The organism is Enterococcus sp. AZ171, from assembly GCF_051714005.1.
In the GTDB taxonomy this organism is placed as follows: Bacteria; Bacillota; Bacilli; order Lactobacillales; family Enterococcaceae; genus Enterococcus_B; species Enterococcus_B pernyi.
In genome coordinates, this window is record NZ_JBIORA010000001.1 from 730001 (window position 1) to 787671 (window position 57671).

Annotated in this window: 53 protein-coding genes, 2 tRNA genes and 1 other annotated feature; of the genes, 41 read left to right on the forward strand and 14 right to left on the reverse strand. The window is 39.4% G+C overall.

All coding sequences use genetic code 11. The annotated features are described in order from the left end of the window. Nucleotides 1-8: 8 nt before the first annotated feature. Nucleotides 9-81 (reverse strand) — tRNA-Thr (locus IGJ49_RS03435). A 199-nt stretch (nucleotides 82-280) separates the two neighbouring features. Between IGJ49_RS03435 and IGJ49_RS03440 the strand changes: the two genes are divergently transcribed. From IGJ49_RS03440 to IGJ49_RS03455, 4 genes are all read left to right on the forward strand, one after another. Then, a tRNA-Asn gene (locus IGJ49_RS03440) sits at nucleotides 281-354 on the forward strand. Nucleotides 355-518: 164 nt separating this feature from the next. Next, nucleotides 519-1847 (forward strand): aminopeptidase C, encoded by a 1329-nt coding sequence (locus tag IGJ49_RS03445; RefSeq protein WP_375152133.1) that lies wholly within the window; start codon nucleotides 519-521, stop codon nucleotides 1845-1847. Between the two features lie 181 nt (nucleotides 1848-2028). Then, a complete protein-coding gene (locus IGJ49_RS03450; RefSeq protein ID WP_023519253.1) occupies nucleotides 2029-2862 on the forward strand; it encodes a fructosamine kinase family protein in 834 nt (277 codons plus the stop codon). A gap of 14 nt (nucleotides 2863-2876) precedes the next feature. Further along, nucleotides 2877-3626: an acyl-ACP thioesterase domain-containing protein gene (locus IGJ49_RS03455; RefSeq protein WP_010736089.1), complete on the forward strand. Its 750-nt coding sequence runs from the start codon at nucleotides 2877-2879 to the stop codon at nucleotides 3624-3626. 204 nt (nucleotides 3627-3830) lie between these two features. Here the strand turns inward: IGJ49_RS03455 and IGJ49_RS03460 are convergent, their stop codons facing one another. After that, nucleotides 3831-4799, reverse strand: coding sequence for an asparaginase (locus IGJ49_RS03460; RefSeq protein ID WP_010736088.1), 969 nt, complete (start codon nucleotides 4797-4799; stop codon nucleotides 3831-3833). 143 nt (nucleotides 4800-4942) lie between these two features. Between IGJ49_RS03460 and IGJ49_RS03465 the strand changes: the two genes are divergently transcribed. The 12 genes from IGJ49_RS03465 (at nucleotide 4943) to IGJ49_RS03520 (ending at nucleotide 18925) form a co-directional block, all read left to right on the forward strand. Beyond that, nucleotides 4943-5776 (forward strand): DUF72 domain-containing protein, encoded by an 834-nt coding sequence (locus tag IGJ49_RS03465; RefSeq protein WP_023519255.1) that lies wholly within the window; start codon nucleotides 4943-4945, stop codon nucleotides 5774-5776. Between the two features lie 120 nt (nucleotides 5777-5896). After that, nucleotides 5897-6736: a Cof-type HAD-IIB family hydrolase gene (locus IGJ49_RS03470; RefSeq protein ID WP_010736086.1), complete on the forward strand. Its 840-nt coding sequence runs from the start codon at nucleotides 5897-5899 to the stop codon at nucleotides 6734-6736. A 31-nt stretch (nucleotides 6737-6767) separates the two neighbouring features. After that, nucleotides 6768-7322 carry an HAD family hydrolase gene (locus IGJ49_RS03475; protein WP_062805564.1) on the forward strand — a complete coding sequence of 185 codons (555 nt, stop codon included), beginning with the start codon at nucleotides 6768-6770 and terminating at the stop codon, nucleotides 7320-7322. A gap of 203 nt (nucleotides 7323-7525) precedes the next feature. Then, entirely contained in the window at nucleotides 7526-9247 is a 1722-nt protein-coding gene (locus tag IGJ49_RS03480; protein ID WP_023519257.1) for a septation ring formation regulator EzrA, read from the forward strand. Between the two features lie 198 nt (nucleotides 9248-9445). After that, nucleotides 9446-10588 (forward strand): cysteine desulfurase family protein, encoded by a 1143-nt coding sequence (locus tag IGJ49_RS03485; RefSeq protein WP_375152134.1) that lies wholly within the window; start codon nucleotides 9446-9448, stop codon nucleotides 10586-10588. Nucleotides 10589-10607: 19 nt separating this feature from the next. Continuing rightward, a complete protein-coding gene (gene thiI, locus IGJ49_RS03490) occupies nucleotides 10608-11819 on the forward strand; it encodes a tRNA uracil 4-sulfurtransferase ThiI (protein WP_010736082.1) in 1212 nt (403 codons plus the stop codon). A gap of 259 nt (nucleotides 11820-12078) precedes the next feature. Further along, nucleotides 12079-12732 carry a redox-sensing transcriptional repressor Rex gene (locus tag IGJ49_RS03495; protein WP_010736081.1) on the forward strand — a complete coding sequence of 218 codons (654 nt, stop codon included), beginning with the start codon at nucleotides 12079-12081 and terminating at the stop codon, nucleotides 12730-12732. 103 nt (nucleotides 12733-12835) lie between these two features. Beyond that, nucleotides 12836-13048, forward strand: a binding site (T-box leader). 47 nt (nucleotides 13049-13095) lie between these two features. Continuing rightward, nucleotides 13096-15741, forward strand: coding sequence for a valine--tRNA ligase (locus IGJ49_RS03500; RefSeq protein WP_023519258.1), 2646 nt, complete (start codon nucleotides 13096-13098; stop codon nucleotides 15739-15741). Nucleotides 15742-15862: 121 nt separating this feature from the next. After that, entirely contained in the window at nucleotides 15863-17176 is a 1314-nt protein-coding gene (locus tag IGJ49_RS03505; RefSeq protein WP_194180138.1) for a bifunctional folylpolyglutamate synthase/dihydrofolate synthase, read from the forward strand. After that, nucleotides 17166-17819 carry an HAD family hydrolase gene (locus IGJ49_RS03510; RefSeq protein WP_062805560.1) on the forward strand — a complete coding sequence of 218 codons (654 nt, stop codon included), beginning with the start codon at nucleotides 17166-17168 and terminating at the stop codon, nucleotides 17817-17819. Before IGJ49_RS03505 ends, IGJ49_RS03510 begins: the two co-directional genes overlap by 11 nt. Before the next feature lie 63 nt (nucleotides 17820-17882). After that, a complete protein-coding gene (gene radC, locus IGJ49_RS03515) occupies nucleotides 17883-18575 on the forward strand; it encodes a RadC family protein (protein ID WP_010736077.1) in 693 nt (230 codons plus the stop codon). Nucleotides 18576-18724: 149 nt separating this feature from the next. Further along, nucleotides 18725-18925: a cold-shock protein gene (locus IGJ49_RS03520; protein ID WP_010736076.1), complete on the forward strand. Its 201-nt coding sequence runs from the start codon at nucleotides 18725-18727 to the stop codon at nucleotides 18923-18925. A 329-nt stretch (nucleotides 18926-19254) separates the two neighbouring features. Here IGJ49_RS03520 and rnjA read toward each other — a convergent pair whose 3' ends face one another. Together rnjA and IGJ49_RS03530 are read right to left on the reverse strand one after the other, a co-directional pair. After that, on the reverse strand, nucleotides 19255-20934 hold the full coding sequence (rnjA, locus tag IGJ49_RS03525) for a ribonuclease J1 (RefSeq protein ID WP_010736075.1): 1680 nt from the start codon (nucleotides 20932-20934) through the stop codon (nucleotides 19255-19257). 1 nt (nucleotide 20935) lies between these two features. Next, nucleotides 20936-21148, reverse strand: coding sequence for a DNA-directed RNA polymerase subunit epsilon (locus tag IGJ49_RS03530; RefSeq protein ID WP_010736074.1), 213 nt, complete (start codon nucleotides 21146-21148; stop codon nucleotides 20936-20938). A gap of 384 nt (nucleotides 21149-21532) precedes the next feature. Here IGJ49_RS03530 and efrA point away from each other — a divergent pair, with 384 nt between their 5' ends. From efrA to IGJ49_RS03545, 3 genes are all read left to right on the forward strand, one after another. Beyond that, on the forward strand, nucleotides 21533-23263 hold the full coding sequence (gene efrA, locus IGJ49_RS03535; RefSeq protein WP_010736073.1) for a multidrug efflux ABC transporter subunit EfrA: 1731 nt from the start codon (nucleotides 21533-21535) through the stop codon (nucleotides 23261-23263). Continuing rightward, a complete protein-coding gene (gene efrB, locus IGJ49_RS03540; protein ID WP_062805557.1) occupies nucleotides 23260-25020 on the forward strand; it encodes a multidrug efflux ABC transporter subunit EfrB in 1761 nt (586 codons plus the stop codon). The genes efrA and efrB overlap by 4 nt, the downstream gene beginning before the upstream one ends. A gap of 72 nt (nucleotides 25021-25092) precedes the next feature. Continuing rightward, a complete protein-coding gene (locus IGJ49_RS03545) occupies nucleotides 25093-25581 on the forward strand; it encodes a gamma carbonic anhydrase family protein (protein ID WP_010736071.1) in 489 nt (162 codons plus the stop codon). A gap of 82 nt (nucleotides 25582-25663) precedes the next feature. Here the strand turns inward: IGJ49_RS03545 and clpP are convergent, their stop codons facing one another. After that, nucleotides 25664-26257, reverse strand: a complete 594-nt coding sequence (gene clpP, locus IGJ49_RS03550) for an ATP-dependent Clp endopeptidase proteolytic subunit ClpP (protein ID WP_010736070.1) — start codon at nucleotides 26255-26257, stop codon at nucleotides 25664-25666. A 243-nt stretch (nucleotides 26258-26500) separates the two neighbouring features. Here clpP and IGJ49_RS03555 point away from each other — a divergent pair, with 243 nt between their 5' ends. The 12 genes from IGJ49_RS03555 (at nucleotide 26501) to IGJ49_RS03610 (ending at nucleotide 41359) form a co-directional block, all read left to right on the forward strand. After that, entirely contained in the window at nucleotides 26501-26965 is a 465-nt protein-coding gene (locus tag IGJ49_RS03555; RefSeq protein WP_371740687.1) for a hypothetical protein, read from the forward strand. 134 nt (nucleotides 26966-27099) lie between these two features. After that, on the forward strand, nucleotides 27100-27834 hold the full coding sequence (locus tag IGJ49_RS03560) for a glycerophosphodiester phosphodiesterase (RefSeq protein WP_010736068.1): 735 nt from the start codon (nucleotides 27100-27102) through the stop codon (nucleotides 27832-27834). 7 nt (nucleotides 27835-27841) lie between these two features. Further along, entirely contained in the window at nucleotides 27842-28765 is a 924-nt protein-coding gene (gene miaA, locus IGJ49_RS03565) for a tRNA (adenosine(37)-N6)-dimethylallyltransferase MiaA (RefSeq protein ID WP_010736067.1), read from the forward strand. Then, the gene (hflX, locus tag IGJ49_RS03570; RefSeq protein WP_438722422.1) at nucleotides 28762-30006 is read left to right on the forward strand and encodes a GTPase HflX; all 1245 of its coding nucleotides are present in this window, start codon (nucleotides 28762-28764) and stop codon (nucleotides 30004-30006) included. Before miaA ends, hflX begins: the two co-directional genes overlap by 4 nt. A gap of 169 nt (nucleotides 30007-30175) precedes the next feature. Then, the gene (locus IGJ49_RS03575) at nucleotides 30176-30571 is read left to right on the forward strand and encodes a MerR family transcriptional regulator (RefSeq protein WP_010736065.1); all 396 of its coding nucleotides are present in this window, start codon (nucleotides 30176-30178) and stop codon (nucleotides 30569-30571) included. 29 nt (nucleotides 30572-30600) lie between these two features. Next, nucleotides 30601-31941: a type I glutamate--ammonia ligase gene (gene glnA / locus IGJ49_RS03580; RefSeq protein ID WP_010736064.1), complete on the forward strand. Its 1341-nt coding sequence runs from the start codon at nucleotides 30601-30603 to the stop codon at nucleotides 31939-31941. Between the two features lie 666 nt (nucleotides 31942-32607). Further along, nucleotides 32608-34218 (forward strand): CTP synthase, encoded by a 1611-nt coding sequence (locus IGJ49_RS03585; protein WP_438722425.1) that lies wholly within the window; start codon nucleotides 32608-32610, stop codon nucleotides 34216-34218. Nucleotides 34219-34480: 262 nt separating this feature from the next. Continuing rightward, on the forward strand, nucleotides 34481-35350 hold the full coding sequence (locus tag IGJ49_RS03590; RefSeq protein WP_010736062.1) for a class II fructose-bisphosphate aldolase: 870 nt from the start codon (nucleotides 34481-34483) through the stop codon (nucleotides 35348-35350). Nucleotides 35351-35522: 172 nt separating this feature from the next. Next, nucleotides 35523-36794: a UDP-N-acetylglucosamine 1-carboxyvinyltransferase gene (locus tag IGJ49_RS03595; protein WP_137072045.1), complete on the forward strand. Its 1272-nt coding sequence runs from the start codon at nucleotides 35523-35525 to the stop codon at nucleotides 36792-36794. Further along, nucleotides 36791-38086 (forward strand): transcription termination factor Rho, encoded by a 1296-nt coding sequence (rho, locus tag IGJ49_RS03600; RefSeq protein WP_010736060.1) that lies wholly within the window; start codon nucleotides 36791-36793, stop codon nucleotides 38084-38086. Before IGJ49_RS03595 ends, rho begins: the two co-directional genes overlap by 4 nt. Nucleotides 38087-38182: 96 nt before the next feature. Next, the gene (locus IGJ49_RS03605) at nucleotides 38183-38446 is read left to right on the forward strand and encodes a type B 50S ribosomal protein L31 (RefSeq protein ID WP_010736059.1); all 264 of its coding nucleotides are present in this window, start codon (nucleotides 38183-38185) and stop codon (nucleotides 38444-38446) included. Between the two features lie 693 nt (nucleotides 38447-39139). Next, complete coding sequence (locus IGJ49_RS03610; RefSeq protein WP_349520142.1) at nucleotides 39140-41359, forward strand: M60 family metallopeptidase; 2220 nt, start codon at nucleotides 39140-39142, stop codon at nucleotides 41357-41359. Nucleotides 41360-41516: 157 nt separating this feature from the next. Here IGJ49_RS03610 and IGJ49_RS03615 read toward each other — a convergent pair whose 3' ends face one another. The 5 genes from IGJ49_RS03615 to IGJ49_RS03635 form a co-directional block, all read right to left on the reverse strand. After that, the gene (locus IGJ49_RS03615) at nucleotides 41517-42821 is read right to left on the reverse strand and encodes a PTS sugar transporter subunit IIC (RefSeq protein ID WP_023519264.1); all 1305 of its coding nucleotides are present in this window, start codon (nucleotides 42819-42821) and stop codon (nucleotides 41517-41519) included. A 28-nt stretch (nucleotides 42822-42849) separates the two neighbouring features. Then, entirely contained in the window at nucleotides 42850-43155 is a 306-nt protein-coding gene (locus IGJ49_RS03620; RefSeq protein ID WP_010736056.1) for a hypothetical protein, read from the reverse strand. 225 nt (nucleotides 43156-43380) lie between these two features. Next, on the reverse strand, nucleotides 43381-44184 hold the full coding sequence (locus IGJ49_RS03625; protein WP_023519265.1) for a TPM domain-containing protein: 804 nt from the start codon (nucleotides 44182-44184) through the stop codon (nucleotides 43381-43383). Beyond that, the gene (locus IGJ49_RS03630; RefSeq protein WP_375152141.1) at nucleotides 44181-45374 is read right to left on the reverse strand and encodes a TFIIB-type zinc ribbon-containing protein; all 1194 of its coding nucleotides are present in this window, start codon (nucleotides 45372-45374) and stop codon (nucleotides 44181-44183) included. The genes IGJ49_RS03625 and IGJ49_RS03630 overlap by 4 nt, the downstream gene beginning before the upstream one ends. 17 nt (nucleotides 45375-45391) lie before the next feature. After that, nucleotides 45392-46639 carry an SPFH domain-containing protein gene (locus tag IGJ49_RS03635; RefSeq protein ID WP_438722431.1) on the reverse strand — a complete coding sequence of 416 codons (1248 nt, stop codon included), beginning with the start codon at nucleotides 46637-46639 and terminating at the stop codon, nucleotides 45392-45394. A 464-nt stretch (nucleotides 46640-47103) separates the two neighbouring features. Between IGJ49_RS03635 and dnaX the strand changes: the two genes are divergently transcribed. From dnaX to rsmI, 9 genes are all read left to right on the forward strand, one after another. Beyond that, nucleotides 47104-48840 (forward strand): DNA polymerase III subunit gamma/tau, encoded by a 1737-nt coding sequence (gene dnaX / locus IGJ49_RS03640; protein ID WP_438722433.1) that lies wholly within the window; start codon nucleotides 47104-47106, stop codon nucleotides 48838-48840. 18 nt (nucleotides 48841-48858) lie between these two features. After that, nucleotides 48859-49170: a YbaB/EbfC family nucleoid-associated protein gene (locus tag IGJ49_RS03645; protein WP_010736051.1), complete on the forward strand. Its 312-nt coding sequence runs from the start codon at nucleotides 48859-48861 to the stop codon at nucleotides 49168-49170. A 23-nt stretch (nucleotides 49171-49193) separates the two neighbouring features. Further along, entirely contained in the window at nucleotides 49194-49790 is a 597-nt protein-coding gene (gene recR / locus IGJ49_RS03650; protein ID WP_019722633.1) for a recombination mediator RecR, read from the forward strand. Nucleotides 49791-49879: 89 nt separating this feature from the next. Then, a complete protein-coding gene (gene tmk / locus IGJ49_RS03655; protein WP_438722436.1) occupies nucleotides 49880-50542 on the forward strand; it encodes a dTMP kinase in 663 nt (220 codons plus the stop codon). Continuing rightward, nucleotides 50539-50868, forward strand: coding sequence for a cyclic-di-AMP receptor (locus IGJ49_RS03660; RefSeq protein WP_010736048.1), 330 nt, complete (start codon nucleotides 50539-50541; stop codon nucleotides 50866-50868). Before tmk ends, IGJ49_RS03660 begins: the two co-directional genes overlap by 4 nt. 8 nt (nucleotides 50869-50876) lie before the next feature. Beyond that, a complete protein-coding gene (holB, locus tag IGJ49_RS03665) occupies nucleotides 50877-51815 on the forward strand; it encodes a DNA polymerase III subunit delta' (RefSeq protein ID WP_010736047.1) in 939 nt (312 codons plus the stop codon). 39 nt (nucleotides 51816-51854) lie between these two features. Continuing rightward, entirely contained in the window at nucleotides 51855-52679 is an 825-nt protein-coding gene (locus IGJ49_RS03670; RefSeq protein WP_010736046.1) for a PSP1 domain-containing protein, read from the forward strand. Then, nucleotides 52672-53019 (forward strand): DNA replication initiation control protein YabA, encoded by a 348-nt coding sequence (locus IGJ49_RS03675; RefSeq protein WP_010736045.1) that lies wholly within the window; start codon nucleotides 52672-52674, stop codon nucleotides 53017-53019. Before IGJ49_RS03670 ends, IGJ49_RS03675 begins: the two co-directional genes overlap by 8 nt. Nucleotides 53020-53158: 139 nt before the next feature. Further along, entirely contained in the window at nucleotides 53159-54028 is an 870-nt protein-coding gene (gene rsmI / locus IGJ49_RS03680) for a 16S rRNA (cytidine(1402)-2'-O)-methyltransferase (RefSeq protein ID WP_010736044.1), read from the forward strand. Nucleotides 54029-54289: 261 nt separating this feature from the next. On the opposite strand, the gene IGJ49_RS03685 is transcribed toward rsmI, so the two are convergent. From IGJ49_RS03685 to IGJ49_RS03695, 3 genes are read right to left on the reverse strand one after another with little or no spacing between them, the layout of a single operon-like run. Beyond that, complete coding sequence (locus tag IGJ49_RS03685; protein ID WP_438722440.1) at nucleotides 54290-54586, reverse strand: hypothetical protein; 297 nt, start codon at nucleotides 54584-54586, stop codon at nucleotides 54290-54292. After that, nucleotides 54540-54803 carry a hypothetical protein gene (locus IGJ49_RS03690; protein WP_438722442.1) on the reverse strand — a complete coding sequence of 88 codons (264 nt, stop codon included), beginning with the start codon at nucleotides 54801-54803 and terminating at the stop codon, nucleotides 54540-54542. The genes IGJ49_RS03685 and IGJ49_RS03690 overlap by 47 nt, the downstream gene beginning before the upstream one ends. Nucleotides 54804-54831: 28 nt before the next feature. Beyond that, nucleotides 54832-55191, reverse strand: coding sequence for a hypothetical protein (locus tag IGJ49_RS03695; protein WP_034691329.1), 360 nt, complete (start codon nucleotides 55189-55191; stop codon nucleotides 54832-54834). Between the two features lie 474 nt (nucleotides 55192-55665). Between IGJ49_RS03695 and dinB the strand changes: the two genes are divergently transcribed. Then, nucleotides 55666-56802 (forward strand): DNA polymerase IV, encoded by a 1137-nt coding sequence (gene dinB / locus IGJ49_RS03700; protein ID WP_375152659.1) that lies wholly within the window; start codon nucleotides 55666-55668, stop codon nucleotides 56800-56802. 102 nt (nucleotides 56803-56904) lie between these two features. Here the strand turns inward: dinB and nrdG are convergent, their stop codons facing one another. Then, nucleotides 56905-57507: an anaerobic ribonucleoside-triphosphate reductase activating protein gene (gene nrdG, locus IGJ49_RS03705; protein WP_010736040.1), complete on the reverse strand. Its 603-nt coding sequence runs from the start codon at nucleotides 57505-57507 to the stop codon at nucleotides 56905-56907. Between the last annotated feature and the right edge of the window lie 164 nt (nucleotides 57508-57671).

Sequence of the window (57671 nt, forward strand, 5' to 3'; positions counted from 1 at the left end):
CTCTACAAAGCCACTTGACGGGCTTGAACCGTCGACCTCTTCCTTACCATGGAAGCGCTCTACCAGCTGAGCTAAAGCGGCATTTTTACTACCTAAATAGGATAACTAATTTATAGTCATTTGTCAATAACTTTTCTCTATGAACAGACGACCTTTAAAAGAAATTGAGTTGTTTTTCACAAATATAAAATAACGATGGTTAATTAGTGATTATTTGAAAAATTGAAAAAAAGTATTGCGTTATATGATGAAAATTGATATTATATTTATGTAATTTGATTCCGGCATAGCTCAGTTGGTAGTAGCGCATGACTGTTAATCATGATGTCGTAGGTTCGAGTCCTACTGCCGGAGTAATACAAAAAGTCTAGGAGAGTTCTCCTAGACTTTTTTTGTTTTTCAATGGAAATACGCAGATTGAATCGCATGATTGTTCTGAATTTTCAGAATAGCACGTTGTAATTCAAAGGGTTAAAGAGTAAAATGGAGATATATTTTCAATCGGGAAGGATGATTAAATGAACGCAATTACACCAGATATGACAAAAAAATTTGCCGATCAATTTCAAACGAATAAAAAGCAACAAGCCTTACAAAATGCTGTTGTAAAGAATGGGATCACAGCTTCAGCAGAAAATATTGCTTCACATACAAAAAACACCCCGGTATTTTCTGTAGATCTAGCGACTGGAAAAGTCTCAAACCAAAAACAATCTGGCCGTTGCTGGATGTTTGCGGCGTTGAATACATTCCGTCACAAATTGTTGAATCAATTCCACTTAAAGGAATTTGAATTATCACAAAATTATACTTTCTTTTGGGATAAATACGAGAAAGCAAACTATTTTTATGAAAATATTCTTGCAACTGGTAATGAAGCATTAGACAGTCGTAAAGTCGCTTTTTTACTGGCTGTTCCCCAACAAGATGGTGGACAATGGGATATGATCGTATCATTATTCCAAAAATATGGTGTCGTACCAAAATCAGTGATGCCAGAAAGCGCGAATAGCTCAAATTCTCGTGATTTGAATAACTACTTAAATAAATTATTGCGTAAAGACGCCGTAAAACTACGTCAATTAGTGGCAGAAGGAAAAACAAATGAAGAGATCCAAGTAGAAAAAGAAAAGATGTTAGCTGGGATCTATCAATTTCTAACAACTTCTTTAGGTACGCCACCAACTGAATTTGATTTTGAGTATCGAGATGAAGAAAAAAATTACCATATCGATCAACAATTGACTCCACAAATGTTTTACGATAAATATATAGGTGTAAATTTGGATGATTATGTAAGTATCATCAATGCACCGACCGCAGACAAACCGTATGATCGCTCTTATACGGTTGAAATGTTAGGGAATGTTGTGGGAGGAAAAGAAGTCAAATATCTTAATGTCGATATGACAACGTTCAAAAATTTAGCGATTGCTCAATTGGAACAAGGAGAATCTGTGTGGTTTGGGTGTGATGTTGGTCAATCTTCTACAAGAGATAGCGGCATCATGGCAACAGACGTTTATGAGATGGATGAATTATTTGATTTAGATTTTTCTATGACGAAAGCGGAGCGTTTGGATCATGGCGAAAGTTTGATGACTCACGCGATGGTCTTGACTGGTGTCGATTTAGTTGATGGAAAATCAACGAAATGGAAAGTCGAAAATAGCTGGGGAGAAAAAGTCGGAGATAAAGGATTCTTTGTGATGAGTGACGAGTGGATGGATGAATATACGTATCAAATCGTTGTCCGCAAAGATTTATTGACGGAAGAACAGCTAGCCGCACTTAATGCTGAACCAATTTTATTAGCTCCTTGGGACCCAATGGGGGCATTAGCTTAATTTCAATATCAATCAAAACAGATACAGAGACTTGATAGTTTTCTGTATCTGTTTTTTGTTGATTTCTTGATTTCAGGATTTTATAAATACCTGTGTTATACTTTAAAATGATATAGGAGTTGTTGCGGGCGTACTTGATCGATTAATCATCGATCTTGTGAAATAGCAAGGAGGAGTGAAAATGGATATCCAAGAAGTGTTAACAGAGATTCGTTTGAGTGGTAAAGTGATACCGATTACTGGGGGAGATGTGAATCAAAACTATCGAATTGATGAACAGCAAAAATCCTATTTTCTAAAAATCCATCCTCATGTGACCAAACGCTTTTTTGAAGCAGAAGTGGATGGTCTGAAAGAGCTTGCACCACATGTACGAGTACCTGAAACTTATATGTTAGGCGAAACAAATGAAGGTGCCTATCTATTGATGGAATGGATCGAACCAGGGAAAGGTGATCCTCGAGAACTGGCAAAAGACTTAGTAAAAATCCATCGTTCAACTGCACCACAGTTTGGTTTTCGCAAGGACAATTATCTAGGGAGTTTATCACAGCTCAATACATTTGAAGAAGATTGGTGGACCTTCTTTTTCAAAAATCGCTTGGAGGCTCAAATCGACATAGCGGAGAAAAACAATCGATGGAATGAAACACGTGAAAAAGAGTATCAACGGTTAAAAAAAGAACTACTAAATCGTGACGATCATCGGAAGATTACGCCTAGCCTCTTGCATGGAGATTTATGGAGTGGTAATGTTTTCTATGATAAGCAAGGAAGACCAGTGTTTATCGATCCAGCAGTTTCTTATGGGAATCGCGAGCAAGATATTGCGATGAGTCAGTTGTTCGGTGGCTTTCGTCCTGAATTCCTGGAAGCTTACCAAGAAAGCTGGCCATTGGAAGAGGGCTGGGAGAGTCGTTTGCCACTCTATCAACTCTATTACTTGTTGGCGCATCTCAATATGTTTGGAGAGAGTTATGGGACACAGGTCGATCATATATTAATGAAGAAGTAATTGGAGGTTTTCTTTTGGCACAAAAATATACAAAAAAACATGAAGTATCTTATTATGAATGTGATATCAACAAAACAATGACTTTTCCGTCCATGCTGGGTGTGGTCATCAAGACTTCGGAAGAACAAAGTGATCATTTAGGCCGAGGAACCGACTTTGTCAGTAGCTTTGGCTTGACTTGGGTAATCACGAACTATTCGATGAACATCAATCGCTTGCCTCATGTCGGTGAAAAAATCGATGTTACCACACAAGCGATGCAGTATAATAAATTCTTTTGTTATCGTAATTTTTGGATTCATGATGAGGAAGGAAATGAATTAGTTGAAATCGAATCAGTATTTGTTTTGATGGATCTAGTGAACCGTAAGATGAGTAGTGTGAATGAAGAAATCATTGCACCTTTTGAAAGTGAAAAAATCAAGAAAATCAAACGACAAGAAAAAATCGAGCCAATCGAATCAGGCTTGATGTTGCCATATCGTGTGCGATTTTATGATATTGACAGCAATCAACATGTGAACAATGCGATGTACTTCAACTGGATCATTGATGTTTTAGGTTACGATTTTTTGACAACACATACACCTAAACATGTGTTGATCCGTTTTGATAAAGAAGTTGAATATGGCAATGAGATCGAGAGTCATTATGAACAAACGGTGTCTGGAACAGAGGTAAAAACGAGACATGAGATCAGAATGCAAGAGCAACTTTATTGTGCAGCGAATATCTTATGGGAGAAAAATGAAGAAACAAAATAAATCGAGTGAGATAAGATTGTGAGATATTTTGCTTCGATAAATAAGCGCGAAAAACCGAAAATTGTTCTTCCAATTTTTGGTTTTTTCGCGCTTATTTCCAAAGGAGTTTCATTTGGAACTCCGTTTAACAATGATGTGATTGTAGCGTCTATTGAGTTTTCCATATGAAGAGGCGAGCAAGCCCTGTATTACTCAATTTGATTTCTATTGTGTCATAAATTTGATCAACTGTTCTTCTGACAAGCCACCGTTAATGGCAATCAAAAGTTTTATTCTAGCTTTTTGGCTATTGATACTATTACAAAAAATAACGCCCATACTTGCGAGTTCTTTTCCGCCACCTTCGTAATCATAGACGGGTTCAGCGATTCCGTTGAAACAACGAGAAACCAAGACTACTGGTATTTTTTGTATCAAGAGTTTCTTTAATGCTGTTAATGCCTGCGGAGGCAGGTTCCCAGCGCCTAAAGCTTCAATGACCAGACCGTCGACTTTCGAATGGGCAAGTGCTTCTAATAAATCACCTTGCATACCCGCATAGGCTTTGACGATTGGGATCGTTCCTTTGACTGATGCGATATCTAGTCTTTGCGCTTCAAGTAATTCTTGCATAAACAATATACGATTTTTAGTGATCAAACCGATTGGTCCTAACGTAGGAGTACGAAAAGTAGCAACATTAGTCGTGTGGGTTTTAGTGACATAGCGTGCTGAGTGGATCTCATCGTTCATCACGACCAAAACACCTTTGTCTTTTGCTTCATCACAACTTGCTACCCGAATCGCACTTTCAAAATTATATAGACCATCGCTACCTAACTCATTACTTGAACGCATCGCTCCTGTTAAGACGATCGGTAATTTATCACCAATCGTTGAGTCTAGAAAAAATGCTGTTTCTTCCAACGTATCTGTCCCATGCGTGATCACGACACCTTGGATGTCAGAAAGAACGGCTTGATTGATTCTTTCTTTAAGTTGTAACATATGTTTAGGCATGATGTGCGGGGAAGGAAGATTAAAGATATCTTCCATGATCAAATCAACATTTTCTGGAATCGTTACTTCTGCATCTAATAGTGGGTTAGCCACATCTGGACTCACACCACCTGTTAAAGAATTTTCTTTCATGGCGATTGTGCCGCCTGTGTGTAAGATAAGAATTTTTTTCATTTTCAGAACTTCCTCACGAATAATTTTGCATAGGGTTTCTAGCTTATTGTATACTATATAAAAGAGTTTTGCTATGAATGAATCAAACAGAACAATTTGGGAACAAAGATAAAATGAATTTAAACGAATGGAAGTGATTCGTCGTGATCAAAATTGGCTTGACTTCATTTAAAGAACATGAAAAATTAACAGGAAAAAAGAATAATACTCTTTACGATTATGCGAGTGTCCTTTCATTAGTCGAATTAGATACCGCCTATTATGGTATACCAAGAAAGTCATCTGTGGAGAAGTGGGTGAATGAAGTACCAGCATCTTTTCGCTTCGTGATGAAAGCTTACCAAGGAATCAGTGGTCAAGGCGACTGGCAGAAGTATTATCAATCCGAAGAAGAGATGATTGAACGCTTTTTAGATGTGATGGCACCGATGAGCGAGTCAGGTAAACTCTTTTGTTTTTTAGTTCAATTCCCTGCTTCATTTAAATGCACCAAAGAAAATGTTGCCTATTTAAGAAAACTAAGAAAATGGTTCAATGGCTATCCGGTAGCTATTGAGTTACGTGACTATTCTTGGTACAGCGACCAATTTCTGTCACGCACGAGACAGTTTATGACTCGTGCAATGTTTTCCTTAGCAATCATTGATGAACCACAATTATTGAATACGACGATTCCTTTCGATCCTTATGTGACAAATACGGATTTTACCCTTTTCCGTTTCCATGGAAGAAATGAGCAAGGTTGGCAAGCAAATGATCAGGATTGGCGTAAAAAAAGAACGTTGTATCGCTATTCTGAAGAAGAATTACAGGAATTAGCAGCAGCCATCAAAAAAGTAGACGGTGCAACAAAACATGTTGGGGTGATCTTCAATAATAACTCTGGTGGAGATGCGGCTGAAAATGCTTTGGCATTACAAAAAATCTTAGGGATCGAACCAGATGAGCTTAACCCAAAACAAATCGATTTGTTTTGAAGACCTGGCTTTTGTAACCACTCTATATAAAAAGTAGCAAGCACGCCTTACCAATAAGAAATGAAACTGTTCAACTAGAAATTTTTACTAAATAATAATCGGAAGAGGTGATGGAACGACATGATCAAAGCAGTTTTTTTTGATATCGATGGCACATTAGTCAACAACCAAGCAAAAGCGTTGGCTTCAACTAAATATGCGATTGATCAACTACAAAAAAAGGGCATATTATGCGGTGTTGCCACTGGGCGCAGCCCTGTAAGAATCAAAGAAGTGATCGATGAACTTGAACTAGACATGTTCGTCGTCTATAATGGTCAATTAGTCTTTGACCGTGATCAAACGATCGTCGACCATCCTTTTGATAAAACAGTATTAGCGGATATCGTCCACTTTTCGGATGCCCATCACCGACAAATCATTTTTGGTGGGCGAGATCAACTAGATGGTTCAACGACAATGATGCTAGGACAATCGATCATCATCAAAAAAATCGTCAATCACTTACCCAAAAAATTCCCTGTACGTCTATTGAAAAAAATCTTGCAAGTGTTCAGTCCCCATCGGCAACGAAAACGATATGAAACATTAGCGATCTTAAACGAGCCGATTTATCAATGTATTTTATTGAGCCAAACATCTGAGCAAGAAAAGCTTGACCAACGATTCCCAGAGTGTTCGTTCCAACGTTCCAATCCTTATACGGTCGATATTATTCCTAAAGGAGGGTCCAAATTGTTAGGAATCCAACAATTTGCGACAAATAAAGGAATTGCATTGTCCGAAATCATGGCGTTTGGCGATCATTACAATGATGTTGAAATGCTAAAAGGAGTTGGAATTGGTGTTGCAATGGGCAATGCGCCAACTGGTGTGAAGCAGCAAGCTGATTTTGTCACGGCTTCGAATGAAGCAGATGGTATTTATATAGGTTTGAAGCATTTTGGGATAGTTGATTGAATGTGTGTCAGTTAGGAGGACTAAAATCGTTATGGAGCCAGAAACACCTTATCAAAAAGTAGAACGATTCCATCGGACGTTCGATCCAAGAATACCAGAGCGACCCACTGCATTTACAAAAAAACATGCCGATGACCGAGCGGGTTTTAAAATCGAAGAGTTAGTTGAATTTGTGGCAGCAGCCAGTGACGGTGATGCAAAAAAATTGCATGATTCCGTCCAATATTTGCATGATGCACTTGATCAAGCAGAAAAAAAGATTCTCACAAAACAAAATTGGGGAGAGGAAAGTCTCGTTGAGCAAGTAGATGCGCTGACTGATTTGCTTTATTTTACGTATGGCTCTTTTTCTTTGCTGGGCGTTGATCCTACGAGGATTTTTGATATTGTCCATCAAGCGAATATGGGAAAACTGTTTCCAGATGGAAAACCTCACTACGATCCTGTTACAAACAAAGTATTGAAGCCAGACAATTGGCAAAAGGATTATGCACCTGAAGAAAGGATCGCAAAGGAAATCAATGAACAAATGAAGAAGGCAGAGCGAGTAAAGTTTGCCGAAGAAAATTCTTCAACGAGTCTTTGATAAGGTCTTCTCATTTTAGTTGGTAGAAAGATAGCAAAAAAGATTTTTTATGTAGGTAGTGTATGACTGAACATAGTATGTTATAATATAAAATAGATGTCTTTTTGCACGAAAGACGTATTTACAATGTTATGCAAATCAGATTCGTCTGATCACAAACAAATAGAGACAGTAGATGCATATTGAAAACGGAGGAACCTTAAATGGGAAATAATGTTATCATCGGGATCGTCATTGCAATCATTATAGTCGCCATTCTGGCTTTTTTGGTTAGTTACGTAATGAAGAAAAAAAACCAAGATCGATTGGACGTCTTAGAAAAACGCAAGGAAGAATTATTCGACTTGCCTGTGATTGAAGAAGTTGATGATGTCAAAAAAATGCATCTAGTGGGGCAAAGCCAAAATACCTTTCGTGAATGGAGTCAAAAATGGAATGACATCTCTACCTCATCATTTGCCGAGTTAGAAAGTCAGATCTTTGAAGTTGAAAATCTCAACGAGAGCTTTAGATTCTTAAAAGGGAAAAAAGCAGTAGAAGAAGCCGAAGCAACCATGAACCAAATGGAAAAAGAAGTTGCGGAGATTCGTGACGGCTTAAAAGAATTGCGTGAAACAGAAGAACGTAATTCCTTAGCTGTTCAACAAGCTTTAGACGTTTATGAGGAACTAAAAGCAACGATCCGAGAAGAAGAACAGCAATACGGTCCAGCTTTACCTGAGTTACAGAAGCAAGTGAAAACGATTGAAAATGAGTTTACACAATTTGTTACGTTAAATACTTCAGGTGATCCAGTTGAAGCCCGTGAAGTGCTGGATAAAGCGGAAAAACACACGTATGAAGTGGATGCGTTAATGAAAAAAATCCCGCCATTATTTGAAGATTTGAATACGACTTTCCCGGCGCAAGTGGAAGAGATTCAAGAGACCTATGACCGCTTAATCAAAGAGGAGTATGTTTTTCCAGAAGAAAGCCTGTCTGGCGATATCGAAACGATCAATCGTCGAATCGAACGTTCGTTGATCAATATTGAGAAAACGGAAGTTGAAACTGTTGAATTTGAAAATCGTGAAACGGCTAATCTGATTGATGCATTATACGATATTTTAGAACGTGAGATGGAAGCACAAGTATTTGTGACTAAAAATCAAGCAACGATCGAACAATATATTAAACATGCGACGAAAAACAATCGTCAATTATTGATCGAATTAGATCATACCGCTCAAAGTTATACATTGAACCATAACGAAATCGGGCGTGTACGTGGTTTCCAAACAGAAGTGGAAGAAATCGAACGTCAAAACGAACAAATCAAACCACAGTTACAACAACATGAAGTGCCTTACTCAGAAGTAAGAACGTTCTATAAGAAAGTCTTCAAAGTATTAGAAGATATTGAAAACCAACAGGTTGAAATCAGCGATTCTTTACACGAACTAAGAAAAGGTGAAAAAGAAGCGCAAGAAAAAATCGACACATTCGAATTTAAATTGCGCAGCCTTAAACGGTTTGTTGAAAAACAACGTTTACCAGGTTTGCCAAATGATTATCTAGAGTTTTTCTTTGTGGCAACAGAACGTATCGAAGAATTGAGTACTGTGTTGAATAAAATCAGAGTCAACATGGATGAGGTCGAACGTCTTGTAGCATTATGTGAAGAAGATCTAGAGTTACTCGATAAGAAAACCCACGATCTAGTGGATGCAGCAGCATTAACCGAACAAATGTTGCAATATGCGAACCGTTACCGTCACACACATGAAGAAGTGAAAGAAGCCATTGAAAAGAGTTATTACTTATTCAATAAAGAATATCACTATCAAGAGGCTTTGGATGAGATCGGCACAGCATTAGAGCGCACAGAACCAGGTGCATTCAAACGAATCGAAGATTTTTACTTCAATCATCCTGATTTAGTATAATCCTGCGATCAAAAAAGACAACACAGGCAAGTGCCGAGTGTTGTCTTTTTTTGGAAGTCATTGATGAGTAACTGTTGGGCAGGGAATACATTGATTCGAGCGATTTTTTATAGAGTCCAACTCGGAGAAAACGCCACTTGAAAGCACAAGGGACAACCGTTATAATAGGTAAGAATTTCAAAAAAAGAAGGTTTAAATATGATATATTTCGATAATAGTGCGACAACACCGATCTATCCGCAAAGTTTGGATACGTATGTCAAAACAAGTCAACGGATCATCGGGAATCCATCAAGTCTACACGATTTAGGCAATCAGGCGAACCGTCTGCTACAACAAGCGAGAAAACAAATCGCTGAACTGATTGCTGTGTCTGCGGAAGAAGTGTATTTCACGTCAGGTGGAACAGAAGGAAATAACTGGGTGCTTAAAGGAACGATGCTTGAAAAACTAGGTTACGGTAACCACATGATCATATCAGGCGTTGAACATCCTGCTGTCAGTGAAACAGCTGAGCAGTTAAAAAAACTCGGTATCGAAGTGAGTATTGCTCCTGTCGATAAAAGAGGGATCGTCCGCGTAGATGAGTTGAAAAAATTAGTACGTAAAGAAACAATTTTGGTTTCCGTTATGGCAGTGAATAATGAAGTAGGTGCGATTCAACCAATCAAAGAAATCAGTAGTTTTTTAAATGATTTTCCTAAAATCCATTTCCATGTGGATGCGGTACAAGCGATTGGTAAAGTTCCTTTAGAGGAATGGTTGACAGAACGTGTGGATTTTGCCACTTTTTCTGCCCATAAATTCCACGGGCCTCGTGGTGTTGGTTTTGTTTATTGGAAAAAAGGCCGACGTTTAGCACCGCTGTTCACTGGAGGCGGACAAGAGAAAAATCAACGGAGTGGAACAGAGAATGTGCCGGGGATCGTCGCGATGGCAAAAGCGCTGCGTTTATCTCTAGATATTAAAGCACAAAAACCAAACCAAACTGCCTATCTTAAACAAGCATTGATTGAAGCTTTACATACGTATGATAAAGTAACGATTTTTTCTGAAGGTGAAGATTACGCACCCCATATTTTGTGCTTTTCATTAAAAGGTATTCGTGGTGAGGTATTGGTCCATGCATTAGAAGAAAAACAAATATTTGTCTCTACGACAAGCGCTTGTTCTTCTAGAAAGCACATGGCAAGTAGTACGCTGCATGCGATGCAAGTACCCAATGATTTAGCTACTTCAGCGATTCGCGTCAGCTTAGATGAAAGCAATACGATGGCAGAAGTCGAACAATTCATGATCATCTTTAAACAGTTGTACAAGAAATTTTCAGTCATCAATTAAGAAACAGAGGAGTGTTTTTGTGAAGTACAGTGAAATCATGGTTCGCTATGGTGAACTTTCAACAAAAGGAAAAAATCGTCGAAGTTTTATTATGCAGTTGGCACAAAATGTCAGACAGGCATTGAGCGATTTTCCTGAAATCAAGATCCACGCAGAGCGTGATCGGATGCATCTACTGTTGAATGGTGTAGACGGAGACATAGTTATCCCTAAGTTAGCGAAGATATTTGGGATCCAAAACTTTTCACCTAGCGTACGAGTAGAAAAAGAAGTACAAAGTTTAAAACAAGCGGTTCAGGAAATCATGCAAGAAATCTATACAGGAAAAGAAACATTCAAGATCATTGCAAAACGTAGTGATCATAGCTTTGAATTGGACAGCAATGAACTAAACCAAGCATTAGGAAATGCAGTCATCGATGTTTTTCCGGATATCCAAGTACAAATGAGAAAGCCAGATATTGCGTTGCGTGTGGAAATCCGCCGCGATGGGGCTTATCTTTCCTATGAAACGATCAAAGGAGCTGGCGGTCTGCCTGTCGGTACAAGCGGAAAAGGTATGTTGATGCTTTCTGGAGGGATCGATTCTCCAGTTGCCGGTTATTATGCCATGAAACGTGGGGTAGAAATTGAAGCTGTCCACTTTGCTAGTCCACCTTACACGAGTGAACAAGCCTTGCAAAAAGCGAAAGACTTAACAGTGAAGCTGACACCCTATGTTGGTAAAATCGAATTTATCGAAGTACCGTTTACAGAAGTGCAAGAAGAGATCAAACGAGTGGTGCCCCAAGGCTACTGGATGACGATCACACGTCGGATGATGCTTCGTTTGACAGATGAGATCCGCCGTATTCGTCATGGACTAGTGATTTTAAATGGTGAATCATTAGGACAGGTGGCTTCCCAAACACTCCAAAGTATGGTGGCAATCAATGAGGTCACGAATACACCGATCATTCGTCCTGTAGCGACGATGGATAAATTAGAGATCATCGAAGTGGCTGAACAAATCGATACGTTTGATTTGTCCATTCAACCATTTGAAGACTGCTGCACGATTTTTGCACCGCCACAGCCTAAGACTCGTCCACGACTAGAAAAAGTGCATCAATACGAAGAACGTTTGGATATCGATGGGATGATCGAACGTGCTTTGGCAGGCTTAAAGATCGAAACGATCCACACAGAAACAGCAAAAGAACAAGTAGAAGAATTTTCTGATTTACTTTAAACGAAGGAACTTGTACTTCTTGTACGAGTCGATCACTCGTAATAAAAGATCCAGACTCAAGAAGTAGACACGTGAAAGAGGACGAGACAATTGTTTAGCCTCGAGAAATAAGGCGCCATCCACGAAAATTGTATGTCAAATTTTGTGGATGGTACCTTATTTTTCTTGTTTTTCATGGAGTTAAGTTTCCTCCTATTGCGAGGTTCCTTGTTCCATGCTAAACTAAAATTATGTGAAATGATTAACAAGGAGAAACGATATGCGAGAAAAATCAGAAACGTTACCCAAAGCAACAGCGAAACGGTTGCCTTTATATTTGCGCTATTTAAATATGTTGAATGATTCTGGTGTTCAACGAATCAAATCAAATGAATTTAGTGAGATCACACAAGTACCTTCTGCCACGATCCGCAGAGATTTTTCTCATTTAGGAGAATTAGGACGAAGCGGTTATGGGTACGATGTTCCCTATTTGATTGAAGTATTTGATCGAATTTTGAACACAGAGGAAGAAAAAAGAATCGCTTTAGTTGGTTTTGGGAATTTAGGAAAAGCATTGAAACACAACAATTTCAGAAGAAATGCAAATTTGAATATTGTTTGTGTATTTGACAATGATCCAGCCATCGTCGGAAAAGAAATCGAAGGTGTGATGGTTTATCCTATGGATCGCTTTAGTGAAATCGTTGAAAAAGAAGGAATCAAAGTGGCGATATCAACTGTTCCAAGTAAGTATTCACAAGCAGCCATCGACGAAATCGTCAAAGGAGGCATTACTGCGATCTTGAACTTTGCACCAGATCGTGTCAACGTTCCGCCACATGTCCATATGCAATACATCGATCTGACAACTGAACTACAGACGTTGATCTATTTTGATGAAAATTATTCGCAAGTCTTTCCTTCCAAGTAAAAACTAAGTGGGAAGATCGTGCAAAAGTGGCGTTTTTATGTGAATCGAACAGCGATTCATCAAGAGCTTTTATTGACTTTGGCTACTAACCATTGTAAAATGAGTCAAGATGTTGATCAAGAGGAGTAACTAGTCCGACGTTTAGAGAGAGAGAACGAATGGTGGAACGTTCTTAACGAAAGCTAGTGAAGGTAGCTTGGGAGTTTTTGTCTTGAATCGAGTAGAGATGAACGAGTAGTGATCGTTAACTCACTTTGAGAGGTAATAGGCAACTATTACAAATTAGGTGGTACCGCGTAATTTATACGTCCTAAATACGAAAGTATTTAGGGCGTTTTTTTTATTTCAAAGGAGGAAGACAGTATGACGGAAGAAAAGAATCTATCGACAAAGTATAATCCGCAAGAAGTTGAAGCGGGGCGTTATCAAAACTGGTTAGACGAAGATTTGTTCAAACCTAGTGGCGACAAAAAAGCAAAACCTTATTCAATCGTTATCCCACCTCCCAATGTGACTGGTAAACTCCATTTAGGTCATGCTTGGGATACAACATTGCAAGATATGTTGATTCGTCAAAAAAGAATGCAAGGCTATGATACGTTATGGTTACCAGGGATGGATCATGCAGGGATCGCAACACAAGCAAAAGTAGAAGAAAAATTACGTGAGCAAGGTGTTTCTCGTTATGATCTAGGTCGCGAAAAATTTATTGATCAAGTATGGGAATGGAAAGAAGAATATGCCGGTCATATCCGTGAACAATGGGCAAAAATGGGTTTATCTTTGGATTATAGCCGTGAACGCTTCACCTTAGATGATGGCTTGTCTGAAGCTGTTCGTAAAGTATTCGTTAGCCTATACGAAAAAGAGTTGATCTATCGTGGCGAATACATCATCAATTGGGACCCACAAGCACGCACAGCTCTTTCTGATATCGAAGTGATCCACAAAGAAATCGAAGGTGCCTTTTATCATATGAGCTATGAATTGGCTGATGGTTCAGGTGTGGTGGAAATCGCAACGACCCGTCCAGAAACGATGCTTGGTGATACGGCAATCGCTGTTCACCCAGAAGATGAGCGTTACCAAGCATTGATTGGTAAGAAAGTCATTTTACCACTAGTGAATAAAGAAATACCGATCATAGCAGATGAATATGTCGACATGGAATTTGGAACAGGGGTTGTAAAAATCACGCCCGCACATGACCCAAATGACTTTGAAGTCGGTAACCGTCATGACCTCCCACGAGTGAATGTCATGAATGAAGATGGCACGATGAATGAATTAGCAGGTAAGTATCAAGGAATGGACCGTTTTGCAGCACGTAAAGCGATCGTTGCGGATCTAAAAGAACTTGGTCGTCTGATCAAGATCGAAACGATGATCCACAATGTAGGCCATTCTGAGCGTACAGGGGTAGTTGTTGAACCTCGTTTATCAACACAATGGTTTGTAAAAATGGCACCTTTAGCTGAAAAGGCGATCCAAAATCAAGAAACTGATGATGCAGTTGAGTTTTTCCCACCACGTTTCAACCAAACCTTCTTACGCTGGATGGAAAATGTTCATGACTGGGTAATCTCACGTCAACTATGGTGGGGACATCAGATCCCTGCGTGGTATCATAAGGAAACTGGTGAAATGTACGTGGGCATGGAAGCACCAGCAGACAGTGAAAACTGGTTACAAGATCCCGATGTGTTGGATACTTGGTTCAGTTCAGCGCTATGGCCTTTTTCAACAATGGGCTGGCCTGACGAAGACAATGAAGATTACCAACGTTACTTCCCAACAAGTACATTAGTAACAGGCTATGATATCATCTTTTTCTGGGTAAGCCGAATGATTTTCCAAAGCTTGGAATTTACAGAACGTCGTCCATTTGAGAATGTACTGATCCATGGATTGATTCGTGATGAACAAGGACGCAAGATGAGTAAATCTCTTGGAAATGGGATCGACCCAATGGAAGTCATTGAAAAATATGGTGCTGATGCGTTACGCTGGTTCTTATCTAATGGTTCAGCACCAGGACAAGACGTACGTTTTAGTTACGAAAAAATGGATGCTTCTTGGAACTTCATCAATAAAATCTGGAACGCATCTCGTTTCGTTATCATGAATGTTGAAGGGATGACCGTAGAAGATATTGATCTTTCAGGTGAGAAGACTGTAGCCGATCGTTGGATTTTGACACGTTTGAATGAAACAATCGCTAAAGTGACTGACTTATTTGAACAATTTGAATTTGGTGAGGCTGGTCGCCAATTGTATAACTTTATCTGGGATGATTTCTGTGACTGGTACATCGAGATGAGTAAAGAAACACTTTACGGTGAGGACGAAGTAGCGAAACAAACGAACCGTAGTATTCTTGTCCATACGTTGGATCAGATCTTACGCTTATTGCATCCGATCATGCCATTTGTTACAGAAGAAATCTGGCAACACATCCCTCATAAAGGAACATCTTTAGTAGTGGCTGATTATCCAGTCGTGCAACCGGAATACGATGATGAAGCTGCTTCAAAAGGGATGGAAGTACTGAAAGAATTGATTCGTTCTGTACGTAATATCCGTTCTGAAGTGAATACACCATTATCAAAACCAATCACGTTACTGATCAAAACAAATGATCCGAAGATCGATCAATTCTTAAATGAAAACACTAGCTATATCGAGCGCTTCTGTAATCCAGAAGAGTTGACGATCTCAAGTGACGTAACTGCACCGGATCTAGCAATGTCAGCGGTCTTGACTGGCGCGGAAATCTTCTTACCTTTAGAAGGGCTGATCAACATTGAAGAAGAAATCCAACGTTTAGAAAAAGAACTAGCAAAATGGACAGGCGAAGTGAAACGTGTACAAGGAAAATTAAGTAATGAGCGTTTTGTATCGAATGCACCGGATGATGTAGTTGAAGCAGAGCGTGCAAAAGAAAAAGATTATTCAGAAAAACAAGCAGCTGTCAATGAACGTATTGCGCAATTAAAATCAATCAAATAAAACGAAAGGGAGAGGTGACGGAAGTTGCCTCTCTTTTTTAAGTAAAAAGAGCTCTTCTGGATTTCATTGTTTCCTACGTAAGCTTTTTTGTTATAATGAAGAGGAATGGGGGGATAGTAACGTGAAAATCGAAGAAGCAATCAATTGGATCCATAGCCGATTACCATTTGGCTCACGTCCTGGATTAGACAGAGTAGAGGCCTTATTAGAGGTAGTCGGACACCCAGAAGAAAAAGTCAAAACGATCCATATTGCAGGGACGAATGGCAAAGGTTCAACAGTGACTTATTTAAGATATTTATTAGAAGAAGCCGGCTTGACAGTCGGAACATTTACTTCCCCATATATCGAATACTTCAATGAGCGCATTTCGATCAATGGACAAGGCATTCCTGATGAATCATTGATTCGACTAGTAAAGAAATATCAACCGCTAGTTGAGCAGATGGATCAATTTGAAGCAGTAGCTGGTATTACCGAATTTGAAACGTTGACTGCTATGGCATTTGATTATTTCTTGGAAGAACAAGTGGACGTCGCGATCATTGAAGTGGGATTAGGTGGTTTACTCGACTCAACAAACGTAGCGAAACCTTTGTTGACGGGTATCACAACGATTGGTATGGATCATACAGATATTTTGGGCGACACGATCGAAGAAATCGCTGCTCAAAAAGCAGGGATCATCAAGCAAAATGTGCCACTGGTCACTGGAAATATCGTACCTGAAGCCTTGGCAGTGATCGAAAAACAAGCAAAATTAAAAAATGCTACACAACACGCATGGGGAGAGGCTTACACAGTCAGTTACAAACATCCGGCAGAAGAGTGGGGCGAAATTTTTTCATTCCAAAATGAATTTGGCAAAATCCCTAAGTTGACGATCCATATGATCGGGAAACATCAAGTTGAAAATGCTGGTATGGCGATTGAAATGTATCAAATCTATTGTGGAATGATGAATCTTCCATTCCGTGAAAAAGACGTGATCAATGGCTTGAAAAAGGCGCAATGGCCAGGACGTATGGAACGATTAAGTGAAGAACCCTTAGTGATTTTAGATGGGGCGCATAATACCCATGCGATGGCACGTTTAGTCCAAAATCTTAAACAAGAATTCAAAGGCTATCATATCCATCTTTTGTTCTCTGCTTTACGAACAAAAGAGGTTGATAAAATGTTACACCAATTACAAGAAGTACCAGATGCAACAATCTACGTCACTACTTTTGATTATCCTAAAGCCATTGAGCTGTCGGATATCCAAGCAACGAGTGATGAGAAAGTTACGATTGTTTCAATGTGGCAATTTGGGCTTGCAGAGATCTTGGAGAAGATGACGGCTGAGGATGTTCTTGTAGTGACAGGTTCACTCTATTTTATTTCGGAAGTGCGACGTTTGCTTGTACAGTTGGGAGGAAAAAATGAAAGTTAATGCAGTGATTTTTGATATGGATGGCTTATTATTTGATACAGAGATCGTTTATTATGAGGCATCCCAAACAGTAGCCGATCGGATGGGGTTTCCCTATGACAAAGATCTTTACTTGCGATTTTTAGGCGTTTCTGATGAAGAAGTTTGGGCGAACTACCATACTATTTTTGCAAACTTTGGTCGAGAAACTGTCCAAAAATTTATCGACGATTCCTATCAAGAAACGCTTGATCGTTTTGCTTTAGGTCAAGTTAAATTAAAACCAGGTGTTTTAGAATTCTTGAACTTTTTGGAAGAAAAAGATATCCCAAAAGTAGTCGCATCAAGTAATCAGCGACATGTCATTGAACTGTTGCTAGAAAAAAATAATCTACGTCATCGTTTTGATATGATCGTCTCAGCTGAAAATGTCAAACGTGCAAAACCAGATCCAGAAATCTTTTTACATGCCCAGGCGTTATTAGGTACTGAAAAAGCGGAGACATTGATATTAGAAGATTCACAAAATGGGGTACTAGCGGCGTATGGTGCAGGAATCCCAGTAATCATGGTGCCAGATTTACTAGCGCCTTCTGATGAATTAGCCGCTAAGACAACAGCGATTGTTTCTTCACTTCATGAAGTTCCGGCATTGATCAAATAAAAATAAAATAAATATCCTCCTTTTTCGTATCTTATTTTGAGCGCACGGGAAAGGAGGTTTTTTATGGAAAAAAATTTGCTTCAAACAGTACCCGCCACGTCTCTACCAAGGGAGAGGATGGAGACTTATGGAGAGGATGCGTTATCAGATCAAGAGCTTTTAGCCATTTTGCTTCGGACTGGTCAGCATCCATATAACGTATTAGAAGTTGCGGGTACGTTATTGAAGAAATTTGGTGGTTTAGCGCTCTTGAGACAAGCAACACTAGCAGAATTAGAAGCGGTTCGTGGGATTGGTCGGGTCAAAGCCTTAGAGATCAAAGCATTGATCGAGCTGGGGCGACGGATACAAGTCGATCAGTTGCGTCAAACAACGACTGTCCATGCGAGTTATGAATTGGCAAAAGAATTGATCCTAGAACTAAAAGATCAAAAACAAGAACATTTAGTTTGCATCTATCTCGATACCAAAAATCAAATCTTACTAAAGAAAACCTTATTCATCGGGTCATTGGATCAGACGATCGCGCATCCACGTGAAGTGTTCCATTACGCAGTCCGCTATTCAGCAGCACGGCTTGTCCTTGCTCATAATCATCCTAGCGGCAACGTTCTTCCATCCAAGCAAGACATGCGATTGACACGACGCATCCAGGAATGTGGAGAGATGATGGGGATCGAAGTTCTTGACCATCTGATTATTGGCAGCAAACAATACTTTAGTTTACGTGAAGAAGGATTAATGGAAAAAGAATGATGTAGCTTTCTTGCAAAAAAAAACAACCAAGTGTACAATTATAATGTAATTTTGTTTGGGAATAGAAGTTGAAACATCTGTTGCACCTCTATCGTACACGAGCAATGTTACAATCAAATAAGTGCTTTGGCACGAGGAGGGTATTATTAATGGAAAACGGAACAGTTAAATGGTTCAACGCTGAAAAAGGATTTGGTTTTATCTCACGTGAAGATGGAAGCGACGTATTCGTACATTTTTCAGCAATCCAAGGTGACGGATTCAAAACATTAGAAGAAGGTCAAGCAGTTACTTTTGACGTAGAAGATTCAGATCGTGGTCCACAAGCTACAAACGTTGAAAAAGCGTAATCTATACGAAAATATACTGTTATGAGGCTTGCTTTGTCATGGAGCGAACCAAATAATTGATGACAGAGGTCGAAACCAACGTGTTTCCCTCGAAAAATAAGACGAGACCCACAAAAATTGTTCTTTCATATTTTTGTGGGTCTCACTTTTTTTTATAAAAAACCGCGAGTAGGACATTAGTTCTCACCACCTAAAACCGAATAAACGGCGGTAACAGAAGAACCTCTTCGATAAACAAGGCGCCATCCACAAAAAATTGAAGAACAATTTTCGTGGATGGCGCCTTGTTTATCGAGGTTGAACACTTATGTCGCAACCTCGGTTTTAAGTTAGTTTTGATCCGGTGTCATCACCATAGGGATGATCATTGGATGTCTTTCTGTACGATCGAACAAGTAAGGTTGTAATGCACCGACCATCGCTTCTTTTAATTTATGCTCCGAACAGTCGGGGGCATTTAGCACATCACGCAATGCGTGGAACAAAATACGTTGTGCTTCATTGATCATATCCCCTGATTCACGCATATAGACGAAGCCACGAGAAAGGATATCTGGTCCAGCTAGAATCTCTTTTTTCTTGATATCGACAGTTGTCACTGCAAGAACGAGTCCTTCTTCTGAAAGTAAATGACGATCTCGTAAAACAACATTACCGATATCACCGATTCCACTGCCATCGATATAGACATCGCCAGCGACGAATTTTCCAGCTAAACGAGCAGAATCACTTGTTAATGCTAATACATCACCGTTTTCCATGATAAAACAATTCTCAGCTGGTACACCTGTGTCTTGTGCAAGAGAGGCATGGATCTTCAACATCCGAAACTCACCATGCACCGGTACAAAATATTTTGGCTTCATCAAGCGAAGCATCAATTTTTGTTCTTCTTGACCACCGTGGCCAGATGTATGGATATTATTGATTTTTCCATGGATCACTTCAGCGCCAGCTTCAGACAACAAGTTGATCAGATGGTTCACACTTGTTGTATTCCCTGGGATCGGTGAGCTAGAAAAAATCACTGTATCATCTGGTTGGATTTGGATTTGACGGTGGGTACCATTCGCAATGCGGCTCAATGCAGCCATTGGTTCACCTTGCGAACCTGTACATAGGATCATTGTTTCATTTGCAGGCAAACGATTGATTTCATGCGCATCGACAAAGGTACCGTCAGGCACTTTGATGTAGCCGAGACGTTGTCCGTTGACGATCGCATTTTCCATACTACGCCCGAAAACAGCAATTTTTCTACCCGTTGCTACAGCGGCTTCCGCTGCTTGTTGTAGACGGAAGATATTAGAAGCAAAGCTGGCAAAAATGATCCGACCTTCGATTTTCTCAAATATTTTCAAAATAGAAAGGCCAATCGTTTTTTCTGATTTCGTAAACGTTGGAATCTCTGCATTGGTACTATCTGAAAGGAGGCAAAGAACGCCTTCTTCTCCGATACGAGCCATTTTATGCAAATTTGCTGGTTCTCCTACAGGTGTAAAATCGAACTTGAAATCTCCAGTAGCCACGATGTTACCAGAAGGTGTTTTGACAACCACACCTAAAGCATCCGGAATACTATGGGTCGTTCGGAAAAAGCTGACGGATGTTTTTCTGAAACGGATCACAGTGTCTTCATTTATTTCATTTAGCACAGCGTCACGAAGTAAGCCATGTTCGTCCAGTTTATTTGTGATCAAAGCTAAAGCTAGAGGGCCAGCGTAGATCGGGATATTTGCTTGCTTTAATAAGTAAGGTATCCCACCAATATGGTCTTCGTGTCCATGAGTGATCACTAAAGCTTTGATTTTGTGTATGTTTTGTACGATATAGTTGTAATCAGGAATGACGTAGTCAATGCCAAGCAGTTCATCTTCTGGAAACTTGATTCCAGCGTCGATGATAATGATTTCATCTTGGAATTGTACCCCATACGTATTTTTCCCGATTTCACCTAATCCACCAATCGCAAAGACGCCTGTCTCATTATTTTTGATGGAAAGTTTCATCTTAAAACTCCACTAATGTGAATGCTGGGTTTTCTTTTTCGTATTCTAGATGGTTACCTTCTAGAAGTTGTACGAATTCGATATTGTATGGGGTATTTTCTTCCACTCGTTGGCGTGCTTCAACATCGCTGTTTGCTTCGATGTATAGCGATTGTGTTTCTTCACGTTTTGGGTTACGGATTTTTGACTCTTGATAATAAACTTTGTAAATCATGGTTTATGTCTCCTTTATCTGCTTAAAGCAGTAATTTAGCGTATTTTTTGGACAACACAAAACGAGGGGACAAGCCACCTGTGTTTTTTTATACTTTAAGAAAAATACTTGATTCTCCTTAAAGAGACAAGCCTCGCATTTGCTTATCCAATTGGAATATTTTTTACTCGGATCCTCTGTATGAAACATACAATAGTTAATTGCTATTCTAGCATAAATCAAGAGATAAGTATAGAAAACGGTCACTGTAAAATGAAAAAACGTACGAAGAGAAAATATTTTTCAGAAAAATTTCTTTTTAAAAAATGTAGTGTTCTATAAAGTAGTAGATTGTGCTACTATTGAAAGTAATGGCAAGATAGAATATTTAAAGGAGATGATAAAGTGAAGTTAATGTGGCATTACACCATGCGCTACAAAAAATATTTGGTGTTGAATTTTATTTGTGTGTTCGGCTTTATTCTGATCGAACTAGGTCTACCAACTATTTTAGCACGCATGATCGATGTTGGAATCCTCAACGATGATTTTGACTATGTGAAACAACAAGGACTATTGATGATCGTGATCACTGTGATCGGGATCATAATGAATATATTTTTAGGTTATTTTGGGTCAAGGATCACGACGAATATCGTTGCAGACATTCGTGATGATCTGTTCAAACATATCCAAACGTATTCACATCAAGAGTATGAAACACTAGGCGTATCATCATTGATCACTCGTACGACCAATGATGCGTATCAAATCATGTTGTTTCTACAAAATATTTTAAGAATCGGTTTTATGGCACCGATGATGTTTGTTGTTAGTTTGTATATGGTTATGCGAACAAGTCCATCTCTTGGTTTATACGTGATTGGTGCATTACCATTCTTATTATTAGCTGTTGTTGGGATTGCTAAATTTTCTGAACCTTTATCAAAAATCCAACAAAAGAATTTAGACAGAATCAATAGTATCTTACGTGAAAACCTATCAGGTCTACGCGTTATCCGCGCGTTTGTAAATGAAAAATTCGAAGAAAAAAGATTTGAAAAAGTCAACGAGAACTATGCTTCAAGTTCTAAAAGTCTCTTTCGCTTAATGGCAGTTGCCCAACCTGGCTTTTTCTTTTTATTCAATATCGTGATGATTTTGATTATTTGGAGTGGTACGCTACAAATTGCAGATGGACAGTTGCAAGTAGGGAATCTAATTGCTTTTATTGAATATATTTTCCACGCGTTGTTTTCATTTATGTTGTTTGCGAGTGTGTTTATGATGTATCCGCGAGCAGCAGTCTCTGCTAGTCGTATCCAAGAAGCTTTAAATGCTACGCCTGCTATTGTTGAAGATCCAAATGGCATAGCGGAAACAAAAACGAAAGGCTACATTGAATTTAAAAATGTGACCTTCGCTTACCCTGGACATTCGCAAGAACCAGTGATCCGTAACGTCAGCTTTACTGCTTCACCTGGCGAAACAGTGGCATTTATTGGTAGTACAGGTAGTGGGAAGTCTACATTGATCCAATTGATTCCACGTTTTTATGATGTTACTCATGGTGAGATCCTGATTGACGGTGTAGATGTGCGTAAGTACAAGTTGAGTAAACTAAGACAAAAAATCGGGTTTATTCCACAGAAAGCACTATTGTTTACTGGGACGATCGCTGAAAACTTGAGATACGGAAAAGAAGATGCAACGCAAGAGGAAATGGAACGTGCGGCTGATATTGCGCAGGCGACTGATTTTATTTCTAAAAAAGCGGACGGTTATGATGAACATCTTTCTGAAGGTGGCGCAAACTTCTCAGGTGGGCAGAAACAAAGGTTAGCCATTGCTCGGGCAATCATCCGCCGACCAGAAATCTATATTTTCGATGATAGTTTTTCAGCACTTGATTATCAAACGGATGCAAAACTTCGTGCAAGATTGAAAAAAGAAACAACTGAATCAACCGTATTGATTGTTGCCCAACGTGTGGGTACTATCATGCACGCCGATAAGATCATCGTATTAAATGAAGGAGAAGTAGTAGGTATGGGCACGCATCGTGAACTTCTAGAAAATTGTCCGATTTATTACGACATTGCCGCTTCTCAATTATCGAAGGAGGAACTAGCATGAAAAAAACCTTCGCTTCTTTTAAACGTTTAGCTCGCTATATCCGTCCTTACCGATTGACGTTTATCTTAGTGCTACTATTTACATTTTTAACGGTGGCTTTCAATGCGGCATTGCCTTATGTCGTCGGGCTTCCAACAACAGAAATCAGCAAAAATCTAGTGAATAATGAGGCAATCAATTTTTCTTATATCATCAACTGTTTGATTTGGATCGCGGTGGTTGGTACCGGTTATAGTATTTCTCAATTGCTTTCTGGGGTATTGATGACAAATGTTGTTCAGAGTGCCATGAAAGACTTGCGTAGAGATATTGAAGAAAAAATCAATCGTTTGCCGGTTTCTTATTTCGATAAAAATCAACAAGGAAATATTTTATCTCGTGTAACGAATGATGTAGATGCAGTTAGTGGCGCCTTGCAACAAGCCTTTATCGGTATTGTCAATGCTATTTTGGGCATCACGATGGCAGCAGCGATGATGTTTTATATCCAACCGGTCATGGCGTTGATTTCAATGATCATGATTCCAGCGTCAATTTGGATATCTAAACGAGTGATCAATGCTTCTCAAAAATATTTCCAAGAAATGCAAAATTCTTTAGGTGAATTAAATGGCTATGTTCAGGAAAACATGACTGGATTCAGTGTGTTAAAAGTATACGGTCGTGAGAAAGAAACATTTGAAGGATTTCATAAGGTCAACCATAGCTTGAAACATTTTGGGTTTCGAGCAGCCTTTATTTCTGGATTGATGATGCCGTTAGTACAATTAACTGCCTACGCTACGTATATCGGTATGGCAGTTTTAGGAAGCTTTTATGTAATTTCTGGAGTCATTGTGGTTGGGCAATTACAAGCCTTTATCCAATATATTTGGCAAATCAGCCAACCAATGGGTAATGTGACGCAATTATCCTCCGTATTGCAAAGTGCATCCGCAGCCACGAAACGGGTATTTGAGATTTTAGATGAACCTGAGGAAAAAGAAAACAAGACCGATGTTCCTTTGCCAGAAACGATCCATGGAAATGTTTCGTTTGAACATGTCGATTTTGCTTATGATCCGAAGAAACCTTTGATCCAAGACTTGAACTTTGAGGTGAAAGCTGGACAAATGGTGGCAGTTGTCGGACCGACGGGCGCTGGGAAAACAACATTGATCAACTTATTGATGCGTTTTTATGATGTGACGCATGGCGCGATCAAAATTGATGGTATTGATACGAAAGCGATGAGCCGAAGTGATGTTCGTTCCATGTTTGGGATGGTACTGCAAGATGCTTGGTTGTACGAGGGAACGATTGCCGACAACATTCGTTTTGGTAAATTAGATGCAACGGATTATGAGATCGTTGATGCAGCGAAAACAGCGAATGTCGATCATTTTATCCGAACGATGCCTGATGGTTATGAAATGGAGATCAATTCAGAAGGAGATAATGTCTCGTTGGGACAAAAACAATTGCTGACGATTGCTCGTGCGGTTGTTTCCGATCCGAAGATATTGATTCTGGATGAGGCGACTAGTTCCGTTGATACGAGACTTGAAGCATTGATCCAAAAAGCAATGGATAAAGTGATGGAAGGACGAACGAGTTTTGTGATCGCTCACCGTCTATCAACGATCCGTGAAGCCGATCTGATCTTAGTGATGGATCAAGGTCAAATCATTGAAAAAGGAACACATGAAAGTTTATTAGCAAAAGGCGGTTTCTATGAGAAACTTTATAACAGCCAATTTGCTGAAGCAGCGGAATAATGACAAGAGGTTTCTAGGGGCGAACAGCCTTCTAGGACCTTTTTTCTTCAATAAATGAAAAGAGGGAAAAAGATGGCAAGGTTTATAGCAGATAATGCGACGGTTATCGGTGATGTAGAATTAGGAGAAGATGTCACAGTTTGGTACCAAGCAGTGGTTCGTGGCGACAGCAATTGGATCAAGATCGGCAAAGGAACCAATATACAAGACGGAACAGTCATACACGTTGATCATGATGCACCAGTTGAGATCGCTGAAAATGTCACAGTCGGACACCAATGTATGCTGCATGGTTGTAAAATCGAAAAGGGTGCGTTGATCGGTATGGGAGCGACTGTTTTGAACCATGCAGTCATCGGTGAGAATAGTTTGATCGGAGCAGGCTCACTTGTGACAGAAGGAAAAATCATCCCACCGAATGTTTTAGCTTTTGGTCGACCAGCCAAGGTAATCCGTCCGTTAACAGAAGAAGAAATCCAAAAAAATAAACAGAATATCACACATTATATCGAAATGGGACAAAAACATGCAGATGGATTCTTCAAAGAATGGCAACAATAGTTTTAACACATGTTTTTACAGCAAAAAAAGAAGGTCTGTCATCCAAGGATGAAGGCCTTCTTTTTTGATCTTGATAGGTTGATTAGCTTAATGAAGCACTGTTTTCCATGACTTCATCGATCAAGCCATATGCTTTGGCTTGTTCAGCAGTCATATAGTTGTCACGATCTGTGTCTTTTTCAATCACTTCGATTGGTTGACCAGTACGTTCCGCTAAGATTTTATTCAAACGTTCGCGGGTTTGTAAGATATGACGTGCAGCGATTTCGATTTCTGTTGCTTGTCCTTGTGCGCCACCAAGTGGTTGGTGGATCATGATTTCAGCATTTGGTAAAGCAAATCGTTTTCCTTTTGTTCCGGCAGTCAATAAGAAACTTCCCATTGAAGCAGCCATCCCCATAACGATTGTTTGGACATCTGCTTTGACAAAATTCATTGTGTCATAGATGGCCATTCCAGCAGTCACAGAACCACCAGGTGAGTTGATATAGATGTAAATGTCTTTTTCAGAATCTTGTGCATCTAGAAATAGCAATTGTGCGATGATTGAGTTTGCTAAATCATCTGTTACTTGTCCACTCAACATGATGATGCGGTCTTTCAATAAACGTGAGTAAATATCGTAGGCTCTTTCCCCACGTGAGGATTGTTCAATAACTGTAGGAATTAAATTCATAATAAGGTTCCTCCTTGATTTGTTTAGAAATAGTGTAACATAAATTGATTTTGATTACCTACAAAGTAGTATACATTTTTGGTCAATAAAGGTCAAATGAAAAAACTTTCCGAGAGCTAGTCTTATAAAGTGAGTTTATGTTATGATAAAAAAGAAATCAATAAGAAGGAGGAACCGTAATTGGTAATTGCTATCACAGGTTTTATCGGTGTATTAGTAGGAGCAATCTTAGTCTACTTAGGGATGGCGATCCAAATGCGTCATCTTGAGAATAAAGAGCAACGTAGACGCGAATTGGAACTGAAAGTCAAAGAAATCGAAACATTGAATCAATTAAATAAAAAAATCAATGAGATTCTCCAAAAGCGTGCGAGCTTGTTGGAAGAATATGTCAGCTTTGATGCTTTTGACGATTGTTATATCACAATCGATGACTTTGCGTATTTGCAATCATTTTCTGCACAAAATAATTTTTATTTACCAAATTACATTTTAGATGAATTATTCCAAAATATCGCTCATCGCAAAGTGATTCTTTCACCGGATGAAACGATGAAGATCGGCGGCTATGCTTACAAAGGTGGGCGTGTCATTTTGGAAAATTTCACAGATAATTTGACCGCAATGATCAATGAGAAAAAATCCCAGTTGAAAAATACAACGAGACAACCAATCGGCTTTTTCTCAAAAGATGATGTGTGGAGCTAAACAAAACATATTGTTTACTCAAGGATAAGAGAAACTAAACATTTTGATAAAGTAAAAGTTTGGGCACTTACAATGAGTCCAAGCTTTTTCTTTTTTGTTCCTGTGGTAAAATAGGGATGATCGGAGTGAGGACTATGGTACAGATTTATGCACATCGAGGAAGTAAAGGAACCCATCCGGAAAATACATTGCCCGCCTTTTCTGAAGCAGTAAGAGTGGGGGTGGATGGGATCGAGCTAGATGTCCATCTTAGTAAGGACGGTCAACTGATTGTTATCCATGATGAAACCGTTGATCGAACAACCAATGGAAAAGGCCTTGTTCGAGAAAAGACTCTCGAAGAGCTGAAAAAATTGAATGCAGGCAGTTGGTTTAGTAAAGATTTCCCAGCAGCGAAAATCCCTGCGCTAAAAGAAGTACTCTCGCTACTTCTCCAAAAAAATTATCGAGGAACATTGATGATCGAAATCAAAACGGACAAGTATGAGTATGAAGGGATCGAAGCACAAGTATCTGAACTTATGACAAAAAATGAGTGGCCGTTTCGTCATGCTTATTGTAGTTTCAACCTTCGTTCCTTAGAACGTTTATCCGTCATCGAACCAGACGCACAACTGGATCTTTTAATGAGTGATTCAATGAAAAAATTAGATCTAGCTAAGACCTTACCTTTTATTGAAGGTCTTCACCCTAAAGCAACTTGGGCATTTGCGCATCCTCAGGAAATACAGGAGTTTCCAAAGCGTATTCGTCTTTGGACAGTCAATACGACAGAAGAGCTTGAAAGAGGATTAAAGGAACCTGTGGATGCACTCATCACAGACTTTCCTGAACGTGCTTGGTATGTTAAACAATTAATGAAAAAGTAGGAGCCATATGGAAAAAGTATTAGTGATCGTAGGACCCACAGCAGTTGGTAAAACAGCGTTAAGTGTGACACTTGCCCAAAAATTCAACGGCGAGATCATCAGTGGAGATTCCTTACAAATTTATAAACATCTGGATATCGGTACGGCAAAAATCAAGCCAACTGAAATGATGGGGATTCCTCATCATTTGATTGATGTGATCGAGCCAGACCAGCAGTATTCGGCAGCGGATTTTCAACAGGCAGGTCGCAAGTTGATCAAGGAAATCACCGAAAGAGGACATTTGCCGATCATCGTTGGTGGCACCGGTTTATATATTCAATCGTTATTGTACGATTTTCAATTAGGAGCAAATGAAGAAACGGATGCTACTGTTCGAGAGAAATATGAAAAAATGGCTGAAGAACTAGGAAAAGAAAAACTTTGGGCTTATTTGAATGAACGCGATCCGCTTGCAGCGGGGAAAATCCATTGGAATAATCAGCGAAAAGTGATTCGCGCATTAGAAGTATTTGAGACAACAGGCTATAGTATCATGGCACCGAAAGATAGACCTGAGTGCTTGTATGATTATTATATGATCGGTCTGGATACGGAGCGTGAGTTCCTTTATAGTAGAATCAACCAACGAGTGGATCAAATGCTCACAGAGGGATTGATTGCAGAAGCAAGAAAGGTCTATGAATTAGGGGCGGTTCAAGCCAGTCAAGGGATCGGCTATAAAGAATTCTTTCCTTATTTTGAAGAAAACATCACTCTAGATGAGGCAGTCGAACAAATCAAATTGAACTCTCGGCGCTATGCCAAACGACAACTGACTTGGTTTCGTAATCGTTTGACGGCGCATTGGTTCGATCTCTTGAAAAAACCGACAGATCTAGCAGAGATCGAAAATGCCATCGAAGGTTGGCTGAAAGAGGTGGGAACATGAGAGAAGCAAAAGAAAAAGTAATCATTGTTGGTGTAGAAACGGAAGAAAATCAGCGATATTTTGCTGAATCAATGAAAGAATTGGAACAATTGATCGATACAGCAGCTGGTGAAGTCGTATATAGACTCACGCAAAAACGACCGCAAGTGGATCGTCAAACGTTGATCGGTAAAGGAAAGCTTCAAGAATTGACCCAATTAGCAGATGCTTATGAGACAGATCTTGTCATATTCAACCACGAATTGACTCCGCGTCAAAGTCAGCTGATTACCGATGCGGTAGGGGCGCCGGTCATTGATCGAGTCCAATTGATCTTGGATATCTTTGCGATGCGTGCGCGATCTAAAGAAGGGAAACTGCAAGTCGAATTGGCGCAATTGCAATACCTACTACCTCGTCTCGCTGGACAAGGTGAGTCGCTTTCTCGTCTTGGTGGTGGGATCGGTACAAGGGGACCAGGAGAAACGAAACTGGAAACGGATCGTCGGCATATCCGCAACAAGATCTTAGGCGTAAAAAGAGAGCTAAAAGCAGTGGAGGCCCATCGAGAACGTAATCGGCAAAAAAGACAAAGTAGCGAAGTGTTTCAAATTGGTTTGATCGGTTACACAAATGCGGGTAAATCAACAATCCTTAATTTATTGACGCAAGCTGAATCATATGCGAAAGATCAACTATTTGCCACCCTTGATCCGCTGACGAAAAAATGGCGTTTTGCGGAAGGATTCGAATTGACTGTAACGGATACCGTTGGTTTTATCCAAGATCTGCCCACCCAGTTGATTGATGCGTTCCATTCAACCCTTGAAGAAAGTCAAGGGATGGATCTCTTGCTTCATGTTGTCGATGCAAGTTCTTCTGATCGAATCTTGCAAGAACAAACAGTTTTAAAGTTGATGGATGAGTTAGATATGAAAGAAATGCCTGTATTGACTGTCTATAATAAATCAGACCAGATCGACACAGCAGGATTTACACCGACTTTATTTCCGAATGTCTTGATTTCTGCTCAGACACAAGAGGGGAAAGAACGCTTGATCGAGGCCGTCAAACGGCAATTGATGGAGTTGATGCTTCCTTATACGAAAATTGTGCCGAGTGATCAAGGACAAACATTAAGTGAGTTGAGACGGCAGACACTTGTATTAGATGAACACTTCATTGAAGAACAAAATAGCTATGAAGTACGTGGGTTTGCGAATAAAAATTCAAAATGGCTAAAAAAAGATGAGTTATTTTAAAAATGAAATAATAAGAAAAAACCAGCTTGATCGACTTCATATAGAAGTGGATCAAGTTTTTTTATAAAAAAAACTGCTCCTTATGTAAGAAAACCTAACATGGGAGGTTGACAGTCTTTTTTGTGATTGGTATACTTTATTCAATTGATAGGACGAAAGGAGACGTCAGATGGGAGAAAAGGAATTACGTCGTTCAATGTCAGTATTTCCAATTGGTACAGTTATGAAACTAACAGACTTGACTGCTCGACAAATCAGGTATTATGAAGAACAGGAATTTGTTCATCCCGAGCGAAGTGAAGGAAATCGACGCATGTATTCATTGAATGATATCGATATTCTATTAGAAATCAAGGATTATCTTTCAGAAGGATTGAATATGGCTGGAATCAAACGGGTCTATGAAATGGCACAGGCGAAAAAACAAGAAGAAAAAAGTAAAAAACCGCTGACCGATCACGACGTTCGTCAAATTTTCCGTGATGAGATATTAGCTCAAGGTGGGTTAGCCAAAACAGGACATTATCAGTCACAAGGCTTGCAACAACGTCAATACTTTGACTGAATGAAATAAAAAAAAGAAAGAGGGATACCATGGTAAAGAAACAAATCACAGGCGAAGAAATTAAACGAATTATTGAGGATGAGAACGTACGCTTTTTACGTTTGATGTTTACAGATATATTAGGAACAATCAAAAATGTTGAAGTTCCAGTGAGTCAAATCGACAAAGTACTTGAGAATAAAATGATGTTTGATGGTTCTTCGATTGAAGGATTTGTCAGAATCGAAGAAAGTGATATGTACTTGTATCCTGATCTTTCTACTTGGATGATTTTCCCATGGGAAAGCGACCACGGCAAAGTGGCGCGCCTGATTTGTGACATTTATAATCCAGATGGTACTCCATTTGCTGGTGACCCTCGTGGCAATCTGAAACGTTCATTAAATGATATGAAAAAACTTGGCTTTACCTCATTCAATTTAGGGCCTGAACCAGAATTCTTCTTGTTCAAATTAGATGAAGATGGTGGCATCACTACGACGTTGAATGACAAAGGTGGTTACTTTGATTTTGCACCAACGGATCTAGGCGAAAATTGCCGTCGAGATATCGTATTGGAATTAGAAAGCTTAGGTTTTGAAGTGGAGGCTTCTCACCATGAAGTGGCTCCTGGACAACACGAGATCGACTTCAAATATGCAGATGTCGTGGATGCTTGTGACAATATCCAAACGTTTAAATTAGTCGTGAAAACCATTGCTCGTAAACATGGCTTGCATGCGACTTTCATGCCAAAACCATTATTCGGGATCAACGGTTCTGGAATGCACTGCAATATGTCTTTATTCAATGAAGATGGAAATGCCTTTTACGATAAAGACGGAGATTTAGAATTAAGTCAAACTGCGTATCATTTCTTAGGTGGCTTACTGAAACATGCGCGCGCGTATACAGCGGTCTGCAATCCAACGGTCAACTCTTATAAACGTTTAGTTCCAGGCTACGAAGCACCTGTTTACGTGGCATGGAGTGGACGTAATCGTTCGCCATTGGTACGTGTACCGGAATCTCGTGGTTTATCCACTCGTTTAGAATTACGTTCTGTCGATCCAGCAGCGAACCCTTACCTAGCAATGGCTGTTTTACTACAAGCAGGTTTAGATGGTATCCGTAATGAATTGACACCACCACCGGCTGTTGATCGTAACATCTACGTGATGAACGAAGAAGAACGTGAAGAAGCGCAAATCCAAGATCTTCCATCAACGATCCACAATGCCATCAAAGAATTGCGCAAAGACAAAGTGATGATCGATGCGTTAGGCAATCATATCTTTGCGAACTTTGTGGAAGCAAAACGTCTGGAATGGGCTGCCTTTAGACAAACCGTTTCTGAATGGGAAAGAGAACAATATTTAGAGCTTTACTAATAAAATCCCGTTAAATCAAAGAAAAGTATAGAAGAGGTCGTGACAGAAGTGTTCAGCCTCGAGAAATAAGGCGCTATCCACGAAAATTGTTCTTCAAATTTTTGTGGATGGCGCCTTATTTCCAAAGAGGTTACTTCTGTTTCTGCCGTTTATTCGGTTTTAGGTGGTACAAGAGGACTAATGTCTCAGACGCTTTTTTTCTTCATCACTGGAGTGTGAATTTTTGGCCTTGTGGCTCGCTTGCAGTGGATCCTGAGAAAACTTTCCTATTACCTGCTTTGATAGAGTATGGAAAGGAGTAAAAAGGGTGACATCCAAATAAAATTTTCCTATAAAGCGATTATTTGATCGTTTATGAGATTTTTTGTTCCAACTATTTCGATATATTTCGATATATATAGTAATATTTTTTTCACTATTTTTATTCCGTTTCATAGGACTTAATGTATTGACGTCAGTGAAAGTGCTTTTATCCATCAAGTAGGTATAAACGTAATTGAATACTTGACTTTCGTTTAGATAGCTTGTAATATACACCTTGGGCACCCTTTTAGAGGGTCAGAAGTTTACAGAAATCAACGCTCCCTATTCTTTAGAAGGATAGGGAGCCTTATTTATTTTCTTAGACTTTTCCTGCAGATAAAACAAGAAGGAGTTTTTGAACATATGACAAAATACATTTTTGTGACAGGCGGCGTGGTTTCATCGATTGGTAAAGGGATCGTAGCAGCATCTTTAGGCCGTTTGTTGAAAAATCGTGGATTGAAAGTAACGATCCAAAAATTTGATCCATACATCAACGTGGACCCAGGAACAATGAGTCCATACCAACACGGAGAAGTTTTCGTTACAGATGATGGAGCAGAAACGGATTTGGACTTAGGCCACTACGAACGTTTTATTGACATCAACTTGAACAAATACTCCAATGTGACGACAGGAAAAATTTATTCAGAAGTCTTGCGTAAAGAACGTAAAGGGGAGTACTTAGGCGCAACTGTCCAAGTGATTCCGCATATTACGAATGAAATCAAAGAAAAAATCATGCGTGCAGCTAAAATGACTGACTCAGATATCATTATTACAGAGGTCGGCGGCACAGTTGGGGATATTGAATCACTGCCATTCTTAGAAGCATTGCGTCAAATGAAAGCTGATGTTGGCTCTGATAACGTGATGTATATCCATACAACGTTGATTCCTTATTTAAAAGCGGCTGGTGAAATGAAAACTAAACCAACACAACATAGCGTGAAAGAGTTACGTGGATTAGGTATCCAACCAAACATCTTAGTCGTGCGCACAGAGCAACCAGTATCTCAAGATGTCAAAAATAAATTGGCACAATTTTGTGACGTTGAACCAGAAGCAGTAATCGAATCACCAGACGTAGATACACTATATTCAATCCCGTTATTATTGCAATCACAAGGAATGGATCGGATCGTTTGTGATCATTTGAAGCTTTCAACACCAGAAGCAGATATGACCGAATGGAAAGCATTAGAAAATCGTGTCTTGAACTTGAAGAAAAAAGTTCGCATTGCTTTAGTAGGGAAATATATTGAATTACCTGATGCGTATATCTCAGTTGTTGAAGCATTGAAACACTCAGGTTTTGCGTTTGATGCGGATATCGAATTGGATTGGGTAAAAGCCCATGAGTTAACGAGTGAAAATGTGGATGAACGATTGAAAGAGGCCGATGGGATCTTAGTACCAGGTGGTTTTGGTGATCGAGGAATCGAAGGGAAAATCGAAGCCATTCGTTATGCTCGTGAAAATGATGTCCCATTCTTAGGAATTTGTTTAGGGATGCAAATGGCGTGTGTTGAATTTGCACGTAACGTTGTAGGTCTAGAAGACGCTGCTTCAGCAGAAACGATTCCAGAAACTGCAAACAACATCATCGACTTGATGGCAGATCAAGAAAACATTGAAAATCTTGGTGGAACATTACGTTTAGGGCTTTATCCATGTAAAGTCAAAAAAGGCACGACTACTGCTACAGCTTATGATGGGGCAGAAGTGGTTCAAGAACGTCATCGTCATCGCTATGAATTCAACAATAAATACCGTCAACAATTTGAAGAACATGGCTTAGTCTTCTCAGGTGTATCTCCAGACAATCGTTTAGTTGAGATCGTTGAGATCACAGATAAGAAATTCTTTGTTGGTTGTCAATTCCATCCAGAATTGATTTCACGTCCAAACCGTCCGCAAAAATTGATCAAAGCATTTGTTGGTGCTTCGTTAACGGAACGCGAATCAAAATAAAAAATACTAGGAATTGATCCGTCAAAATCAGCGAGTGTCAAATTATTAGAATTGTTATTAATAAATATTTTAAATGTTTATAGAGAACCTTTTACCTACGATATTTCGGTGGATTTTATTTATTTAATGAAAAAAGCGTCTTGAAAATTTTCAATTTTATTGATTTTAGTAGAAAACTAGTGAAATGTTTGGTAAAATAGGTTCGTTGGTTAAGGATCATCTTAACAAATTTAGTTTTCACAAAATTTAGGAGGAATTTATTATGCCAGTAGTATCAGGAGCTGAATTTTTACAAGCTGCTCGTAAAGGCGGTTATGCTGTCGGCGGGTTCAACACAAACAACTTAGAATGGACTCAAGCGATCTTAGAAGCAGCTGAAGCTAAAAAAGCACCAGTACTTATCCAAACTTCAATGGGTGCAGCTAAATACATGGGTGGTTACAAAGTATGTAAAGACATGATCACTAATTTAGTTGAATCAATGAACATCACTGTTCCAGTGGCAATCCATTTAGACCACGGTGACTACGATGCTGCATTAGAATGTATCGAAGTTGGCTATACTTCAGTTATGTTCGATGGTTCTCATTTACCATTCGAAGAAAACTTGAAATTAGCTAGAGACGTTGTTGAAAAAGCTCACGCTAAAGGAATCTCAGTTGAGTGTGAAGTTGGTTCAATCGGTGGAGAAGAAGATGGAATCATCGGAACAGGTGAATTAGCAGACATCGAAGAATGTAAACAAATGGTAGCAACAGGTATTGACTACTTAGCATGTGGTATTGGTAACATCCACGGTCAATATCCAGAAAACTGGAGCGGATTAGCATTTGATCACTTACAAGCAATTGCTGATGCTGTAGGTTCAGATGTACCTTTAGTATTACACGGCGGATCTGGTATTCCTCAAGATCAAATCGAAAAAGCTATCTCAATGGGTATTTCTAAAGTAAATGTGAACACTGAATTCCAATTATCATTTGCTGCAGCAACTCGTGAATATATCGAAGCTGGTAAAGACCGCGAAGGTAAAGGATTTGACCCTCGTAAATTATTAGCACCAGGTAAAGCAGCAATCGTTAAAGATGCTGAATCTCATATCGACTGGTTCGGTTCTGCTAACAAAGCATAATCGATAAAAGTTAGATCGAACGAGATAACTGATAGAAGAGAACAATGTGCCGATCCGGCGATTGTTCTCTTTTTTTATTTAAATAAAAGGAACGATACTCGTTTCTTCGTTTCATCTATGATAAAATACAAGCATATGTATAAATTTGAGGAATAAACAAGGTGGGGAACAAATGAAAAAAATAATCATCGAAGGAAATCGTCCATTGACTGGTGAAGTAACGATCAGTGGTGCTAAAAATAGTGCAGTTGCCTTGATACCAGCAGCGATTTTAGCAGATTCTCCTGTGATCTTGGAAGGTGTACCTGACATTCAAGATGTTCATTCATTGATAGAAATTTTAGAAATCATGGGCGCAACTGTCCGTTTTGAAAACAATGTATTAGAAATCGATCCACGTGGTGTCGTTTCAGTACCGATGCCAAGTGGGAAGATCAATAGCTTGCGTGCTTCTTACTATTTTATGGGCACCTTATTAGCTAAATTTGGCGAAGCAGTTGTTGGTCTACCAGGCGGCTGTTACCTTGGTCCGCGTCCAATCGACCTTCATATCAAAGGGTTTGAAGCGTTAGGAGCAAAAGTCACAAATGAACATGGTGCGATGTACTTACGAACAGAAAACAAAACGCTTAATGGAAATCGTGTGTTTATGGATGTGATTTCTGTTGGTGCAACGATCAATATCATGTTAGCAGCAGTGAAAGCAAATGGACAGACGACAATCGAAAATGCGGCGCGTGAACCTGAAATCATTGATGTTGCGACATTATTGAACAATATGGGTGCCAAGATACGTGGAGCAGGTACTGACGTGATTCGTATTGAAGGAGTAGAAGAACTGCATGGCTGCCGCCATTTCATGATTCCTGACCGTATCGAAGCAGGGACTTATTTGGCTGTAGCTGCTGCCGCAGGAAATGGCGTAAAAATCAAGAATGTGATCTATGAGCATCTTGAAAGTTTTATTGCTAAACTTCAAGAAATCGGTGTGAGCATGAAAATCAGTGAAGACGAGATCGAAGTTTATCCTTCAAAGAATTTAAAAGCCGCGAATGTGATGACTTATCCGTATCCAGGTTTTGCCACAGACTTACAACAACCGTTGACACCGTTATTATTGATGACTACTGGAACTGCTGAGATCGTGGATACGATCTATTCGAAGCGAGTGAATCATGTTCCTGAATTAGCACGAATGGGTGCTGATATCTCAGTAGAAGGTAATATGATCATCCTGAATGGGCCGAATAAACTCCATGGCGCTGAAGTTGTTGCTTCAGATCTACGCGCAGGGGCTTGTTTAGTGATTGCAGGATTGATGGCAGAAGGCACGACAACGATTTATAATGTCGAATATATTTTGCGTGGTTATGATCATATCATCGAGAAATTAACAGCAATCGGAGCAAGTATCAAAATGGTGGAGGAAGTGGAAGCCGAATGAGCGATTATTTGACAATGGCCGAACTGGAAAACAAAACACTAAAAGATGTTTACAGTTATGCAAAAGAATTCAAGATTCCTTATTACAGTAAGATGAACAAAAAGGAATTATCCCTAGCTGTTATTCGAGCTCAGGCTGAAAAACAAGGCTTTTACTATATGGAGGGGATTTTAGATATCGTTGGACAAGACGGCTATGGTTTTTTGCGTCCGATCAACTATGGTCCAAGTGTCGAAGATATTTATATCTCTGCCTCCCAAATTCGTCGCTTCAGTTTAAGAAACGGTGACAAAGTAGCTGGTAAAGCAAGACCGCCTAAAGAATCAGAACGATATTACGGATTGATGCACGTTGAAAGTGTCAATGGGAGAGATCCTGAAGATGCGAAAGAGCGCCCGCATTTCCCAGCATTGACGCCGCTTTATCCGGAGAAGCAACTTCGTTTAGAAACGACACCGCAACAAATTGCAACACGCATGATCGATATTTTCTCGCCGATTGGCTTTGGACAACGTGGGTTGATCGTTGCACCGCCGAAAGCAGGAAAAACATCCATCTTAAAAGAAATCGCTAATGGGATCACTGAAAATCATCCAGAAGTGGAGTTGATCGTTCTATTGATCGACGAAAGACCTGAAGAAGTAACCGATCTTGAGCGTAGTGTCAAAGGCGATGTGGTTTCTTCCACATTTGATCTGCAACCACAAAACCACACGCGGGTTTCTGAATTGGTTTTAGAGCGTGCCATGCGTTTAGTTGAAGATAAACGGGATGTCGTCATCTTGATGGACAGTATCACTCGCTTAGCTCGTGCTTATAATCTAGTGGTACCACCAAGTGGTCGTACATTGAGCGGAGGAATCGATCCTGCAGCATTGTACAAACCGAAAAAATTCTTTGGCGCTGCCAGAAATATTGAAGAAGGCGGTAGCTTAACGATTTTGGCTACGGCATTAGTTGATACTGGGAGTCGGATGGATGATGTCATCTACGAAGAATTCAAAGGAACAGGGAACTTAGAATTACAACTATCTCGTGAATTATCAGAACGCCGTATTTTCCCTGCCATCGACATCAAAAAATCAGGTACTCGTAAAGAAGAGTTATTGATGGATAGTGATCAGCTAGAAGAAATCTGGAAACTCCGTAAGCATATGATTGGCGACTCATTAGAATATACGGAACAATTGATCCGTTTCTTGCGAAAAACTAAAAATAACCAACAATTTTTTAAAGATTTCCAAGATGTTTCTTTTGGCAAAAAAAATCCCACAAGAAATTTAAAAAGATAATTGCAAGCTTATAGGAAACATGGTAAGATGTAAATGTTGTAAATCGACAAATCAACTCTGGTTCAGCAAATGAAGCAGGGCAAAGGAGCGAATAGCATGAAAGAAAATATCCATCCAGATTACCATCCAGTCGTATTTTTGGATTCTACAACTGGTTTCAAATTCTTGTCAGGTTCAACAAAAACTTCACAAGAAACAGTTGAATGGGAAGACGGTAATACATACCCAGTCATCCGTGTCGAAGTAACTTCTGACTCACATCCATTCTACACTGGACGTCAAAAATTCACACAAGCAGACGGACGTGTGGACCGTTTCAACAAAAAATACGGTCTCAAAGACGAAAACGCTGCAGAATAATCAAACCATTGTTAAGTCAAGGTTTAACAGACTATCCTATCAGGATAGTCTGTTTTTTGCTTTTGATCTTTTGTAAATACCAATGTACCACTCATGAAAACAGCAAAACGATTTACTGTTTCTTCTGATCACTGGTTGGCTGTTAACGAAGAATTCTAAACATTAGGTTTATTCGCTTGGTATACAGAAGTACGTGTTAATTTCCTACGTTTTCAAAAATAATAATAGGTTTATGAATTAAGTTTTTTAATGTGTAGATGTATGCTCAGAATCTTTTTCCAAATAAAGAATATTCTGCAAGTAACGATGATTCAGCATTCGACATCAGAAGAAAAGATACTTGCTGTCGAATGCATATCAGACGCGGACATTCCAGAGATAAGAAAAATCTATTTGCTTAAACATTCTAAAACTGTTTCTATCAGAGGCTAGGTCATTCAAGTAGTCTGTTTTTTTATTATATAGGCAAAATATACAAAACATGTTTATTCTTTCCTTATTTTTTTAAATCATTGTTTGATAAGGATAGTGATATAAACAGCAATTTTATAGGTAATTATCAGTTGAAGCATAAATAAAATAAATTTTTTTTCATTTTTTTTAGATGTGATGAAAAATTGGTAAATAACATATTCTTTCAGATGTTATAGTTATTTTGTAATAAAAATTAATTTTAGGGGAGTTATTTTAAAAATGAAGAAAAGTTTATTATTTAGCGCTGCACTGTTAGGAATAGTTATGTTTTCTGATATAACTACTGCAGATGAAGTTATTCATTCGAGGGATAATGAAAAAGCTACCATATCTGCAATCGTACAAACAAATCAAAATATTTCTACTAAACTGGAACTCAAACAGAGTGAGAATCTAAATACATATAGATCAACTATTTTAGATAATCCATTTGGTCCGAGTACTAATCAATCGACCGGAATATATAAGCGTGGGAATGATGTGATCGAGATATACGTAGATGAATCAACTGATCAAACACAACTGCCGACATATACAGTTACTACACCTGCTTTAACGAGTTTTTCGGAAGGGTCGGCAAATGGAACACAACTGGTTAAGGGACGTAATGTGATTTCTGGTTCGCAAGTCGGTCTGATCCACATTCGAAATGAATCTGGTCAAACAGCGCAAGGAAAACTAAGTATTGAAATCAAAGGTGGGATAAAGATTCCTCGGTTTATTCTTGGTAAAACAACCCAGCAGGAATGGACAAAAATGATTGCCGATAATCCGACAGCAGTAGGCTATGAACTAGTCGGTGACCGTGTGTTAGTGACAGGATCGAATCGAACACTCCAGGATGCAAAGGATCCTGAGACGATTCTTAATGCACATGAGAAAGTCATTACATTCCATAATCAAACGTCTGGTTTAGATGGTAGTTCTGCTGTCCATCGAAAGCCAGTTGGTTTGTTCCAGCATTTGCGAGAAACCATTCAGTCTGGCTATTATATGTATGCTTTTTATCAACATACAGCTTATAACAGCACCTCAGATGCAATGAGAGCAGTACTGAATCCTACGACTATCGGACAATGGGGAATTTGGCATGAACTTGGTCATACGTATCAATTATCACGAATGAATTGGAAAGACTTGACGGAGGTCACAGTAAACATTTATTCTCTGCGCGCAGAAAAAGGACTGAGCGAGCGTAGTCGTCTAGAAAGAGATAATCGTTATCCAACTATTTTCAACTATTTGAATGGAACAGGACAGAAACAATTTGATGACCAGGATATCTGGACAAAATTAGGAATGTTCTGGCAATTGGAATTAGCATTTGGTGAAGATTTCTATCCTAATTTACATAAAATGTATCGAAATGAACAACGCGCCCTTCCTACGGAACAAGATAAACGTCAGTATTTTGTCGTTGCGGCTTCAAAAATCAGTGGTCAGAACTTACAACCTTTCTTTGAAAAATGGGGTATTCAAGTAACTGCTGAAAGTCGACTTGAAATGGAAAAACTACCAAGCTTGACTAAAAAAATCTGGGAGTATCGAGATGAGATGACAGGTGAAGTAGGAGATATCGATGGTGGTACGAACAATAATGACAAAGAAGCACCGACGATTCCATCAGATCTTGCGGCGAATGAGGTAACAAGTCATTCTGTCAAATTAACATGGAATCCATCATCAGACAACACAAAAGTCAAAGGGTATAATGTTTATCGGAACAACGTAAAAGTGGGAACAACGGATAAGCCAGAGTATTTAGATGAAAATTTAAAGAGTAACGAAGTATATGTGTATCAGGTGAGTGCTTATGATGAAGCAGGTAATGAATCAGCAAAAACGGGCTTCTTGACGGTTGTTACACGACAAGAAGAAAAAGATGACGAAGCACCAAGCATCCCTACAGGTTTGACACAAGGCACTGTTACTACAAATACCGCACAGATCACTTGGACTGCTGCGACAGATAATTTACGTGTGGCTGGCTACAATATCTATCGTGATGGGGTGAAAATCAATTCAGTAACAGGCTTGAATTTCACCGATACAAATCTAGCAAGCAATACTAGCTATACTTATCAAGTCAGTGCTTATGATGGAGCAGGTAATGAGTCAGGAAAAAGTCCGGCAGTGATAATCAAGACCAATGAGCAAAATGTTATTCAAGATACTTGGCGCAGTGACCAAATTTACACAGCAGGAGATTTAGTGATTTATAACGGCATCCAATACCGTGCTAAATGGTGGGTCAGAGGTGAACGTCCTGATACATCTCAGGCATGGGAGAAAGTAGATAAAACACAAACAGAAGAATGGAGAACAATCAAAGCATATTCTGGTGGTGACCGAGTCGTCTACAAAGGAAAGACCTATGAAGCAAAATGGTGGAATACCAATAGCAATCCCGAAACAAGCAGTGTCTGGGTATTGAAATAATAAGTTACAACAAATCAGTTTCGCTAGAATGAAAAAACAGTAATGAAAAATAGCACCTACTTCTTTCTTTAAGGAAAGTAGGTGCTGTTTTTATGAAATAAAAGAAGTTGACTCAAACTTACTTTAAGTATTTCTCAAATTAGTTAGATAGTGGTGTCTATCTTGGTGTTCCAGTTTCTAAAGCCTGTTCTTTTGCTAATTCATTTTTATCATAAATCTTAACAAATGGATAATACATGAAAATGGAAAGAATGATCAATAAAATGTTCAATACGGCTGCCCGCCAGTCACCACCTGTAGCTAAGTAAGCACCAATAGGACCAGGGAGCGTCCATGGTGCGGTGATGGTAACAGCACTGACTAAACCTAGTTTAGTCGCAAACCAAGCGATGGTTGCGCAAACCATTGGAGCAAAGATAAACGGAATGATCAGTGTTGGATTCAATACGATCGGTACGCCAAAGATAACTGGCTCATTGATATTGAAAATAGAAGGAGTGATGATTGCTTTACCTAATTTTGAAGCATATTTTGATTTGGCTGTGAAGGCAAGCAGAATCGCTAAACCGATCGTACAACCTGCGCCACCGATCCAAACAAACCATTGATAAAAAGGTTCAGCTGCAATATTGGGTAAAGCCTCACCAGCTGCTGCTGCAGTTGTATTGGATTCTAAGATCTGCAACCATAAGGGGCGAGCAAGTGAACCAATGATGGATACGCCATGGATACCGAATGCCCAGAAGAAAGTGATTAGAAAAATCAGCAACAAGACACTCGGCAACGTATCGGTTGCGCTGATCAAAGGGCTGACAATTTTTGAAACGGCAGTGTGCCAATCAAAGCCGATGTAATAGCTGATCGATGCCATGACTAAAATCACGATCAAGGTTGGCGTTAATGCTTCGAAAGAACGAGCGACCGCAGGAGGTACTTGCTCAGGCATTGTGATTTTAAATTTCGATTTATCCGTCAAACGATACACTTCGACTGCAAAAATTGAAGTAATGATTCCGACAAACATCCCACCACCGCCAAGATTGGCCATAGGCAAAACAAAACCAGAAGTACCAGCAGCTTCCGCAGCCTCAAGAGGAATATTGACAGGGATAAAGGTCAACAAAAAAGCAATCGTAGCGAGTAACCCACCAGAAACAACATCTAGTTTATAGGTTTTGGCTAAACTGGCACCGATGCCAAATGTCGCATATAGAGACATGATATACATGGTCATGCGATAAGGTAATAAAATAGTTGCTGCATTTTCGGACAAGAACTGATAGATCCCCCAACTGGGCGGTAAGGGCGGAAAAGCAATGATCAAGAAAAACGAACCGACGATAATTAGTGGCAATGTAGCTATGATCCCATCACGTATGGCACGTAAATGTCTTTGGTTGGCAATTGTAGCCATTGGACCTGCCAAATAACGCTCAATGATTTCTGTAAACTTTGTTAACATATTGACACTCCTTTTTTATCGATAGAATTTAGAAGATGATGCCTTGATACAACCATAGATAAGCGACGAACATCAGACAGACTGTAGCGATAAGAAATGTTCGGATACATCCTTTAGTAAAACCTGTATTAGTTGAAATAAAATAATAATTGCCAGTGATGACAGCAGCTAAAGAGGGAGGAAGAAAGAGAAAGACACCCAGTCGAACTTCCCAGTGCAATAAATAGAATAAATAGGGAATGAAGATACCACTGACGATACAAGCAAGAAGCAAGTAACAAGCCGATTTCATCCCAAAATGAATGATTGATGGAACTGTTTCTTTATTATTCATGGTGAGACCTCCTTTTGTCCATTTGAAACGCTTTCATAAATCAAGTATACATTTATGAAATTAAAAATCAATATATTTATCTATCTAACGTAATTTTATTTCTATACCTATGAAGTATGGACAAGTGTGTAAGTATTTGATGAAAGAATCAAAAAATATGGATCAGATAGAGGGAGTCCCTCATAATCTGATCCATGTTTTGGTTTGTGTTCTGTTTTCGTTTAATTAAAAACTTCGGCCGCCGCCGCCAAAGGTACCGCCACCACTCGAATGAGTCGTGCTGCCACCACCACCGCTTCCTGGGGGTGGCGCTTTAGGGATACGACGAGTCGTGACAAAGGAGTTCGTTAAACGATCTGTTTTGTCCGTCAATTTGATACTTGCCTTTTCACGAAATGGGTATTTATATGTCCCGGATTTCAATTGGTATCGTGAGGCGGTGATCATATAAAAAGCGATGCTTAAGATAGCTGCCAAAGCCACCGCAATCACTATTTCGACGGTAGTCAAAACTTTATACCGAGTGATTTTACCTGTGGCTTCATCTATACGATAATGACCGCCAGGCACTCCTTCATCTACATAAGTAGAAGCTTTGGTCAAATAGGCTTGGGCTGCTGCATAATAGTTTGCATTCGTCATCTGATCATAGACATCATCTAAAATCGAATCGATCCGGCGATCCGTCAAATAGTCAATCATATTTCCAGAAGTGGAGATATAGATTTCTCGTTGCCCCATATCTAAAAGTAAAACAGAACCATTTTGATCATTTCCTATTGCGGTTTTTAAATAGTTGTCAGCGAAGTCTCTAGGTTCTGCAGTATTTGAGGTAGTCGTGACAATAAATACTTGTCCTTTGATCTTGTCATTGATTTCTTTCGCTTGTTGGCTCAGTGTGTTGACTTGTTCGCTTGTAAATAAATTCGCCTCGTCATTGATTGTTGGGGTAGCGGCTCCTACGATCGGTGTCCACAGTAAACTAATGGCTAATAAAAAGAAAATGGAGAGACTTTTTTTACTCATCATATCAAATAGCCTCCAATCATAAAGAGGATCGCTAAAACAGTGAATATCCCGAAAGAGGTCAAAGCGAGTTTTTTATGACTGATCGGTAATACACCGCTAACTTTACCCGTTTGGCCATTCATTGCATAATAATAGACTTTCTTGTTAGAATCGTTGCTACGGTAAGTAACAAGCCAGACCGGTAACAAGACATATTCATTTTTTTCGCCAGTGATTTCTGCAGAAGCACGTACTCCGGTCAAAGTAGTATAGCCATTGGCTGTATCTCGCAACAATTTTTCGGAATAGTCACGTAACTCATTTTGGATATCTGCTTTGATTGCTTGGTACTCAATGTCACGTTTCTCTGCTTGGAATCCAGCGAGATATTGACTTTTGAATCCGATAGCTTTAGCTAAAGGAAATGGTTGGACAGCTTCCACCATTTTTTGTTGAGTATTTTTTGACAAAGCATTTTTTACTAATTCTTTGAAGAAAAGCTTTCCTTCACGGTGTACGGCATATTGTTTTGTTTCGGTATACTCGATATCACCGACACGCCAGATTCTGACAACTGTCCCGTTGGCTTGTAAAGAACCATCTAGTTCAGCGTCGGTTGCCCAATATGGGAAATAAACGCCAGTTAATTTGTCGATTTGCTCCTGATTGAAAAATGCTTTTGGTACAAACCATTTTTTCTTCGTCCATGCGAGAAACTGTTTAATTGCTTCTTCTTTTTCTACAGCAAAAGGCAGAACTTTATTTGGTAAGAAGTCACCACTTAGTCGTCCGGATAGCACGACTGGATTATGACAGTAGTAACAATAGGTAGCAGCTGTAGTGGCTTCTGTGACGATTTCTGCACCGCAGTTTGGACATAAAAATAGTTCCATGTTGCTTTGTTCGTCAGTAGCCGTCTGTTCAGCTGTTGCCTCTGTATCAGTCATTCCACCAGCATCGGCAAATGCTTGACGTTCTGTTTCATCCATTTGATCGAGCTGTTCTTCTGCTGTAAAGGTGAACTCATCCGTTGCAACTGGTTGATCTTGAGTCCCATTAATGTCGCGGGCCGCTTTTTGTTCCTCTTCATATTGACTGACTTCTGCTTCTGTATAAATATTTAGGCAATAGTCGCAATGAAATTTTTGATCTTTTGGATCGAAGGTCAATGGTCCGCCACAATTGGGGCATTTATGTGTTAAAGCATCCATTCAGGCACCCCTTTCAACTAGTCGAGTGGGATACCTTTGAATGGTTTTCCACAATTTGGACAAAACTTAGGAATTCCATTTGAAAGATCCACTACTTCATGACATTCGCTACATTTCATTTCAAGCTTTGGTTGGCTATTTGCCACTGGTTTTGCAGCACCACAGTTTGAACAGAATTTCCCGGTGTTTTCGGTACCACAGACAGGGCAAGTCCATGTATCGTTAGTACCTTGAGCTGTTTGTTGGTTTTGTTTTTCTTGTTGTTGCTTGATTTGTTCTTGATTATTTTGTGCGGACTGAGCTAAGTAGGAGCCATTGGCATTCATGCCCATTCCCATACCCATAAAGCCAGTCATCGCACCGGCATCATTTTTACCTGCAGCTTCCATCCCACGAGCAATCGAACCTTGCACATAGCCCTCACGGACACTAGGATCACCTAACATGGCACCTTCATTGCGCATGTTGATGAGTTTGACCGAATCATCTGTGTAAGAGATGCTAGCAACTGCGACAGAAACAATCTCCATCCCACGAAGCTCACGCCAGGAATCGTCTAACGCTGTGCCCATATATTTGCTTAGTTCTAAACTTTTTGATGGGACATAGGAAATACGTTGCCCATCAGCAGACATTTGGTTGATCGCTGATTGAAGAGCAGTCAAGAATTCTGCTAAATATTGTTCATTGATATCTGCAATTTCAACTTGCGCCTTATTTTTAGGAATTGCATTTGTATAGAATAATATTGGATCGGTGATATGGATAGAGTACGTTCCATGCGCACGTAAGAATAATTCTGCATTATAGAAATTATCAAAGTAATTTAATGGCGCGCTTGTGCCAAATTTGATTCCTTTGATCTCTTGTAGATTGATATAGAATACTTGTTGTTTTTGTGGAGTTACGCCACCAAATTTAAAGCGGTCAAAGGTTTCAGCGATTGCACCTTTCAATGAACCATTGAACATGGAAGGGGCAGCATCGTTTTTGATCGTATAATAGCCTTCTTCAGCTGTGTAATCGATGATTTTTCCACCATCTACCAAAAGCATCATCATGTTCGGATAGACATGAACGACTGTGCCATCTGTCAATACATCTTCTGTACCTTTTCGATTGGATCCTCTTTTATCGTCTTTACGTACCTTGACACCTTTTGTCATGACTGTGGTGTCGCTCATATTGTCTGGTTCAATGACTTCGATCCATTGATCTGCTAATCCGCCGCCGATCATGCTAGTTGCTGCTTTAATAAGTCCCATAAAAAGTCCTCCCTGTGAGCAAGTATTTTTTTACTACGTATATGTTTGTATTATACCATAGGAGACTGAAAATGCTCTCAGTCGAAAGATGTAGAAAACCAGAGCACCTATTTCCCACATTCAGCCATACGTTTTAGAACTGAACTTTTTTTCAGAATCTGGATAAATACTGTTCAAGGCGCAACTCTTTGGACACAGCTCAAAAAATCAACGATGAAATAGCTATTTTTGCTGTTTCTGTCTAATAGTCTAGAGTTTAAGGTTTCTTTCACAACCTAGACAAACGATGTTCGAAATTGGTATTTAGCCGAAACATCCCAAAATATGAGCAGCTTTTTTGAATGTTAAGGCTTATTTCTAAGTGTTGCTCACTTCTGTTACAACCGAATAAAGTATAGTAGTTTTTTTTGGCTAAATCACGTATAATAAAAGTTAGTGAATTTTTCAAAAGAAGGGGGATCCTTATGGCATATCAAGCACTTTATCGTGTGTGGCGTTCACAGCGATTTGAGGATATCGTTGGACAAAAAGCTGTGACACAAACATTGAAAAATGCGATTGTTTCCCATAAAACCTCACATGCCTATTTGTTTACAGGACCAAGAGGGACAGGGAAAACAAGTGCGGCAAAAATATTTGCCAAGGCGATCAATTGCCCAAACAGCAAAGATGGTGAACCTTGTAATCATTGTGAGATGTGTCAGTCGATCACGACTGGGACACAAGAAGATGTCATTGAAATCGATGCGGCAAGTAACAATGGTGTCGAGGAGATCCGTTTCATCAGAGATCGAGCAAATTATGCACCAACAAAAGCCGCTTACAAAATTTATATCATTGATGAAGTCCACATGCTTTCGACTGGAGCGTTCAATGCTTTACTGAAAACACTGGAAGAACCAAAAGAAAGTGTTATTTTTATTTTAGCAACCACTGAACCGCACAAAATCCCTGCAACGATCATCTCTCGAACACAACGTTTTGATTTCAAACGGATCAATGCAGCAGATATTACCGAACATTTAGAATATATCTTGGATCAAACAGAGATTGCTTACGAAGCGCCTGCGTTGACAGTCATCGCACGAGCAGCAGAAGGTGGGATGCGAGATGCGTTAAGTATTCTTGACCAAGCGATTTCTTTCAGTGATGGCACGATCACGTTGGATGATGCAATGCAAGTCACGGGGAGTTTGACGAATGAGATGATGGATGCGTATCTATCCGCTTGTTTTAGCAAAGAGATCCCACAAGCCTTACAAGAATTGAATCAAATTTTAGCGGCAGGAAAAGAATCACGGCGCTTTTTAGAAGATCTGTTGTCTTATTGCCGTGATCTATTGATGTTTCAGCAAGCACCAAATCTATTAGAGGAAACCTCACATGTCAAAACAGAAACATTCACGACATTGGCGAAAGAAATCCCGGCACAACGCTTGTTTCAAATGATCCAAATTTTGAGCGATACACAAAATGAGGTGCGTTTTACAAATAGTGCGACTATTTATTTAGAGGTTGCGACAGTGAAACTAGCTCAATCTTCAGCAAATGAAAGTCAGCAAGTGCCTAGTGAAATCGATCAGCAACAAGTAAAACAATTGCAACAAGAGATCCAAGAGCTGAAAAAGGAAATCAAAGAAATCAAAAATGGCACGGTGAAAGTCACTGCGAATCAGCAAACGCCGCAATCACCTGTTCAGAAAAAACAGCCAAGTACATACCGTATTCCTACGGAACGGGTGTATAATGTACTAAAAGAGGCGACAAGGAAACACTTGAATGAAGTAAAAGAAGTCTGGGATGATCTTTTGATGAGTTTGTCAGTGACCCAGCGAGCGATGCTCAAAGCAAGTGAACCAGTTGCGGCAGGACCTAATGGACTAGTGATTACTTTTGATTATGAAATCGTCTGTCAGCGCGCAGCTAATGACGAAGGGCTTCAATTAGCGATCCACAACCAACTTAGTCGCATGATCAAAGATTATGCGCCAGAGCCTGTCTATATCACACGGGAAAGTTGGCCTGGTCTAAGAAATAATTATCTCGTCCAAGCAAAGGATGGAGAAGCAGAAGAATCGTTTGCGTCTGATGATGAATCAGACGAGATCGAATTGCTTCCTCAAGAACAAACAAACCAAGAAAATGTAGTGACGAAAGCTGAAGAACTTTTCGGTTCAGCAGTCACAGTAATCGATGATTAGAAAAGGAGAGCGATATTAATGATGCGCGGAATGGGAAATATGCAAGGGATGATGAAGCAAGTCCAAAAAATGCAAAAAGAAATGGGCGAAGCCCAAGAAAAACTAAATGAAACAGAATTTACTGGTAGTTCTACGAATGATCTAGTCAAAGTCGTCTTTACTGGTAATCGTCGAATGAAAGATATCCAGATCAATGATGAAGTAGTTGACCCAGAAGATACAGAAATGCTACAAGATTTGATTGTGATGGCTGTAAATGACGTATTAGAAAAAATCGATACAGAATCAGAAAAAACAATGGGAAAATACACTAAGGGCTTACCCTTTTAAATTTTCCTGAAGGGGAAATGAACATGCAATATCCAGAACCAATTGCCAAACTGATCGACAGTTATATGAGACTTCCAGGTATTGGTCAAAAAACAGCGACAAGACTGGCTTTTTATACGATCGATATGAAAGATGAAGTGGTCAATGAATTTGCCAAAGCTTTATTGAGCGTCAAACGCGATCTACATTTTTGTAGTATTTGCGGAAATATCACAGAAGAAGATCCTTGTGAGATCTGTAAAGATCCATCGAGAGATCGTGGCATCATTTTAGTCGTTGAAGAACCAAAAGATGTCATGGCGATGGAGAAGATGCGTGAGTATCGTGGCTTGTACCATGTGCTACATGGTGTATTGTCACCAATGGAAGGTACGGGTCCAGAAGATATCAATATTCCTCCTCTCTTACAACGTTTGCATGATGCAGAGGTCCAAGAAGTGATCATCGCAACGAATGCGACCACTGAAGGAGAAGCAACAGCAATCTACCTTTCACGATTGATCAAGCCTGCTGGTATCAAAGTCACACGGTTAGCTCATGGCTTATCTGTTGGTTCCGATATCGAATATGCAGACGAAGTGACTTTAATGAAAGCGGTCGAAGGCAGACGTGAACTATGATTTTTTTCTACGAGTCAGATCGCGGTAGTTTGATCAACAAAGATTTTCAGATACAATAGAAAAGCAAGAGAAGAGATGGAGGAACAAGTGTGAACGGCTTATTTATTACGATCGAGGGACCTGATGGTGCAGGTAAAACGAGTATCATCAAAGAACTATATCCTCTTTTACAACAAGTAGCAAAAACAGAGATCATTCAAACTCGGGAACCAGGTGGGATACCAATTGCTGAACAGATTCGTGCAGTGATTCTTGATCCCAAAAATGATCGCATGGACGAGCGAACAGAAAGTTTATTATACGCAGCTGCTCGAAGACAGCACTTGGTCGAAAAAGTTTTACCTGCACTTTCGAGTAGGAAAATCGTTTTGTGTGATCGTTTTGTCGATAGTTCGTTGGCCTACCAAGGTGCGGGTCGTCGGATCGGCGTAAACGAGATTGCTGAACTGAATGAATTTGCTACAGAAGGAACGACTCCTGATTTTACTCTTTATCTTGATGTGGATTCTGACACAGGATTACGTCGCATCGCTAAAAATCGCCAGAATCAAATCGATCGCTTAGATTCAGAGGGATTAGAGTTCCACCAGCGTGTCCGTCATGCCTATTTGAAATTGGTAGAGGAGCATCCAGACCGCATCCATAAGATCGATGCAAGAAATAGTTTTGAAGAAGTGTTACAATTGAGTTACCACGCAATTATCAACCAATTTCCACAATATTTTGAAAGTCAGGAAGGTGAACGTAAATGAAAATCATTTTAGCAATCATTCAAGATAAAGATAGCAACCGTTTGTCCAATGAATTGATCGATGCAAACATTCGTGCGACTAAATTATCTTCTACTGGTGGTTTCCTTAAAGCGGGAAACAGCACATTTATCGTTGGTATTGAGGACGATCGTGTCGAAGAAGCATTAGAGATCATCAAAAAAACATGTGAGTCAAGAAAACAATTTGTTTCTACTCCAGTAACGTTAGATATTTCAATGGACGGTGGCGTTCCTTATCCTGTAGAAGTAGAAGTGGGCGGAGCAACAGTCTTTGTCTTACCAGTTGAAGGATTCCACCATTTCTAGGAGGAACTATGGCTCAAGAAAACATACTTGCGCAAATGCAACCTCTCGTGTATCAACAACTTCAACGAAGTTTTGAGCATGGGCGTCTCGCTCATGCTTATCTTTTTGAAGGTGAAAAAGGTACAGGAAAGCATGAGGTAGGCATTTGGTTAGCACAACATTTATATTGTACGAATATGAACAACCAACAACCTTGTGGCAGATGCAATAATTGTCAACGGATCAAAAATCAAGAACATCCGGATGTACTCGTTCTTGCACCCGATGGTCAGTCGATCAAGGTCGATCAGATCCGGCGCTTACAGACAGAGTTTAGTCGTAGTGGATATGAATCAAGGAAAAAAGTATTCTTGATCCAGGAAGCAGAAAAAATGAACGCGAGTGCGGCCAATAGTCTATTGAAATTTTTAGAAGAACCACCTGGTGATTTTCTAGCGATTTTAGAAACGGAAGCCATTGGTCGGATCTTACCTACGATCCAATCTCGTTGTCAAACCTTGCATTTCCAAGAATTGTCAAAGGATTCATTGATTCAAAAATTACAAGATCAGCAAATTTCTGCGGAAAAAGCAAAACTTTTGTCATTCTTGACAAACAGTTTAGGAAAAGCAGTTGAAATCTCAGAAGATGAATGGTTTAATGAGGCTAAGGACTTGATTTATCAATGGTTTGTCTACTTAGATAAAAGAGATACACAAGCCTTTATCTATGTCCAAAAACGATTGGTGAAAGTATTTAAAGAAAAAAAACAACAATTTACTGGTTTTTCAATTTTAATGTATTATTATCAGGAAGCTCAAAAACAGGCGATAACATCTGGGGAGTATGGTAAAGTCAAACGGCTGAATCAAACGATTGAACGTATTTTGTTAGCAGAACAAAAACTGCGTAGCAATGTGAGTTTTCAAGCCGTTGCTGAGCAATTTGTATTACAAACGATTTTTTGATTTGTCAATTTATATTTTGCGTAATCAAGGAGGCCACAAATGGTAGAAGTAGTAGGTGTCCGTTATAGAGATGCTGGTCATGTCTATTATTTTACACCCGGAGATTCAGAATATGCATACAATGATAAAGTGTTAGTCGAGTCTCAGCAAACTTTACATATCGCAACGGTTGCTATTCCCAAAAGAGATATTGATCTGGAAGATTTACCTGAAACCATCAATCCCATTTTGCATAAAGCAACAACTGCTGAGCTAAAAAAATGCAACAAAAATGAAGAAGATGCAAAAAAAGCTTTTTTGATTGCGAAAGAAAAAATTAGAGAGAGAAAACTAGAAATGAAGATCGTCCAAGTTGAATATACTTTTGATCGAAGCAAATTGACTTTTTATTTTGCGGCAGATGGACGTATTGATTTTCGTGAATTAGTGAAAGATTTGGCGGCCGTTTTTCGTACAAGGATCGAATTGAAACAAATCGGTGTTCGGGATGAGGCGAAGATGATCGGAAGTATCGGGCCTTGTGGGCGACCACTCTGCTGTTCTTCTTTCTTAGGAGATTTTGTCCCTGTTTCGATCAAAATGGCAAAAGAACAAGGATTATCACTGAACCCAACTAAAATTTCTGGCTTGTGCGGTCGCTTGATGTGCTGTCTACAGTATGAAAGTGAAGCATATGAAGCCGCAAAAAAAGAACTCCCTGACTTTGGGAAAACACTTGAAACTCCTGATGGTAAAGGGAAAGTCGTAGGATTGAACCTGCTTAGTTGCTTAGTTAGTGTGCGACTGAACGGACGGGAGAATCCTGTTGAATATGAATGGGATGAACTAAAAAATTTCATCCAAGTAGGTGAGATGAATGGATAAGAGATCATTATATGATGGGTTGAACCAATTGGAGTCAGAGTTACGAAATACATTGACTGAATTAGTAGAGATGAAACATGCACTGCATGAGATCGTTGAGAAAAATACCACCTTAGAGATGGAAAATCAACGATTACGTGAACATCTTCGTGAATTGAACCAAGTGGCGCAAGCTCCAGCTGAAAATGCCAAACAAGAACTATCAAAATCCCGAATGAATCTTGAAAAGATTTACGAAGAAGGATTTCATGTTTGTTATGATTTGTATGGTTCAAGACGTGAAAATGATGAACCTTGTGCGTTCTGTTTAGAAGTGATCTATCGTGAAAGTGGACGCTAAATCAAAGGATCTAGTGGCTTCTATCACAGTCAATGAATACCGCAAAGCATTCTTGTTTTGCGGTATTCGTCGTTGAACTACCAGGATAAATTTTTTAATTAGAGTAGCTTCCTTTACTCTGTTTGATAAGGAGAATCATATGTATAACCAAAAGAGCTTTAAAGGAAATCACGTGTTTGGCACACTTTACCTCGTTCCAACACCGATCGGAAACTTGGAGGATATGACTGTTCGCAGTGTGCGGACATTACAAGAAGCGGATTTGATCGCGAGTGAGGATACACGCAATACACAAAAGCTATTGAATCATTTCGAGATCCAAACTCCCCAAAAAAGTTTGCACGAACATAATTATAAAGAACGTATTCCTCAATTGATCGACTGGCTAAAAGAAGGAAAAACGATAGCACAAGTAAGCGATGCGGGCATGCCATCTATCAGTGATCCTGGACATGAGCTTGTTGTTGCTTGTATCAAAGAAGATATCCCAGTTGTAGCATTGCCAGGTCCTACAGCGGGTATAACCGCATTGATTGCCTCTGGGCTTGTTCCGCAACCATTTTTATTCTATGGTTTCTTACCTAGAAAGAAAAAGGAACAACAGGACATACTAGCATCTCTTGTCGCACAGAAAGCAACATTGATTTTTTACGAATCACCTTATCGCGTAGCCGCAACGTTGACTAACATGTTGGAAGTGTTCGGCAATCGTCAAGTGGTGCTTTGTCGAGAATTGACGAAGATCCATGAAGAATACCTACGCGGAGACATCGAAGAATTACTTGGTTATTTAGAAAAACAGCCGATCAAGGGAGAATGCTGTTTACTTGTTGAGGGAAGCAACGAGGAAATAGTCCCAACTGAACAGCTTCAAGGTAGCTTGAAAGAACAAGTACAACAATTGATCGATCAAGGAGAAAAACCGAATGCGGCAATCAAAACGATTGCAGTCAAAAACGGAATCAAGAAACAAGAAGTTTATCGTCAGTTCCATGAATTGGATAATTAAACGAAATAAGAAGAACAAGCTACATCAACTATTCTAGATAAATGAAGCGGAGAGACGGAAATCAGGTTTAGATTTTCGTCTCTCCGCTTATTATTGATGAATCATTTCTTAAATTATAGTTTTCGTATTTTGAAAAGAGTAGAAGGGAACAATACAGCTATTTAGTTTACTGCGATGATTCCACTCTTTTTTGATGCAGAAATTATTTCGACAGCTTGTTCGTTTGATTGCATCTAAGTGATATAAGAAGGGTTAACCGGATTAATCTACAGGATCACGATAAGGTAAAATAGAGATATTCTCGCTTTGCCCGGCTTGCCCAGCGCTACCACTTTTTCCAGCACTGCCACTTGTTCCCGGTGAGCCCGGCTTGCCATCACTTTTCTTAGACCCGCCTTTTCCAGCAGCAGCGCCGTTTCCACCTTGTCCAGGGGAAACGTCATGTGTACCTGTAAGAATATATTCCACTCCTTCCTCTATATAGATAACTATATTTGCTCCGTTTCCACTTTTACCACCATTTTCCGCCATTTCCACCATTCCCACCATAGCTGCCAAAAGGAGTATCTCCTGTAAGTTTTTTGATATAAAACTTACATTCAGATGAGTTGCCACCCTCTGTTCCGGGAGAGCCATCTGCACCCTCAGTCCCATTTCCACCCAATTTTTTATTAATATCGGAACCACCGTTTCCGCCGTTTGCTCCAGCTGCTCCATTCCCGCCATTCCCGCCATTTCCTCCATGTGTCCCAATGACGACAATTCCATTATTCAAGGAAGTATGCTCCAATTGAGTCATCTGTTCAGTTTGAAAGTGGACATGTGTGTGCACAAACGAGACTAGCGTTCTTTTCTAATGTCACCGACTTAAAAGAAAGGGAGACCGTATCGCCAGAATCAATCACAAAACTAGTGTTTTCTTTGATTGTGAGATTTTGCTCCTTGCTGCCATAATGCTGGAGAGTCATAGGGAAGATAAAGCGATTCAACATTTCCTCGTACACCTGAGCATCATTAGAATTACCATATACATAAGCTTTTAGAACAGTACATAGATTTTGACTTGTACGGTTTTCTTTTAAATTGATATCTGGTAGTACTTTGAAGCGTTCATCTTCGGTTGTTAACTCATTTTCAAATAGAAAATCTGGCGTTCCAGTCAATAGTTTGAGAGTCTGAACATCAGGACATTTGATTTGCTGACAATTTTTTTTGCACTATCAGGAGTCAAAGTAAAAATATCAGAAGTACTCACAATATGATTGGATGGTAGAGTATTATCGGGAGTAGTTCTTGTCAAATTTTTTTTTAAGAATTTAGTTCTGAACTGATTGATTTTTTAAAACTCTTTTTCTAAAACGGGGCTAACGTTATTTTTTAAGTTATTTAACATGGATACTCTCCATTAATTTTAATTAAGACTGGACAGTCTTTTACAAACAGATAATAGCATAATATAATGATGTTTTAAAATCATAATAATTGTTATTTAATATTGAGCATGTCCAAACGAATAAGTAGACTTGCACAAATAGAGACGTGTGCCAAAGAAAAGACAGCGCGTATTCACAGGATTTAAGGAAAGATCTTTTCTTGAAAGGGAACAAAAGTTCGTGTATAATGATAGTGGGGTGAGTCTGATGGAATTACAGTTTCCTTTACATAATGATACGTCTAGAAAAATCATTCATATCGATATGGATGCTTTTTTCGCGTCCGTTGAAGAACGAGATCACCCTGAACTTCGTGGAAAACCCTTAGTGATCGCCAGACATCCCAGTGATACTGGCGGGCGTGGGGTAGTGACGACGGCTAACTATGAAGCACGTAAGTTCGGCATCCATTCAGCAATGAGTGCCCAAAAAGCCTATGAACTTTGTCCAGAAGCGATTTTCAAACCGGGAGACCACCAAAAATATAGTGAGATATCAAAAGAAGTCAGGGAGATTTTTTATCGCTATACAGACTTAGTCGAACCAGTTAGTATTGATGAAGCTTATTTAGATGTCACGAATAATAAAATCAATTGTAAATCAGCGATTAAGATCGCCCGAATGATTCAACTTGATATTTGGCAAACGGTGCATCTGACTTGTTCGGCTGGTGTCAGCTATAATAAATTTTTAGCGAAACTTGCATCAGATTTTCAAAAACCTAAAGGAATGACGGTCGTCACCCCCGAAGAAGCTGTCGATTTCTTAAAAGCATTACCAATCGAAAAATTTCATGGTGTCGGCAAGAAAACTGTTCCTAAAATGCATGAATTAGGTATTTTTACAGGAGAAGATCTGTATCAATGTACTGAAATGATGTTGATCCAACAGTTTGGTAAAATGGGGTATTCGTTGTATCGAAAAGTACGAGGTATCCATGATTCGCCGGTCAATGTTACCCGAGAGCGTAAGTCAGTTGGGAAAGAGCATACGTATGGACAACCACTAAGAACAGAAGAAGAAGTTCTTGGTCAGTTACGTCAGCTGGCTGAGAAAGTGGAAGATTCTCTCCGGCGTGTTCAGAAACATGGAAAAACAGTTGTCTTGAAGATCCGTTATACCGATTATTCTACAGTAACGAAGCGAGTGACATTACCAGAATATGTCTATAAAAAAGAAGCACTGTTTTATCAAGCTAGTCTGATATGGGAAGAGATTTTAGGGATAGAGAAGGGGATTCGTTTATTAGGTATCACACTGACGAATTTAGATCCGATGACTTATGAGAATATTGTGTTACCTTTGTGGGAAACGCAAGCGATAGAACCAGAAATAGAATAAAGAATGCTCCATCTTAGACTTTGAGACAAAAGCGGAATTCACTTCTGTCTGGGTCTTTTAGATGGAGCATTCTTTATTGTGTTCAATCAAAACTGAGTATAGTTAAATCAGTTCTTGTTTTTTTATTTGTTCATATGTTTGCGTAGCATCTGTACATTTTTCCCAGATGACGACTTGTTTTTCAGCAAGCGATCGTTGCACGTCAATGATACGCTGATTGCTGCTTCCACGAAATTGTAATTTGAAATCTCTTTTTGACCATTCAAAACGGCCATCAACAAGAATATCGAGTTTCGAGAGCAGTTCTAATTTATCTTCCGAATCTTGTAATAATTCATCGAAGGTATAACCGGTCCAAGACCAGATGTCTTTGCTGTGACCAAATTCTTGCCGGATTCGATCAACTACACGTAGGCAAACATTCGTATTCAAAAAAGGTTCACCACCTAAGAGTGTCAATCCTTGGACGTAATCGTTACGTAGATCAGCCATGATCTGTTCTTCCAGTTCTGGAGTGAATGGTTTGCCGTAACGGAAATTCTGAGCGGCTTTGTTAAAACAACCTTCACAGGCAAATAAACAGCCACTTACATATAAGCTATTACGAACACCTTCGCCATCCACAAAGTTGAACGGTTTATAATCGGCGATATAGTCATGACTATAATCTTGAGCCAGCCATTCTTTAGGTTTAGGATTTCTCATAGTAAAACTTCTTTCATTATAAAATGGTATCCGTTATAAAAAATTCTTGACGGTCGTAGGAGACATAAGAAAATAGCCAGAGGAAGGGATGCTATCTCTCGTATGACTTGGAGTTGAACGACTTTCTCACAATCTCATTTACGGTGTTCGAAAAGCTGACCTTC

Coding starts and splice junctions, on each gene's coding strand:
- IGJ49_RS03445 (WP_375152133.1), top strand. CDS start 519: ATGAACGCAATTACACCAGATATGACAAAAAAATTTGCCGATCAATTT.
- IGJ49_RS03450 (WP_023519253.1), top strand. CDS start 2,029: ATGGATATCCAAGAAGTGTTAACAGAGATTCGTTTGAGTGGTAAAGTG.
- IGJ49_RS03460 (WP_010736088.1), bottom strand. CDS start 4,799: ATGAAAAAAATTCTTATCTTACACACAGGCGGCACAATCGCCATGAAA.
- IGJ49_RS03470 (WP_010736086.1), top strand. CDS start 5,897: ATGATCAAAGCAGTTTTTTTTGATATCGATGGCACATTAGTCAACAAC.
- IGJ49_RS03475 (WP_062805564.1), top strand. CDS start 6,768: ATGGAGCCAGAAACACCTTATCAAAAAGTAGAACGATTCCATCGGACG.
- IGJ49_RS03480 (WP_023519257.1), top strand. CDS start 7,526: ATGGGAAATAATGTTATCATCGGGATCGTCATTGCAATCATTATAGTC.
- IGJ49_RS03485 (WP_375152134.1), top strand. CDS start 9,446: ATGATATATTTCGATAATAGTGCGACAACACCGATCTATCCGCAAAGT.
- IGJ49_RS03495 (WP_010736081.1), top strand. CDS start 12,079: ATGCGAGAAAAATCAGAAACGTTACCCAAAGCAACAGCGAAACGGTTG.
- IGJ49_RS03500 (WP_023519258.1), top strand. CDS start 13,096: ATGACGGAAGAAAAGAATCTATCGACAAAGTATAATCCGCAAGAAGTT.
- IGJ49_RS03510 (WP_062805560.1), top strand. CDS start 17,166: ATGAAAGTTAATGCAGTGATTTTTGATATGGATGGCTTATTATTTGAT.
- radC (WP_010736077.1), top strand. CDS start 17,883: ATGGAAAAAAATTTGCTTCAAACAGTACCCGCCACGTCTCTACCAAGG.
- IGJ49_RS03520 (WP_010736076.1), top strand. CDS start 18,725: ATGGAAAACGGAACAGTTAAATGGTTCAACGCTGAAAAAGGATTTGGT.
- rnjA (WP_010736075.1), bottom strand. CDS start 20,934: ATGAAACTTTCCATCAAAAATAATGAGACAGGCGTCTTTGCGATTGGT.
- IGJ49_RS03530 (WP_010736074.1), bottom strand. CDS start 21,148: ATGATTTACAAAGTTTATTATCAAGAGTCAAAAATCCGTAACCCAAAA.
- efrB (WP_062805557.1), top strand. CDS start 23,260: ATGAAAAAAACCTTCGCTTCTTTTAAACGTTTAGCTCGCTATATCCGT.
- IGJ49_RS03545 (WP_010736071.1), top strand. CDS start 25,093: ATGGCAAGGTTTATAGCAGATAATGCGACGGTTATCGGTGATGTAGAA.
- clpP (WP_010736070.1), bottom strand. CDS start 26,257: ATGAATTTAATTCCTACAGTTATTGAACAATCCTCACGTGGGGAAAGA.
- IGJ49_RS03555 (WP_371740687.1), top strand. CDS start 26,501: ATGGCGATCCAAATGCGTCATCTTGAGAATAAAGAGCAACGTAGACGC.
- IGJ49_RS03560 (WP_010736068.1), top strand. CDS start 27,100: ATGGTACAGATTTATGCACATCGAGGAAGTAAAGGAACCCATCCGGAA.
- miaA (WP_010736067.1), top strand. CDS start 27,842: ATGGAAAAAGTATTAGTGATCGTAGGACCCACAGCAGTTGGTAAAACA.
- hflX (WP_438722422.1), top strand. CDS start 28,762: ATGAGAGAAGCAAAAGAAAAAGTAATCATTGTTGGTGTAGAAACGGAA.
- IGJ49_RS03575 (WP_010736065.1), top strand. CDS start 30,176: ATGGGAGAAAAGGAATTACGTCGTTCAATGTCAGTATTTCCAATTGGT.
- glnA (WP_010736064.1), top strand. CDS start 30,601: ATGGTAAAGAAACAAATCACAGGCGAAGAAATTAAACGAATTATTGAG.
- IGJ49_RS03585 (WP_438722425.1), top strand. CDS start 32,608: ATGACAAAATACATTTTTGTGACAGGCGGCGTGGTTTCATCGATTGGT.
- IGJ49_RS03590 (WP_010736062.1), top strand. CDS start 34,481: ATGCCAGTAGTATCAGGAGCTGAATTTTTACAAGCTGCTCGTAAAGGC.
- IGJ49_RS03595 (WP_137072045.1), top strand. CDS start 35,523: ATGAAAAAAATAATCATCGAAGGAAATCGTCCATTGACTGGTGAAGTA.
- rho (WP_010736060.1), top strand. CDS start 36,791: ATGAGCGATTATTTGACAATGGCCGAACTGGAAAACAAAACACTAAAA.
- IGJ49_RS03605 (WP_010736059.1), top strand. CDS start 38,183: ATGAAAGAAAATATCCATCCAGATTACCATCCAGTCGTATTTTTGGAT.
- IGJ49_RS03610 (WP_349520142.1), top strand. CDS start 39,140: ATGAAGAAAAGTTTATTATTTAGCGCTGCACTGTTAGGAATAGTTATG.
- IGJ49_RS03615 (WP_023519264.1), bottom strand. CDS start 42,821: ATGTTAACAAAGTTTACAGAAATCATTGAGCGTTATTTGGCAGGTCCA.
- IGJ49_RS03620 (WP_010736056.1), bottom strand. CDS start 43,155: ATGAATAATAAAGAAACAGTTCCATCAATCATTCATTTTGGGATGAAA.
- IGJ49_RS03625 (WP_023519265.1), bottom strand. CDS start 44,184: ATGATGAGTAAAAAAAGTCTCTCCATTTTCTTTTTATTAGCCATTAGT.
- IGJ49_RS03630 (WP_375152141.1), bottom strand. CDS start 45,374: ATGGATGCTTTAACACATAAATGCCCCAATTGTGGCGGACCATTGACC.
- IGJ49_RS03635 (WP_438722431.1), bottom strand. CDS start 46,639: ATGGGACTTATTAAAGCAGCAACTAGCATGATCGGCGGCGGATTAGCA.
- dnaX (WP_438722433.1), top strand. CDS start 47,104: ATGGCATATCAAGCACTTTATCGTGTGTGGCGTTCACAGCGATTTGAG.
- IGJ49_RS03645 (WP_010736051.1), top strand. CDS start 48,859: ATGATGCGCGGAATGGGAAATATGCAAGGGATGATGAAGCAAGTCCAA.
- recR (WP_019722633.1), top strand. CDS start 49,194: ATGCAATATCCAGAACCAATTGCCAAACTGATCGACAGTTATATGAGA.
- IGJ49_RS03660 (WP_010736048.1), top strand. CDS start 50,539: ATGAAAATCATTTTAGCAATCATTCAAGATAAAGATAGCAACCGTTTG.
- holB (WP_010736047.1), top strand. CDS start 50,877: ATGGCTCAAGAAAACATACTTGCGCAAATGCAACCTCTCGTGTATCAA.
- IGJ49_RS03670 (WP_010736046.1), top strand. CDS start 51,855: ATGGTAGAAGTAGTAGGTGTCCGTTATAGAGATGCTGGTCATGTCTAT.
- IGJ49_RS03675 (WP_010736045.1), top strand. CDS start 52,672: ATGGATAAGAGATCATTATATGATGGGTTGAACCAATTGGAGTCAGAG.
- rsmI (WP_010736044.1), top strand. CDS start 53,159: ATGTATAACCAAAAGAGCTTTAAAGGAAATCACGTGTTTGGCACACTT.
- nrdG (WP_010736040.1), bottom strand. CDS start 57,507: ATGAGAAATCCTAAACCTAAAGAATGGCTGGCTCAAGATTATAGTCAT.